Origin of the sequence: Klebsiella sp. P1CD1 (assembly GCF_003790505.1) — a bacterium.
GTDB classification, from domain to species: Bacteria; Pseudomonadota; Gammaproteobacteria; order Enterobacterales; family Enterobacteriaceae; genus Klebsiella; species Klebsiella variicola.
Genome location: NZ_CP033631.1, coordinates 3,469,657 through 3,525,837, shown reverse-complemented (window position 1 = coordinate 3,525,837; position 56,181 = coordinate 3,469,657). Strand labels below are relative to the sequence as shown.

General features: G+C 56.8%; 56 protein-coding genes (1 of these 56 only partly in view). 22 read left to right on the top strand and 34 right to left on the bottom strand.

The features are described 5' to 3' along the window. Positions 1-168: 168 nt before the first annotated feature. A complete protein-coding gene (umuC, locus tag DTA24_RS17550) occupies positions 169-1,431 on the bottom strand; it encodes a translesion error-prone DNA polymerase V subunit UmuC (protein WP_012968510.1) in 1,263 nt (420 codons plus the stop codon). A 2-nt stretch (positions 1,432-1,433) separates the two neighbouring features. Next, positions 1,434-1,853, bottom strand: a complete 420-nt coding sequence (gene umuD, locus DTA24_RS17545; protein ID WP_008807676.1) for a translesion error-prone DNA polymerase V autoproteolytic subunit — start codon at positions 1,851-1,853, stop codon at positions 1,434-1,436. Positions 1,854-2,343: 490 nt separating this feature from the next. On the opposite strand from umuD, the gene DTA24_RS17540 reads away from it, so the two are divergent. After that, positions 2,344-3,120 (top strand): BPL-N domain-containing protein, encoded by a 777-nt coding sequence (locus DTA24_RS17540; protein WP_016160704.1) that lies wholly within the window; start codon positions 2,344-2,346, stop codon positions 3,118-3,120. A gap of 26 nt (positions 3,121-3,146) precedes the next feature. On the opposite strand, the gene DTA24_RS17535 is transcribed toward DTA24_RS17540, so the two are convergent. Both DTA24_RS17535 and DTA24_RS17525 read right to left on the bottom strand, forming a co-directional pair. Further along, a complete protein-coding gene (locus DTA24_RS17535; RefSeq protein ID WP_022065835.1) occupies positions 3,147-3,734 on the bottom strand; it encodes a TetR/AcrR family transcriptional regulator in 588 nt (195 codons plus the stop codon). A 386-nt stretch (positions 3,735-4,120) separates the two neighbouring features. Next, positions 4,121-5,329: a pyridoxal phosphate-dependent aminotransferase gene (locus tag DTA24_RS17525; protein ID WP_123836981.1), complete on the bottom strand. Its 1,209-nt coding sequence runs from the start codon at positions 5,327-5,329 to the stop codon at positions 4,121-4,123. Between the two features lie 68 nt (positions 5,330-5,397). On the opposite strand from DTA24_RS17525, the gene DTA24_RS17520 reads away from it, so the two are divergent. Further along, entirely contained in the window at positions 5,398-6,495 is a 1,098-nt protein-coding gene (locus tag DTA24_RS17520; protein ID WP_023322392.1) for a glutamine amidotransferase-related protein, read from the top strand. On the opposite strand, the gene DTA24_RS17515 is transcribed toward DTA24_RS17520, so the two are convergent. Genes DTA24_RS17515 through DTA24_RS17485 form a run of 7 tightly spaced genes read right to left on the bottom strand, consistent with a single transcriptional unit; the run spans position 6,479 to position 13,157 of the window. Beyond that, positions 6,479-7,402, bottom strand: coding sequence for a dihydrodipicolinate synthase family protein (locus DTA24_RS17515; protein ID WP_023297410.1), 924 nt, complete (start codon positions 7,400-7,402; stop codon positions 6,479-6,481). The two genes, DTA24_RS17520 and DTA24_RS17515, sit on opposite strands and share 17 nt — an antisense overlap. A gap of 10 nt (positions 7,403-7,412) precedes the next feature. Continuing rightward, complete coding sequence (locus DTA24_RS17510; RefSeq protein WP_032732796.1) at positions 7,413-8,582, bottom strand: M24 family metallopeptidase; 1,170 nt, start codon at positions 8,580-8,582, stop codon at positions 7,413-7,415. Beyond that, positions 8,569-9,669 (bottom strand): mandelate racemase/muconate lactonizing enzyme family protein, encoded by a 1,101-nt coding sequence (locus DTA24_RS17505; protein ID WP_115656043.1) that lies wholly within the window; start codon positions 9,667-9,669, stop codon positions 8,569-8,571. The genes DTA24_RS17510 and DTA24_RS17505 overlap by 14 nt, the downstream gene beginning before the upstream one ends. Beyond that, on the bottom strand, positions 9,666-10,841 hold the full coding sequence (locus tag DTA24_RS17500; RefSeq protein ID WP_049154942.1) for a M20 family metallopeptidase: 1,176 nt from the start codon (positions 10,839-10,841) through the stop codon (positions 9,666-9,668). Before DTA24_RS17500 ends, DTA24_RS17505 begins: the two co-directional genes overlap by 4 nt. A 13-nt stretch (positions 10,842-10,854) precedes the next feature. After that, a complete protein-coding gene (locus DTA24_RS17495; RefSeq protein ID WP_100729939.1) occupies positions 10,855-11,595 on the bottom strand; it encodes an amino acid ABC transporter ATP-binding protein in 741 nt (246 codons plus the stop codon). Continuing rightward, a complete protein-coding gene (locus tag DTA24_RS17490) occupies positions 11,592-12,317 on the bottom strand; it encodes an amino acid ABC transporter permease (RefSeq protein ID WP_008807665.1) in 726 nt (241 codons plus the stop codon). Before DTA24_RS17490 ends, DTA24_RS17495 begins: the two co-directional genes overlap by 4 nt. A gap of 27 nt (positions 12,318-12,344) precedes the next feature. Further along, complete coding sequence (locus DTA24_RS17485; RefSeq protein ID WP_022065841.1) at positions 12,345-13,157, bottom strand: ABC transporter substrate-binding protein; 813 nt, start codon at positions 13,155-13,157, stop codon at positions 12,345-12,347. 192 nt (positions 13,158-13,349) lie between these two features. On the opposite strand from DTA24_RS17485, the gene DTA24_RS17480 reads away from it, so the two are divergent. Beyond that, positions 13,350-14,246, top strand: coding sequence for a GntR family transcriptional regulator (locus tag DTA24_RS17480; protein ID WP_012542124.1), 897 nt, complete (start codon positions 13,350-13,352; stop codon positions 14,244-14,246). Positions 14,247-14,297: 51 nt separating this feature from the next. After that, positions 14,298-15,083, top strand: coding sequence for an SDR family oxidoreductase (locus DTA24_RS17475; RefSeq protein ID WP_032732799.1), 786 nt, complete (start codon positions 14,298-14,300; stop codon positions 15,081-15,083). Between the two features lie 122 nt (positions 15,084-15,205). On the opposite strand, the gene DTA24_RS17470 is transcribed toward DTA24_RS17475, so the two are convergent. Continuing rightward, on the bottom strand, positions 15,206-16,648 hold the full coding sequence (locus DTA24_RS17470) for a DHA2 family efflux MFS transporter permease subunit (RefSeq protein ID WP_012542122.1): 1,443 nt from the start codon (positions 16,646-16,648) through the stop codon (positions 15,206-15,208). Positions 16,649-16,813: 165 nt separating this feature from the next. Here DTA24_RS17470 and DTA24_RS17465 point away from each other — a divergent pair, with 165 nt between their 5' ends. Continuing rightward, positions 16,814-17,401 carry a TetR/AcrR family transcriptional regulator C-terminal domain-containing protein gene (locus DTA24_RS17465; RefSeq protein ID WP_094955159.1) on the top strand — a complete coding sequence of 196 codons (588 nt, stop codon included), beginning with the start codon at positions 16,814-16,816 and terminating at the stop codon, positions 17,399-17,401. Positions 17,402-17,545: 144 nt separating this feature from the next. Here the strand turns inward: DTA24_RS17465 and DTA24_RS17460 are convergent, their stop codons facing one another. The 7 genes from DTA24_RS17460 to DTA24_RS17430 all read right to left on the bottom strand — a co-directional run bounded on the left by DTA24_RS17460 (position 17,546) and on the right by DTA24_RS17430 (position 25,943). Further along, a complete protein-coding gene (locus DTA24_RS17460) occupies positions 17,546-18,679 on the bottom strand; it encodes an FAD-dependent oxidoreductase (RefSeq protein ID WP_094955158.1) in 1,134 nt (377 codons plus the stop codon). A gap of 326 nt (positions 18,680-19,005) precedes the next feature. After that, positions 19,006-19,350, bottom strand: a complete 345-nt coding sequence (locus DTA24_RS17455) for a DUF2493 domain-containing protein (protein WP_055323336.1) — start codon at positions 19,348-19,350, stop codon at positions 19,006-19,008. Positions 19,351-19,415: 65 nt separating this feature from the next. Then, positions 19,416-21,068 (bottom strand): Na/Pi cotransporter family protein, encoded by a 1,653-nt coding sequence (locus DTA24_RS17450; RefSeq protein WP_049154966.1) that lies wholly within the window; start codon positions 21,066-21,068, stop codon positions 19,416-19,418. A gap of 14 nt (positions 21,069-21,082) precedes the next feature. Beyond that, positions 21,083-21,307 (bottom strand): hypothetical protein, encoded by a 225-nt coding sequence (locus tag DTA24_RS17445; protein WP_016160720.1) that lies wholly within the window; start codon positions 21,305-21,307, stop codon positions 21,083-21,085. Between the two features lie 75 nt (positions 21,308-21,382). Beyond that, positions 21,383-24,076, bottom strand: coding sequence for a magnesium-translocating P-type ATPase (mgtA, locus tag DTA24_RS17440; protein ID WP_022065849.1), 2,694 nt, complete (start codon positions 24,074-24,076; stop codon positions 21,383-21,385). A gap of 315 nt (positions 24,077-24,391) precedes the next feature. Next, positions 24,392-24,637 (bottom strand): hypothetical protein, encoded by a 246-nt coding sequence (locus DTA24_RS17435; RefSeq protein WP_012542114.1) that lies wholly within the window; start codon positions 24,635-24,637, stop codon positions 24,392-24,394. A gap of 400 nt (positions 24,638-25,037) precedes the next feature. Beyond that, positions 25,038-25,943 (bottom strand): LysR family transcriptional regulator, encoded by a 906-nt coding sequence (locus DTA24_RS17430; RefSeq protein ID WP_012542113.1) that lies wholly within the window; start codon positions 25,941-25,943, stop codon positions 25,038-25,040. 167 nt (positions 25,944-26,110) lie between these two features. Between DTA24_RS17430 and DTA24_RS17425 the strand changes: the two genes are divergently transcribed. Further along, on the top strand, positions 26,111-26,860 hold the full coding sequence (locus DTA24_RS17425; protein WP_023339971.1) for an SDR family oxidoreductase: 750 nt from the start codon (positions 26,111-26,113) through the stop codon (positions 26,858-26,860). Between the two features lie 91 nt (positions 26,861-26,951). Here the strand turns inward: DTA24_RS17425 and DTA24_RS17420 are convergent, their stop codons facing one another. Together DTA24_RS17420 and DTA24_RS17415 are read right to left on the bottom strand one after the other, a co-directional pair. Next, positions 26,952-27,545 carry an ester cyclase gene (locus tag DTA24_RS17420; RefSeq protein ID WP_032736149.1) on the bottom strand — a complete coding sequence of 198 codons (594 nt, stop codon included), beginning with the start codon at positions 27,543-27,545 and terminating at the stop codon, positions 26,952-26,954. A 2-nt stretch (positions 27,546-27,547) separates the two neighbouring features. Further along, complete coding sequence (locus tag DTA24_RS17415) at positions 27,548-28,657, bottom strand: alkene reductase (RefSeq protein ID WP_023297419.1); 1,110 nt, start codon at positions 28,655-28,657, stop codon at positions 27,548-27,550. A gap of 100 nt (positions 28,658-28,757) precedes the next feature. On the opposite strand from DTA24_RS17415, the gene DTA24_RS17410 reads away from it, so the two are divergent. Continuing rightward, complete coding sequence (locus DTA24_RS17410) at positions 28,758-29,693, top strand: LysR family transcriptional regulator (protein WP_012968488.1); 936 nt, start codon at positions 28,758-28,760, stop codon at positions 29,691-29,693. Positions 29,694-29,706: 13 nt separating this feature from the next. On the opposite strand, the gene DTA24_RS17405 is transcribed toward DTA24_RS17410, so the two are convergent. Both DTA24_RS17405 and DTA24_RS17400 read right to left on the bottom strand, forming a co-directional pair. Continuing rightward, entirely contained in the window at positions 29,707-30,537 is an 831-nt protein-coding gene (locus DTA24_RS17405; protein WP_012968487.1) for an oxidoreductase, read from the bottom strand. Positions 30,538-30,639: 102 nt separating this feature from the next. Continuing rightward, positions 30,640-31,647, bottom strand: a complete 1,008-nt coding sequence (locus DTA24_RS17400; protein WP_064170186.1) for an AraC family transcriptional regulator — start codon at positions 31,645-31,647, stop codon at positions 30,640-30,642. Between the two features lie 226 nt (positions 31,648-31,873). On the opposite strand from DTA24_RS17400, the gene DTA24_RS17395 reads away from it, so the two are divergent. The 7 genes from DTA24_RS17395 to DTA24_RS17365 all read left to right on the top strand — a co-directional run bounded on the left by DTA24_RS17395 (position 31,874) and on the right by DTA24_RS17365 (position 38,090). Further along, a complete protein-coding gene (locus DTA24_RS17395; RefSeq protein ID WP_008807647.1) occupies positions 31,874-32,731 on the top strand; it encodes a MurR/RpiR family transcriptional regulator in 858 nt (285 codons plus the stop codon). Between the two features lie 128 nt (positions 32,732-32,859). Then, complete coding sequence (locus DTA24_RS17390; protein WP_016160729.1) at positions 32,860-34,188, top strand: aspartate aminotransferase family protein; 1,329 nt, start codon at positions 32,860-32,862, stop codon at positions 34,186-34,188. Then, on the top strand, positions 34,185-34,739 hold the full coding sequence (locus tag DTA24_RS17385) for a carboxymuconolactone decarboxylase family protein (RefSeq protein ID WP_012968484.1): 555 nt from the start codon (positions 34,185-34,187) through the stop codon (positions 34,737-34,739). The genes DTA24_RS17390 and DTA24_RS17385 overlap by 4 nt, the downstream gene beginning before the upstream one ends. A gap of 127 nt (positions 34,740-34,866) precedes the next feature. After that, positions 34,867-35,619, top strand: a complete 753-nt coding sequence (gene glnH / locus DTA24_RS17380) for a glutamine ABC transporter substrate-binding protein GlnH (RefSeq protein WP_008807644.1) — start codon at positions 34,867-34,869, stop codon at positions 35,617-35,619. 51 nt (positions 35,620-35,670) lie between these two features. After that, positions 35,671-36,327, top strand: coding sequence for a glutamine ABC transporter permease GlnP (gene glnP / locus DTA24_RS17375; RefSeq protein WP_012542106.1), 657 nt, complete (start codon positions 35,671-35,673; stop codon positions 36,325-36,327). A gap of 2 nt (positions 36,328-36,329) precedes the next feature. Continuing rightward, a complete protein-coding gene (gene glnQ / locus DTA24_RS17370; protein ID WP_012542105.1) occupies positions 36,330-37,052 on the top strand; it encodes a glutamine ABC transporter ATP-binding protein GlnQ in 723 nt (240 codons plus the stop codon). A gap of 21 nt (positions 37,053-37,073) precedes the next feature. Then, complete coding sequence (locus tag DTA24_RS17365; RefSeq protein ID WP_123836980.1) at positions 37,074-38,090, top strand: C45 family autoproteolytic acyltransferase/hydolase; 1,017 nt, start codon at positions 37,074-37,076, stop codon at positions 38,088-38,090. On the opposite strand, the gene DTA24_RS17360 is transcribed toward DTA24_RS17365, so the two are convergent. Next, positions 38,087-39,277: an MFS transporter gene (locus tag DTA24_RS17360; RefSeq protein WP_123836979.1), complete on the bottom strand. Its 1,191-nt coding sequence runs from the start codon at positions 39,275-39,277 to the stop codon at positions 38,087-38,089. The two genes, DTA24_RS17365 and DTA24_RS17360, sit on opposite strands and share 4 nt — an antisense overlap. A 175-nt stretch (positions 39,278-39,452) precedes the next feature. Between DTA24_RS17360 and DTA24_RS17355 the strand changes: the two genes are divergently transcribed. Then, the gene (locus DTA24_RS17355) at positions 39,453-40,334 is read left to right on the top strand and encodes a LysR family transcriptional regulator (RefSeq protein WP_022065501.1); all 882 of its coding nucleotides are present in this window, start codon (positions 39,453-39,455) and stop codon (positions 40,332-40,334) included. A gap of 9 nt (positions 40,335-40,343) precedes the next feature. On the opposite strand, the gene DTA24_RS17350 is transcribed toward DTA24_RS17355, so the two are convergent. Next, positions 40,344-41,396 (bottom strand): SDR family oxidoreductase, encoded by a 1,053-nt coding sequence (locus DTA24_RS17350; protein WP_060875909.1) that lies wholly within the window; start codon positions 41,394-41,396, stop codon positions 40,344-40,346. A 97-nt stretch (positions 41,397-41,493) separates the two neighbouring features. Here DTA24_RS17350 and DTA24_RS17345 point away from each other — a divergent pair, with 97 nt between their 5' ends. Both DTA24_RS17345 and DTA24_RS17340 read left to right on the top strand, forming a co-directional pair. Continuing rightward, entirely contained in the window at positions 41,494-42,381 is an 888-nt protein-coding gene (locus tag DTA24_RS17345; RefSeq protein WP_043875483.1) for a LysR family transcriptional regulator, read from the top strand. A gap of 105 nt (positions 42,382-42,486) precedes the next feature. Continuing rightward, complete coding sequence (locus DTA24_RS17340) at positions 42,487-42,798, top strand: hypothetical protein (protein WP_012968478.1); 312 nt, start codon at positions 42,487-42,489, stop codon at positions 42,796-42,798. A gap of 121 nt (positions 42,799-42,919) precedes the next feature. Here the strand turns inward: DTA24_RS17340 and DTA24_RS17335 are convergent, their stop codons facing one another. Continuing rightward, a complete protein-coding gene (locus DTA24_RS17335; protein ID WP_043875482.1) occupies positions 42,920-43,402 on the bottom strand; it encodes a glutathione peroxidase in 483 nt (160 codons plus the stop codon). A gap of 158 nt (positions 43,403-43,560) precedes the next feature. On the opposite strand from DTA24_RS17335, the gene DTA24_RS17330 reads away from it, so the two are divergent. Beyond that, positions 43,561-44,124 carry a hypothetical protein gene (locus DTA24_RS17330; RefSeq protein WP_038422361.1) on the top strand — a complete coding sequence of 188 codons (564 nt, stop codon included), beginning with the start codon at positions 43,561-43,563 and terminating at the stop codon, positions 44,122-44,124. Between the two features lie 45 nt (positions 44,125-44,169). On the opposite strand, the gene DTA24_RS17325 is transcribed toward DTA24_RS17330, so the two are convergent. After that, positions 44,170-45,453, bottom strand: coding sequence for a YeaH/YhbH family protein (locus tag DTA24_RS17325; RefSeq protein ID WP_012968476.1), 1,284 nt, complete (start codon positions 45,451-45,453; stop codon positions 44,170-44,172). An 85-nt stretch (positions 45,454-45,538) separates the two neighbouring features. Beyond that, entirely contained in the window at positions 45,539-47,473 is a 1,935-nt protein-coding gene (gene yeaG / locus DTA24_RS17320; protein WP_008807632.1) for a protein kinase YeaG, read from the bottom strand. Positions 47,474-47,889: 416 nt separating this feature from the next. On the opposite strand from yeaG, the gene DTA24_RS17315 reads away from it, so the two are divergent. Further along, positions 47,890-48,636, top strand: a complete 747-nt coding sequence (locus DTA24_RS17315) for a MipA/OmpV family protein (protein WP_008807631.1) — start codon at positions 47,890-47,892, stop codon at positions 48,634-48,636. Positions 48,637-48,730: 94 nt separating this feature from the next. Continuing rightward, complete coding sequence (locus tag DTA24_RS17310; RefSeq protein WP_369815303.1) at positions 48,731-49,582, top strand: aldo/keto reductase; 852 nt, start codon at positions 48,731-48,733, stop codon at positions 49,580-49,582. 55 nt (positions 49,583-49,637) lie between these two features. Here the strand turns inward: DTA24_RS17310 and DTA24_RS17305 are convergent, their stop codons facing one another. Together DTA24_RS17305 and gapA are read right to left on the bottom strand one after the other, a co-directional pair. Further along, positions 49,638-50,522, bottom strand: a complete 885-nt coding sequence (locus DTA24_RS17305) for a D-hexose-6-phosphate mutarotase (protein ID WP_008807629.1) — start codon at positions 50,520-50,522, stop codon at positions 49,638-49,640. Positions 50,523-50,596: 74 nt separating this feature from the next. Continuing rightward, positions 50,597-51,592: a glyceraldehyde-3-phosphate dehydrogenase gene (gene gapA / locus DTA24_RS17300; protein ID WP_008807628.1), complete on the bottom strand. Its 996-nt coding sequence runs from the start codon at positions 51,590-51,592 to the stop codon at positions 50,597-50,599. 337 nt (positions 51,593-51,929) lie between these two features. On the opposite strand from gapA, the gene msrB reads away from it, so the two are divergent. Together msrB and DTA24_RS17290 are read left to right on the top strand one after the other, a co-directional pair. Further along, positions 51,930-52,343: a peptide-methionine (R)-S-oxide reductase MsrB gene (msrB, locus tag DTA24_RS17295; RefSeq protein WP_008807627.1), complete on the top strand. Its 414-nt coding sequence runs from the start codon at positions 51,930-51,932 to the stop codon at positions 52,341-52,343. 43 nt (positions 52,344-52,386) lie between these two features. Next, positions 52,387-52,665, top strand: a complete 279-nt coding sequence (locus DTA24_RS17290; protein WP_012542095.1) for a YeaC family protein — start codon at positions 52,387-52,389, stop codon at positions 52,663-52,665. A gap of 96 nt (positions 52,666-52,761) precedes the next feature. On the opposite strand, the gene yajD is transcribed toward DTA24_RS17290, so the two are convergent. From yajD to ansA, 4 genes are all read right to left on the bottom strand, one after another. Next, positions 52,762-53,106, bottom strand: coding sequence for an HNH nuclease YajD (gene yajD, locus DTA24_RS17285; RefSeq protein WP_002901254.1), 345 nt, complete (start codon positions 53,104-53,106; stop codon positions 52,762-52,764). A gap of 147 nt (positions 53,107-53,253) precedes the next feature. Beyond that, on the bottom strand, positions 53,254-54,507 hold the full coding sequence (locus DTA24_RS17280) for a glycoside hydrolase family 18 protein (protein WP_032735322.1): 1,254 nt from the start codon (positions 54,505-54,507) through the stop codon (positions 53,254-53,256). 170 nt (positions 54,508-54,677) lie between these two features. After that, entirely contained in the window at positions 54,678-55,319 is a 642-nt protein-coding gene (gene pncA / locus DTA24_RS17275) for a bifunctional nicotinamidase/pyrazinamidase (protein ID WP_023339980.1), read from the bottom strand. Positions 55,320-55,328: 9 nt separating this feature from the next. Then, positions 55,329-56,181, bottom strand: partial view of an asparaginase gene (gene ansA, locus DTA24_RS17270; protein WP_008807624.1) — the 3' portion only. 167 nt of this gene lie beyond the right edge of the window; 853 of the gene's 1,020 nt are visible here — the last part of the coding sequence; its start codon lies off the right edge, out of view; its stop codon occupies positions 55,329-55,331.

Sequence of the window (56,181 nt, the reverse complement as noted above, 5' to 3'; positions counted from 1 at the left end):
TGCGGTAGACGGACTGCGCGCAAAAGCAGCACCTCGTCCGCTGGCGGTCAGGCAGGCCTCACTGACGAGCGGAGGGGATTTCCGTGCTGCAAAGGCGTTATCGCTGATTACGTAGGCCTGGTAAACGCAGTGACCTTCACCCGAAGCGATGTCATTACCTGCGTACATTCATTTCGCGACGGGCAGGTCTGAATATCGGGTGGTGTAAGCCGGGGAAAGCATTTCACGCTTCATCGCCCAGGACTTTTCGATCCCCTGACCGGCAAACCAGACCTTTCCTTTCCCGGATTGATTTAATTGGTCGATAACGTCCATTAACGCAGCACTGTTTTTGCGCGGCGCGTTATCGTCAAATAAGTTTAGCTGCGCTATGCCATTACTGAAGAAATCAGCAAGCATAACACCGGCTTTCATATATCGATAACCATCAATCCAAATTCTCTGCAGGCAGTTTGTGGCACAATTTATAATGTCACGAGTATCATTAGACGGCGTTAATAGCTTCATTGACGCTTGGTTGCCATAATATGTTTCATTAACGGCGTGCGGACTCGTCCGAACAAATACGCTAACGAAGCGGCAAAATTGATGCTCACTGCGTAATTTTTCTGCTGCTCGCTCAGCATAGGCGCAAATGGCTTGATGCATATCTGAATACTGCGTTACCCGATTGCCAAAAGAGCGACTACAAATAATCTGTTGTTTTGTTGGGGAAAATTCTTGTAGCTCAAAACATGGCTCACCACGCAGTTCGCGAACGGTCCTTTCCAGCACCACATTGAAGTGCTTTTTTATGACCCATAATGAGCTTTCTGCCAGATCCAGAGCGGTATTAATACCCATTAAATTAAGTTTTTTACTCATTTTTCGCCCAACGCCCCAGACCTCTTCAACAGGGACAAGGGCGAGTAGCCTGCGTTGGCGCACAATATTGGATAAGTCGACAACGCCGCCCGTGCCGCGCCATGTCTTGGCGGCATGGTTAGCGAGCTTGGCTAATGTCTTGGTTTGCGCAATACCTACGCCCACCGTTAAGCCAGTATTTTTCAATACGTTAGTTCTTATTTCATGGCCGAAGGTGGATAAGGGGACGCAATTCATTACTCCGGATAAATTAATAAAGGCTTCATCGATGGAGTAGATTTCTATTGATGGAGACATTGCCGTGAGCGTTTGCATAACACGGTCACTGAGGTCGGCATAAAGCGCATAGTTAGAACTGAAAAAATGAACACTGGAATAATAAGGGTTATTTTTTATTTTAAAGAAAGGTTCGCCATTTTTTATACCGAGGGATTTTGCTTCGGCAGAGCGAGAAATAATGCAGCCATCGTTATTGGACACGACCACAATAGGCTTCCCCTTTAAATCAGGGCGAAAAACCGTTTCACAAGAAGTATAGAAATTATTGACATCGACGAGGGCAAACATAATTATTTATGCGCTTTAATGCTAAAAATGACCACGCCAAATATTTCTAACTCTTCGGCATTATGAAACGAAATGGAAGCGTAATCGCGATTGTGCGGCACTAGCTGTAAAAAAGGATGAGTGCGAAGTTCTTTCACGGTGAATTCACCTGCGATAGCCGCAATGACGATATCACCATGTACGGCAGACAGTGAGCGGTCAACCACTAAAAGGTCTCCATCACTGATGCCGGCATCACGCATAGACTCTCCGCTGACTTTGATGAAGTAGGTAGCACTCGGATGTTTTATCAATAATTTATTGAGATCCAGCCTGTCCTCAACATAATCCTGAGCGGGGCTGGGAAATCCGCAGGGCACCCTCTCGGAGAAGAGGGGGAGCATGAGTGGGGGCGAAATCTCAGTTGGCCGAGTAAACTGCATGGTATCGATCCTCGAATACTGTTTTTATATACAGTATTATTGAATGTGCTGATGGATCAAGGCGCACGTGACGTTGTTTTTATAACTGCATGAATATAATGATGATTTATGTAAAACATGCCATGTGGTGTTGTTGCTGAACTGCCATCGCTGTGTAGCGCGACCAGTACGCCCAGGTTGATGTTTGCCCGGTAAGACGACCGCTGTATTACATGGAGCATGATCGACTCTTTTTTCACCCTCTCTTCGGTATTTAATGTTATTGAGAAGGCAATAAGATATGAGAATATCTCATTAAAAGATATTTATAAAATATTGTCGCCTTTACCTTACAGAATAAATATTATTTATTTTAACTAAAACGGCTTGACAAATTTGATGTTGAGGATAAATTTGAGCAATCGCTCTAATTTATCGTCATCATCTGCGGGATCCAAAAGTGATACGCTGTGATTAACCATGACACTACATAACCAGGGGATCTACTGACATGAAAATTTTTTTCCAGGGCACCAGACTTAAAAAAGCAAAAATACTAACGGTTGCCTTTTCTTTCGCCTTTTTCACCGCATCGGTGCAGGCAAAGTCCTCGCAATCAGAGAGTTATAATGTCGCCGTTTATCGCGGGGAGGCCGGGTGCCCGGGTTGTTCTGAAATGGTGGTAAAATCGCTGATCGCGACAGGTCTGCCTCTGCACATCTCTTATGTTGGTGAAAAAGAAAAGCTGAAATTAAATGCGCAAACACTGAAAAAATTCGATCTCTATATTCAACCTGGCGGCGGTCAGGATATACCCGGCTCTTATCAAGCCCTGGGTGATGAAGGGGCAGAGGCTATCCGCAATTTTGTGAAAAGTGGCAAATCCTTTCTTGGTCTTTGTATGGGGGCCTATCTTGCCGACAAAGACTGGATAGGGCTTATTGATGCGCCTTTAGAGTCAGAGGTGGGAAGACCCGGTTCGCAGGCCGTTGATGAAGGCGATTATACCCTGCAACTGACATGGAATAATAAACAAGAGCCTTTTTACTACCAGGATGGGCCTTATCTCAACAGTAGTATCTCAAGTACTGGATTCCAGCCGATCGCTTACTACAAGAATGGAGATATCGCCATTGGTAAGTACCGGTACGGTAAGGGAAACATCATCCTGTCAGGTCCGCATCCTGAAGCCGATGAGACCTGGATAGACAGCGCTGCGCCAGGGAATACGACGGCAGAAAGTAAAATGCAGCGTATTTTAAGTTATCTCAATATAAAAAAGGGTTAACTGATACGCTACCTTGCTTCACCCACTCAGAAATCTTTTTTAAGTATTTTAAAGGCAAGCTCAGATATTTCATTAAGAAAAATGCTGCGTCTGTCTTCTGAATAATCGAGGATCAGCAAGCTGGAATACCCATCAATTAATGTGTTTATTTGTCTGGCTGAGGTAGCGGCGTTTTCCGCAAGGAACTCGCCTTCCTGCATCCCTACGCTAATGATGCCTTCAAGAATAGTGATCCATTGCAGGGAGTGATCGTGCACTAATTTAGCATAATCCGCATCGCGTGCTGCCATTGGCCATAGTTCAAGGTAGAGCAGCCAGTGTGCCGAAGGTGCATCGGGTAACAGCGTTCTGATATAGAGGTTTACTCTTTCACTAGCGCTCATTTTTTCTGACGCGTTTAAAAACGCATGACATTCTTGTATGTCATTTTCAAACATATACTGAATAGTGGATTTCTTGAGCGTTTCCCAGTCTCGATAATAGTGATAGATATGACTTCTGGAAATATTCATTTTCTGCGTCAAATCACGGGTTGAGACATTGCTAAACCCTTTTTCTCTGAACAGTTGTAGCGCAGCTATTTTTATCAACTCAGAAAAATTGGCCGTTTTCAATATTTCAACCTTAATCACTATCCATTAAAGCGCGAACTATATCATAATTTCTGAAACCTTGCACGTGTTCAACATTCGGGGATAGCTGTTAGCATTGTGTTTTTTATAGCATTAACAAAATAACGAAAATCTATTTTGTGGGTCTGGTATAAATTCAGCTGCAGGGAGGTTGCTTTATTATTAGCTATGCGCAGGATGCTATTCCTGCCGCGTGCGGTAGTGGCCGCAACGGTGGAGTGGAAAACCGGGAAAGAGAACGTCGCTATTACCCGGTGAGCTATCATGATGACAACGTGCTTATCGGCAAGGTAGGCGATAAGCACGGCATTTTTCAGACCGAGCGTGGTTTGCCGCCGCGTGGGTAGCCGCTGCGCCACCACACGCTTTTAACGCAATTGCGCGCAGGCGCCCGCTATCCGCTGGCAGGCTTGGGTTAGCAGGCCATCTTCTATCGCATACGCAATACGCAAATACCCCGGCATTCCAAACGCGGAGCCGTGTAAAACGGCCACCTGGGTTTGTTCTAATAGCCAGTTCGCCAGCGCGCTGTCGTTGCGAAGGATTTCGCCGCCAGGGGTCATCCGGCCCATGAGCGCCTGGCAGTTAGCAAACACATAGAATGCCCCCTGGGGAGCGGTGGCGCTCAGGCCATCGGTGGCGGCAATCATTCCCAGCACCTGCTGGCGGCGTTTATCTAACACGTTGAGCCAGCCGTCGAAGAAATTGGCTGAGTGGTTAAGCGCTGCGACCGCCGCAGCCTGCGAAATACTGCTGGGGTTGGAGGTGCTTTGTGATTGCAGGATCTGCATGGCGGCAATCAGCCATTGCGGCCCTCCCGCATAGCCCAGACGCCAGCCGGTCATGGCGTGGCTTTTGGACACACCGTTTACCGTCAGGGTACGTGAAACCATCTGCGGGGCGGCCTGGGCAAAAGTGGTAAAAGGGATATTGTCATAGCGCAGCGGCTCGTAAATATCGTCGGCCATCACCAGCACCTGTGGGTAATCCGCCAGCACCGCAGCCAGGGCACGCAGTTCCTGCTCGCTGTAAATCGCCCCCGTCGGGTTGCCCGGCGAGTTGAGGATCAGCCAGCGCGTTGATGGGGTGAGGGCGGCGGCCAGTTGTTCCGGCGTCAGCTTCCAGCAGTTTTGTTCATCACAGGGCACAATCACCGGTTCGCCATCGGCCAGAGAGACCATATCCGGATACGAGACCCAGTAGGGGGCGGGAATGATGACCTGCTGCCCGGCGTCGAGGGTGGCCAGAAAAGCATTGAAAATAAGCTGCTTGGCGCCACTGCCTGCGATGATCTCTTGCGGACGGTAATGCAACTGATTGTCGCGAGCGAACTTGGCGGCAATGGCCTCCTTTAACGCGGCGGTGCCGGAAACGGCGGTATACTTAGTCTGATGATGCACGATCGCTTCAATGCCCGCATAGCTGATATGGGCCGGGGTAGCAAAATCCAGTTCTCCTTCGCCCAGGTTGATAACCGGCTTGCCTGCGGCTTCCAGTGCCCGTACCTGGTCAGAAATGACCGCTGTCGGTGAAGGGCGTACAGATTGCATACGACGGGCGATTTGACTGTTATTCATAAATCCTCTTTTGTATCTAATGATTCAATTAATACAATTAGGTCCCCAACCTCAGCAGGAAACTCGCCGTGTCACCGATCTTTATTCTCGATAACACCTCTGCGCCCGCTCGCTACGGTATTACCGCCAGCCTGTGGGCTAATCGTCTTGGACTGCCTCTCTGGAGCCTTCGCCCCGACTTCGCCGGCGATGTTCCCGACAGCCATCAGCACGTCATTCGTGCCGGGTACTGCGTGACCAGCGGCCTCTGGCGCAGCGATACGCTGCGTGAAGAGGTGCGCGATATCGCCAGCCTGCCTGAGTCAGATGCTGTCATTGTGCTGGCGTCCTCGCAGGCAGCGCTTATCGCCGACCTGCCGGGCCAACGGCTGTTCAGCGATGACCGCAACCAGCGCCTGACGCTCAGCGACGGGCAACATACGGTGTTAGACCTCACCGCCGATCGCTATGGTCGCTGGGATGCCGGGGAGCCATCCTCTGCCGGGACGTCCTTGCGCATCGCACTGATTGGCCGTGAGTCAGACCACCGTCTGGTCTACCCCGCCACGCTTGGCTCACTGGGTGATGCCGCGGCGTCGCTGGGGCTGAACCTGGAGGTCCATTTCTTCGCGCCGGTCAGTCTGTCCCCTGGGTTACACGACCTCCACGACGTCCAGGGCGTCGTGTTGCCAGGCGGTTCCTCGATGGCCGCCGTCAAGGGACAAATCCGCGTGGCGGAAGATACGCTTGCCCGCGGACAGCCCACGCTGGGGTTATGCCTGGGAATGCAGAGCATGATGACCGCAGTCGTGCGCCGACGTCCGGGTTGCGAATCAGCCATTCCCGCCGAAGTGGCTCCGGATGAGGCTCTGCACAGCTTTGTTCCCTTTGTTGATGGCCGTCATCGCTGCGGCGTATTCCCTTTTTCCTTCGGGTTGATCCCCGGTGATATCCGCGAAATGCACTACAACCATCGCTACTGCTTTAACACCGACTTATTACCGGCGCTGGATCGCAGCGGGGTCAGCGTCAGTGCGCAAACGGACGATATCGTGGAGGCCATCTCCCAGCCGGAACTGCCGTTCTGGCATGGTGTGCAGGGGCACCCGGAACTGATGTCCCGCCCGGATGCGCCCCATCCGCTGTTCGTCGCCTTTTTACGGGCGGCGCTTAACGCGCCAGCGTAACGCCGCTACGGCTGTCGCTGGCAAGCGCCGACATGACGTGAGTCAGCTCCGCCAGCGCCGCGTCGTCGATCGGTTTTAACGGTGCGCGTACGGTGCCGCCGTTAAAACCGCGCAGCGCCATCGCCGCTTTCACCAGCTGCGGCTGACCATGTTTGCGCGCCAGCGCGCGATACGCGTACCACAGCTGATGCAGATCGCGGGCCGTGGCGGCATCGCCCTGTTCCACGGCCCGGAAGGTATTGATAATCAGCTCCGGCAGCGCGCCGCTGTTGGTGGTGCTGATGCCGTCAAACCCGGCCATCATTGGCCCGAGGAAGGCCAGATCGGAAGCACAGAACAGGCGCAGACGCCCACGCAGACGGTTGGCAATCTGGTCGATGGCGGTGGGGTTGAGATCGCCCTGTTTGATGCCGACCACGTTGGGGATCTCTGCCAGTTGTTCCAGCAGCGCCGGGGAGAGGGTGATGCCGATGCCCGGCGCGTTGTACACCAGGATGCCGGTTTTGGATAAGGGAGCCATCTCTTTGAAGTAGCTGACGATCTGTTGGTCAGTGATTTCGCTAACAAAGGGCGCGGTCACCATCGGCAGGCCGCCCAGCTCGCTTGCCAGCAGCGTCAGCTCGCGGGCATCGCGCGGGTCGGCGCTGGCGCTGCACAGCATGACCGCCACGCGGTCATCCACACAGGCCATGACTTGATGAAACAGCTCACGGCGTTCTTCGACGGTCATCACCGGGAATTCACCGTAGGTGCCGCCAATCAGCAGACCGTCATAACCCAGACCAATCACGCGTTCAATATTTTCACGTAACGCCGGAAAGTCGATCGCGCCGCTGGCGGTGAACGGGGTGACGGTGATGTTGAAAATACCGCGCAGGCGTTCACGGCATTCATTGATATCTTTCATTTTTCTTTCCTTACAGCAGTGTGAGAGGGCGAGCCAGGGAACCCAGCTGACGATATCCGGTTTCGGTCACCACCACGGTTTCACTGACGCCGACGGTAAATTGACCGTAGATCCGCAGAGCCGGTGGAATGTGGAAGGTCATTCCTGGCTGCAGCTCAGTGGTGACGCCACGATACAGACTGAGAATGCCGCCTTCGCCCCAGTCCGGCGCAAAGGCGATACCGATGGAGTAACCGGTGCGTTTTTTGAAGTTTTCGGTGAACCCGGCGCGATCAATCACCTTCTGGCAGGCCAGGTGCGGCGCTTCGCAGGTGGCGCCTGGACGAATGGCATCAAGAGAGGCCTGCAGGGCTTCCTGACACACTTTTTCCATTTCGATGGCGATAGCGGGCGGCCGCCCCAGCCAGGCGGAGCGCATCATCGCGGCGTGGTAGCGGTCGTGAGCCGCTGACATTTCCAGAAATACCGGGTCGTTATCCTGCATCACCCGACGACGCCATGTGCCATGCGGCACGCCGCTGCGTGGGCCGGTCGAGACCAGCGGTTCCATGCCGACATACTCGGAACCGGCGGCAATGGCGGCCCCCATCATCGCCGAGACCAGCGCGTTTTCGTCTGCGCCGCGGTGAATCGCCGCCATGCCCGCGCGCATGCCCGCGTCCACATAGCGCGCTGCGATGGCGATTTTTTCCACCTCCGCCGCCGACTTCACGGCGCGCAGCGGCTCGATGACGCCCGCGGTATCGGCAATGGTGCCGAGCCTGGCCTGCAGGGCTTCATACACGGCAACCGGCAGGAACCAACCGCGTTTGTCCAGCCCAATCCGTTTGTGGAGCCAGCCGCGCTGTTGCAGCATGCCCACCAGGAAATCCACCGGGTTATCGCCATCCTGGTAGATGGCGGCGTCAGAAATAAAGGTGTTGGCGATAAAGTTAAAGTATTCGAGCTGGCGAATCACAAACACCGGATCCCCTTCTACCGGCAGCAACAGCGCCTGGAAGGTGTAATAGCCCGGTGTTTGCTGACCGGTGAGCCAGAAAATGTTTTCCGGGCCGGTAACGATCATGACGTCCACGCCCGCGCGGCTTAAGCGTTCGCGGGTGCGTCGAATGCGTTGCGCATATTCATCAGCGCTAAAGGCGGACTCACTGCCCTGAATCACATTATTAACATCTTGCATGAGTAAACTCCTGGAGTAAGTGGGCCTGCGCGGCATTAAACTGCACGCCCAGACCTGGTGAGTCATTGACGGTGACCAGGCCATTGCGGTATTCCAGCCCGCTGACGGGATCATCCGTTAAGCCATCGGCGCCATACAGCTCGGCAAATGCCGGTTGCACGACACGACACAGCTGGAGCGCGGCGGCGGTGGCAGCATGGCCTTCATTCATCTGGCCAATCATGAATGGCACGTCGGCGAGTCGCAGCCGGTTGGCGGCGGCCAGCGTCGGCGCAAGGCCACCCAGTTTCACCAGTTTGAGATGCCCCCACAGCGCACCTTTGGCGGCGATCAGCCGGGTGATGGCGGCGTCACTGTTGAGGCTTTCGTCGAGCATGATCGGGATGCCGTAGGCGTACAGCTCCGCAAGCTGGCTGTCGTTTGCCGGGCTTAACGGCTGTTCGATGTAGCTGAGCTTCAGCTCGCGCAGAGACGGGAATGCCGCGTGAGCCTGCGCCAGAGACCACTGGCCGTTCACGTCAATCGCCAGCGAAATCTGCTGGCCGAACCGCTGGCGCAGCCGTTGCAGACGGGCCAGGTCGGTAGCGAAATCTGCCACGCCTGTGCGCAACTTCAGCTGGGTGAAACCGCGATCGACATAGCGTTGCGCCTGCTCCAGCATCTGTCTCTCGCTGCCCCAGAACAGGGTCTGGTTGGTGTGCCACGCAGGCAGGCCATCCCGCGCCCCCAGCCAGGCGGCAACGCTTATCCCTTGCTGACGCGCCAGCAGGTCGTGCAAGGCCATATCCAGCACCATGCGCGATGGCGGCAGGAGCGTGCAGTCTTCGTCATCTAGCGCGGCGAGTCGCGCGGCGGGCGCCTGGCGCCAGTCCCAGCGGCGAAGTATCTGAAGCAGGTTGTTCAGCACCAGCTCTTCGCGGTAGCCATGCAGGTAGCGAATGTTGAGCCGCACTTCGCCAATCCCGATCACTCCCTGGTCTTCCAGACGCAGCCAGAGCGTATCGAGCGCCGTCACCGGACCAGAGGCAGCGGTATGCAGCGTCACATCGGCGTAATGCAGATCTCCCCGAAAGAGCTGTGCTTTCATAAACCGGGCTCCGGCGGCAGCATGGCGAGCGCAATATCGAGATAGAGGTAGGCCGCGGCGATAAATTCATCGACAGGGACAAATTCATCGGGTTTGTGAGCCACGGCCAGCGAACCGGGGCCAATCACGACGCCTTTTGCGCCCAGCGAACGGAAATGCACCAGGTCACATCCCCCCTGAAAACCAAACGGGCCGGGTTCGCTCTGCCCATGACGGCGACAGGCAGCAAGGCTTTGCTCGACAATGGCTTCGCGGCTGTCGGTTTGCGTCGCGCCGCCGGTGGTGGGCTGCCAGGCGATAATTTCGGCTTCCACACCTGCATGTGCGTACGCGTGGTCGAGCAGTTGCTGCAGTTCGGCTTTGACGACCTCTTCGTCTTCGCCCGGAACCATGCGACGGTCAAGCAGCAGCTCACAGCTGTCTGGCACCACGTTGTCCGCATGGCCGCCGTGGATGCGGGTTACCGTCAGGCTGGCGTTGCCGACCAGATCGTGGCAGCGGCAACGCACCTGCTGGTGGTGGGCTTCTTCAATCAACCCTAACAGGCGCGCTGACTGGTAAATCGCGTTAACCCCCAGCTCCGGCGTACCAGAATGCGCGGTGACGCCTTTAACCCGCACGCGAGGACGTAAGCTGCCTTTGTGGGCGGAGAAGGTGGCATTCGAGGTCGGCTCGCCAATCACCGCGAAATCAATCGCCGGTGGATTATCGCGGACGTAGAATTTCGCCCCTTCGCTGGCGACCTCTTCATCGGCGGTGAACACCCCCATCAATGTGCCGGACCACTGCTGACGGTTGGCAGCCAGCAGACGCAGGGCTTCAACCATCGCCACCAGCGGGCCTTTGGCATCGCAGGCGCCGCGTCCGTACAGGCGTCCGTCACGCTCGGTGAGCGTGAAGGGATCGCTGGCCCAGCCGCTGCCCGCCGGAACGGTGTCAAGGTGGGTGTTAAAGGCGAAACACGGCCCCGGTCCATTGTTCAGAATGGCGATAACGTTGGTCCGCCCCGGTGCGTATTCGCTAAAGGAGAGATCGAACCCGGCGGTCAGCAGCCAGCCTTCCAGACATTCGGCGGCTTCGCGCTCATGGCCCGGTGGATTCTCCGTGTTGATGGCAACCAGCGTCGCTAAGTCCTTTTTCATACGAGCGCTGTCAACCTGATAACTGGACATAGGAACTCCGTGATTAATGTAATATTTGCGTCAGGAAGCGCTGCGCGCGGTCGCTGACATGGCCGGCGAAGAAATCGCTGGTGTTGGCGCGATCGATAATTTCGCCGTCTTCCATAAACAGAATCTTGTTAGCGGCCCGACGGGCGAAGCCCATTTCGTGAGTCACCACCATGCTGGTCATGCCTTCTGCGCTAAGCTCCGCCATGACTTCCAGCACTTCACGGATCATCTCCGGGTCGAGGGCGGAAGTGGGCTCGTCGTAGAGCATCAGCTCGGGCTTCATCGCCAGCGCCCGGGCAATCGCCACGCGCTGCTGCTGTCCGCCGGAGAGCTCGTCCGGAAAATGGTCTGCACGTTCGTTGATGCGCACTTTTGCCAGCAGGTTGTCCGCCAGTTTGCGGGCATCAATACGGTTCATTCCCAACACCGTCATCGGGGCCAGCATGATGTTTTCCGCTGCGGTCAGGTGCGAGAACAGCTCGTAGTTCTGGAACACCATGCCAATGCGCTGACGCAGTTTGTGCGCCGGCACATCGCCCCGGCTGATGTGCCGGCTGGCGAAGAACACATCGCCGCTGTCGGCGGGCGAGAGCATGTTGACGCAGCGTAGCAGGGTGGATTTTCCCGAGCCGGACGGGCCAATCAGCACCACGGTTTCTCCGCGTTGCACGGTCAGAGAGCAGTTTTTGAGTACGGTCTGGCGACCAAAAGTCTTATCAATGCCGATCATCTCCAGCAGCGGTTTCTCACTCATGGTTCCTCCCGGACGGTTTTCGGTAATTTAAACAGGCGAGTCAGCCGCTTCTGGCTTTTGCTACGGCGCTGCCTGGGATCCAGCACGCGTTCCAGCCACGACTGGAAGATCATGAACAGGCTGGTGAGCAGCAGGTAATAGATGCCCGCAGCGCAAAGCGCTTCGAAGTAACGGAAGCTGGCGCTGGCGGCCTGGTTAGCGACCAGCAGCAGTTCCTGAACGGCGATAACCGAGACCAGCGCGCTCGATTTCAGCATGCTGATCATCTGGTTACCCATCGGCGGCAGAACGATGCGTGCGGCCTGAGGCAGAACGATTTTTCGCATGATCTGGCCGTGAGTCATCCCCAGCGCCATGCCGGCGGTGCGCTGGCCGCTTTTCACCGCCTGCAGGCCAGAGCGCAGAATTTCCGCCATGTAGGCGCCTTCATTGAGCGAAAGGGCCAGCACTGCACAGGTAAACGCGGAGAAGCGTAAGCCGAAGCCTGGCAGCACGTTGTAGACAAAGATTATCTGGAACAGCACCGGCGTCCCGCGAAACAGCCACAGGTAGAAAAAGGCCAGCCCTTTCCCGGCGCGAAACGGCGCTTCCTGCAACAGCGCCAACACCAGGCCCAGCACCACGCCACACAACAGTGAGCAGAGGGTAATCAGTAGCGTCATCCACGCACCCCGAATAAATTCGGGGGAGAGGAAGTACTGCCACATTAAATCGATCGACATAGCGTTCTCCGGTTAATGGCAAACGGGTTAGAAAAGGGCAACGGAGTCTGGGAAGTTCCACTTCTTAATCAGTTGCGTGTAGGTGCCATTTTTGACAAGGCTCTGCAGACCTTGCTCCAGCAGGGCCTGGGTTGCGGTATCGCCTTTACGCACGGCAAAGGCGATGTGAGTATTCGCTTCGAACTCGGCGCCAACCGCTTCGAACATGCCGGCTTTTTCGGTAAACAGGGCGACGGTGCCCGGCGTGGAGAGGAACTCGGCATCGGCACGTCCCTGGGCGACGGCCACGGCGGAATCGGTGGCGGCGGGGAACGTCATGACGTTGATGGCCGGTTTTTTGGCCTCCACGCAGCGCTGATTGTCTGCCCGCGCCTGGCTCTCTTCGATCCCGCCGAGCGTCACGGCGATGTTTTTGCCGCAGAGGCTCAGGTCACGTCCGGTGATGTTGGCCGGGTTACCTTTGCGGACCACCACGCGGCTGCCGATTTTCAGATAGGGTACGAAGTCAACCTGCTCGGCACGGGTCGGATTGACGTACATGGCGGAGTTGATGATATCCAGACGTTTACCCTGCAGCGCCGGAATAAGCCCTTTGAATTCCATCGGCATTGGCGCCGGCGTCAGTTGGATCTCTTTGCTTAGCGCGTTGATCAGGTCGATATCGAAGCCGGTAAGCTTGCCTGCTTTCACGTATTCAAAAGGCATGAACGTCGCTGCCGTTCCATAGGTCAGTTGACCCTTGGCGATGGTTTCCACCGCCGCATGGCTGACCAGCGGCAGGGCGGTCAGCGCGAACATCAAAGTACGCACATGGCGAAACAGAAAAGAATTGCTGGACATAGTCGTCTCCTGGCTAAGGTTTAAATTGAATTTAGTGAGTCAATAAATACAATTATGCGTGTGAAAAAAATGTCTCATTCTGGTGCGTATTGCACGTTAAGCGTGCACTCCTTGCTTTACTTTGCTGCGTTTTGTTGGTCGTGATATTGTATATATCGACCACAACAATGCATTTCAGGGAATCGTGAATTCATGCAGCCTGACTCCACTGCGAGCAGTCGCCGGATAGCCCGGCAAATACTCGACCTGATATCTGAAGCAAGATTCGATCCAGGTCATCATTTACGTGAGCAACATCTTGCCGATGCGTTGGGTGTTTCGCGTACGCCGGTACGTGCCGGGCTCAAGGAACTGACCCGAATGGGGGCGGTTGAAGCGCGGCCAAACCAGGGTTTTTTCCTGCTTAAACGCAGTAATGAGCTGGATCAGCTGGAGATTGAGCAGTCCAAGAGCAATGACCAGAAGTTGTACGAGCAACTGGTCCATGACCGCATTGCAGGTATCCTGCCGGAATCCTTTACCCAGACCGAAATCAGCCAGCGCTATGATGTTGATCGCGGCGTGCTGACCCGTACACTGGTGAAGCTATCGGAGGATGGCCTGATTGCCCGCAATGCAGGGCATGGCTGGCGCTTTCTGCAAACCCTGAACTCCGATATCGCTCTGCGCAATAGCTACGGTTTTCGCCTGATGATTGAACCGATGGCGTTGCTGACGCCCAACCTGCATGTTGACCGGCAGATGCTTAAACGTCTGCGCGCCCGGCATCTGAGACTCATTACCCACCCGGACATTACGCAGGTCCCGGCCAAAGAGATTTTCGAAACCGATGCGGCGTTTCATGAGTTGCTGGCAGAGGCCAGCGGCAACCTGTTTGTATTACAGGCTATTCAGCAGCAAAACCGGCTGCGCCGCCTGCTGGAATTTGGTAGCTATCACAATAAGCGTCGCGTAAAAGAGTGGTGCGAAGAGCACGTTGCCATCATTGATGCCCTGCGAGAGAACAAACAGGAACAGGCGGCAGAGTTGATGAGAAAACACCTGCAATACGCGTTTGACCAGGTCAATGTAAAAAGCCCACGCGTATAACTGGCATCACTATTGCACATAATGCTCCTGAAAATACAATCAGGAGCATTTATGAATTTGCAGATACAACAGCGTGTGGCACTGGTTTGCGGTGCGGGAAGTGGCCTTGGACAGGCTATCGCCTGCTCGCTGGCGCAGGAAGGCGTGAAGGTCGCCGTGACAGGCCGCAACAGAGAGAAGCTGGCGCAAACGGTGGAACGCATCACTCAGCTGGGCGGTACCGCCCGCGCCTGGCCGCTGGATCTTGCCATCCCGGAACAGTTTGATACGGTCATCGCCGATATCCGCGAGCACTGGGGCGACATCGATATTCTGGTCAATAATTCCGGTGGCCCACCGCCCACGCTGGCACAGGGGACGGACGGCGCCGTCTGGCAACAGCAATTTTCAGTGATGGTCGCCTCGTTGATCCAGCTCACCGATAAACTACTGCCCGCCATGCGCAGCCGTGGCTGGGGACGCATTATTACCTCCACCTCGTCCGGTGTGATTGCCCCGATTCCGGGTCTCGCCCTGTCGAATGCGCTGCGCATGAGCTTACTCGGCTGGTCGAAAACCCTCGCCGCTGAAGTGGCGGCCGACGGCGTCACGGTGAATGTGATGGTGCCTGGGCGCATTGCTACCGACCGGGTGGGTCAGCTGGATGCTATCAAGGCGAAACGGGAACATTCCACTGCGGAAGCGGTCGCGGAGAAGAGTCGTCTGAGCATTCCGGCGGGACGTTATGGCCACCCCCATGAGTACGGCGCTACCGCTGCCTTTTTGGCAAGCCAGCCTGCCAGCTACATTACCGGGGCGGTGATCCGGGTCGATGGCGGATTGATTGGTTCGGTTTAGTGGGGAGTCGCGTGCAATGCCAGTCGCTGGTGTCGTTGACTGGCATTCACGCCTCTCTCGCGCTCATTCAGAATGAGGTGTTAACTATTGCGTACCGGGTGCGGGACAGGACGCCAGACCGGTTATCTTGTTTCTTCCCGCGTTGATGATCCCTGATGGTTCACCATGAAAAGTGCTGAAAGGGTGAGCAGTATGGCGCCGCTGATCAGTATCCACCCGGCGTGCTGAAAGGCGGCTAAGCTACCCTGCGTATGCGCCAGTCTGACGTAGCACGCCGTCACCAGGGCCGCGCCAGCCATCGCGCCAACACGCTGCAGGATGTTGAGAATCGGTGCTGCATCAGAAACATGACGGGTACCCGCCATCGCCAGGCCTGCCGCCATCGCCGGCACTGTCGCAAGGGCTAAACCGAACCCTCTGATAGCGAGTGCGCTACCGACCAGGAGGTAGCTACTGCCTCCATCAATCATGGCCAGCGGCCATGTCGCTAACACCGAGATCAAGCCGCCAACGATCAGCACCACGCGAGGACCCAGCCGGTCTGAGAAATAACCGGCGACCGGGAATCCTATGGCAGAACCGATTAACTGCGGGGTAAGGAGCAAACCCACATCAGCCAGTGCTTCATGGCAAACGTCGCGGAAATACAACGGGAGCAGGAACTGTCCACCAAAATTCACCGCACCTCCGATAGCCATCAGCAACGCCGATAATGTGAAGCCACGATGTTTGAAAAGGCTGAGATGAAGTAAAGGCGAGTCAATGCGAAAAGAGCGAAAGATAAACAAGCCGATAAACAGTGCGCCCACGCTGAGTAAGATAATGTTCCCGCTATTTTCACCACTATTCAGGCTGACGCCTTTAATACCCTCCATGAGCAGGGGAAGGCTACAAAGAATCAGTATTAACCCCATCCAGTCCAGGGAGAGCGGCTTATCATTTTTTATTGTCGGGCGAGGGAGTAATTTCCATCCCGCAAGCCAGGCACAGAGAGATAAGGGGACATTAATAAAAAACAAGACTCGCCATCCGCAGACCTGAAGCAGCACGGCCCCCAGAGACGTTCCCAGTAAGGGCGCAATGACGATAGCCACGCCTATCGTACCAATGATCCGCCCGAGGCGCTCACGACCGACCACCAGACCCAGGATCGTCTGCCCGGCCGGCACGAGTAACCCGCCTGCCAGACCTTGCATTATTCTGGCGGTGAGCAGCACCTCGATATTCGGGGATAACGCGCAAACTGCCGAGAAAACACCAAATAAAATAAGTGCATAGAGCCAAAGTTGGGTGGCGCCAAACCGTTTTACCGCCCATGCGCTAACCGGAACGCCTGCGGCCAGCGCCATGAGGTACGCGGTGGCTATCCACTGGATGGAGGCGTCCGTCACCCCAAGGCCGTTTGCCATGGTCGGAAGCGCAGCACTGAGCATGGTGGATGAGAGCATGGTAGCGAATGCACCAAGGGTGATGATGGCGGCTTGCATCCACAAAACCGGCGGGATGGCATTGATGGGGCCAGCATGGTTTGTTTTCTTTACCTGCGTATCTCGATTGATATTCATGGGATGACCTTTAGGTGCGATGCGTTAAAAATCTATCATTGATCAATTTTTCTATCAATGATAGATTTATTTTCATCAATGGCGCCGGTAGGCTCCTGGTCAGGAGAAGATCTCTTTTCATCTACCACGGGCTCGGTTGGATGCATTAACAACAGGATGAACACCATGGCTAAAATTCAGCGGGATCAGGTCATTAATGCTGCATTAGCACTCTTAGATGAAGTTGGGCTGGAAGCGATAACGACGCGAAAGCTGGCGCAAAAGCTGGGGGTAGAATCCGCAACGCTGTACTGGCATTTCAGGAACAAGGCCAGCTTACTGGAAGAGATGGCCGCAACCGTTTTAGCCAGGCACCATTCGCTTCCGCTGGCTGAAGACACGGCCGAGTGGGCAGACTGGCTGGCAAATAACGCGCGCAGTTTCCGCCGCGCGCTTCTCGTTCATCGGGATGGCGCACTGCTCCACGCGGGGACAACACCGGCGCGGGTAGGAGGGGAAACGTTCTACCCAAAGGTGGCTTACCTTATGCGGGCCGGCTTTTCTGAGGCTGAAGCCGCAATGATATTACTCACTATTAGCGAATATACCCTGGGATGCGTATTAGAGGAGCAGTCTCGTACAGACAGACATGATGATGAAAGATTGTCTACACCCTCAACAGAAATCAGTCGTATCGATGCGCTTACCCACCAACATCCGGATACCTGTTTTGAGTTCGGTCTGTCTTTGATCATGAAGGGGTTATTAAAATAACTCGTTCCAGATTTCAGCTATTGCGACAGCGTTTTAATGATTTTATATCCGGAGCGTTATTCTCCGGACATTACTGAACATTGACCTCCCGATGGCGGGAGGGTGATTTGTTCATGGCGCAAGAATCACCGCAGCGTCGGGGGATCAGGATCCCGTTTTATATTGATTAAAAAAATGCAACAACGCGTCGGGTGTCTCGTCCCCAAAGAGAATGCCTGCCATTTCCTGCGCGTCGTTGGCCGCACTTTCGACGCGGATAAACATCTGTTCTTCATAAGCGGACAGCGCGGCTTCAGGATTATCTGCATTGGCCGCAATCGCGAGTCCCAGCTCAGCGCCATCCTCTAATGCGAGATTAGCGCCTTCGCCGAACGGCAGCATAAGATGCGCGGCGTCGCCCAACAGCGTTACGCCTGCTGTTCGCGGCCATCGAAGTCCGGGAGGTAAAAAGTGAATAGGGCGCAATACGGGCTCACCATCACCCTCAGTAATCAATGTTTGCAGTGGATGCGCCCAGCCATCGAATTCATCGACTATGCGTTGCACGTCAACCTGTGCATTAGCGGACGTCACGTCAGCGAACCAGGCCTGGGGCTGGCACAGAGCAATGTAAACGTGGATCACGCCGCCAGGCTCCCGGTGCGCCATGATACCCTTGCCCGGCGAGAGCGCAAAAAATGAGCCGCGGCCTACTGCTTGCGCGCAAGCCAGATGATCGGTGTCAACGTGACTAAGCCAGCGCTCGACATACGAAAATCCCGCATAGGCAGGGACAGCATCGGTGACCAGAGCGCGGACACGCGACCAGGCGCCATCTGCGCCCACCACCAGGGAGACCCTGGTGGTGGAGCCATCCGTAAAGTACAAACTATGCGTGCCGTCATCATGGGGGACAATATCTACCACTTTACGGCCCCATTGCACGGTGTCCGCAGGAAGCGACTCCAGCAGCAGCGTGCGAAGCGCGCCGCGAGAGACTTCTGGTCGGCCGCCCAAACCATCATCGAACTGCTCGAACAATACGTTGCCCTCTTTATCGAGTACGCGCGTGGATTGACCACCAGGAAGAATAAGGGCCCGGAAGGCATCGTACAGGCCTGCCGCTATCAGCGCCCGCTGGCCATTATGATCGTGGATATCCAGCAAGCCACCTTGTGGGCGGGCCTCGGGAGAGGCTTCAGCTTCGTAGACCACAGAGGAAATGCCGTGGACATGTAAAACACGTGCGAGCATGAGGCCGCCGAGTCCTGCTCCGATGATGGCAATGGATGAGGTCATTTTTTCGCTCCAGGTAAGGTATGGCGGGTGTCGTTGTCCGGCTGTTCCTGGTTTCGATACCGCGCGAATAAGGGGTGTGGACGTGAAATCTCATCCCGTGGACCAACGGAAGCCTGAGGGTATGCCGAGCGGTATTGCCCATAATGTTCCCGGACAATTGGGGGGCCGGGCCCCCCGCCTGACTGTCCTCTCTGCGCTCAGCTTACACTTAGACGAGCAAGGTTCTCTATATTGACCATTGCTGGTTAATCGTCAAGGCCGTCATTCAATACTCCTCCAGCGGACGCCTGCCTGTGGCCATGGTCACCGAACTTCACCCACTCAGGTTAAACGACGTCGATGACGCGGATCCCTCTGTTTTTCGCCATCTTTATGCACTCCGCCGTATCTTCTCCGCCAGGAAAAGCCAGCAGTACGTCAGGGCGGCTGTCTTCCAGCATAAACAAATTGCGCCTTGTCTCCGCATATTTTCCGTGCAGCGCCCAGTTTGCCGGGTAGCGGATCACGTGAACGTCGATCCTGCGCGCCCAGTTTTCTATCGCGCCGCCCAGCGCCTGGTGCCCTCCGTGAATCAACACGTTAATCGTCTGTGTACGGGCATAGAGATCCAGCACATGGGTGATGGTATGGGTGTCGGCATAAAACCGACCCGAGCAGATTAACACTCGCATTTTTTGTACCTTAACGTTGCTTGCCTTGAAAAGGATCTCGTCCGCGCGCTGGCGGTTATTGTTTTTTAAACATCCGGCGGCGTTTCAATAAACCGCAGCGAGGTATCGCCCAGGCGGTCAATGACCGGGTAGGCGACGGCGGCGATATGGTGATGCACGCGGCGGTAGTCCCGCAGCACTCGCTGGAAAATGTCGCCGGATTCCGCCCAGGCATTCTTGTCCTCCCGCAGTTTTTTGAAGTGCTCGCGGCTGGCGGAGGCCTCCAGCTGGCGGATGGTTTCTTTGCGCTGCACCAGCTGGTGGGCAGCAGACAAGTCTTCACGCAGGAATGCCGCTATTCCTAAGTTCAGGCTGGTGAGGAGCTCCGCATGCAGCAGGCGAATATGGTGTAATTCAAAGTCGTTAAAATGTTCTCCCCGGCGTGCGCGGCGCGTGGCCAACTGGGTCAGATTGCTGGAGAGAATATCGCCCGCGTGCTCAACATTGATGATGAACATCAGGATTTCCTGGGCACGATCGGCATCTGCATCATTCAGCCCGTCCTGACCAATGTCGGCGAGGTAGGCGCGAACTGCCGCGCTCAGCAGATCGACCGACTGCTCCAGCTGGCGGATGTCATCGGCAGCCTGTTTTTCCTGGGTCACAAACAGCACCAGCAGTCGGTCCAGCATGATGGTTAGCATGTCGGCGGCGCGCAGCGATTCGCGAACCGAATTGGACAGGCCGATATAAGCCACTTCCAGACCCGCATCGTCGAGATACATCGGCATACCCGGGTCGCCTACGCGCTCTTCTTCCGGAAACAGTCGCTCCAGGAAGCGAGCCATTGGCACGTTCAGGCCGATAAACAGCAGCGCGAGCGCCACGCTAAAGGCGGTATGAAACCACACCACCAGCTGAGGCGTGTTCAGCCCGGATTTACGGGCGATCGCCATCAGCAACGGCAGAAGCAGTAACGCCAGCGCGCAGCCGGACAGGCGGACCATCAGGTTGCCAACCGGCAGGCGGCGGGCCACCGCGGACCCGGCGTTTAACACCGGCGGTAACGCGCCGCCGATGTTGGCGCCAAGCACCAGCACCAGGGCCGTCGTCGGGGTCAGCGTGCCGGTACCGGCGAGGGAGGCGATCAGCAAAATCATCGCCACGCTGGAGTGGCACAGGAGCGTCAGGAGCGCCGCCACCAGCAGGGCAATGAAAATATCGCCCTGTAGCCCCTGCATCACGGCATGAAACACCGGCGTGACCTCAATGTCCTGCAGCGTGCCGCCCAGTAAATGCAGCGCCAGCAGCATCAGGCCGAGGCCAATCAGGGCGCAGCCCACGCTTTCAAAGCTGGAATGGTCGCGTAGCTTGAAAACCACAAACCCGGCCAGCAGAAGCAGCGGAATGGCGATTTCCATGTTAAAGCTCATCAGCTGGACCACCAGCGTGGAGCCGATGTTGGCGCCGAGCATCACCGCAAGCGCGGGGGCAAGGCTTAGCGTACCTGCGGCGGTAAATGACGTCGCCATCATACTGACCGCCGTGCTACTTTGCAGAATGCCGGTAATGCCAATGCCGGAGAGCAGGGCGGTCCAGCGGTTAGTGAGGTGGCGTCCCATCCAGTTGCGCAGCGGCGTGCCGAAGCCGCGCTGCAGCGCCGTTGAAATCATATGGCTGCCCCAGAGCAGCAATGCGATGGCGCCAGCCAGGTTAATTAACAGAGTGGTTCCGGACATCATGAATTCCCCCTCTACAGGGCGGGTAGTGAAATAAAACGCAGTAACCTGATCGAAAAACGATGTATGGCGCTGGCGAGGTTCAGTAATGCTTTAGTGTGTTGATAGTTAATCTTCCCTCCGGCGTACCATGCCAGGGCACGGACGCGAAGGGTGCGGGTTATTTTCATTAAAAATAAGACAATCAACGCGATGGTCTTATTTTTAATCAGGAAAATGATGGAATGTTGCTTTTCCATAATGCTTCCAGCCTGTGTGGCCTGCCTGAAAGGTGCCGCCGAAGCGGCACGTGAATCACCGTCTTTAACGCAGAATTAGTGCCACTGCCTGAAGCGACGGATGTAGAACGTTTTCATGCCCTGCGCCACGCAGCAGTAGGCGAGCAGGGTGCCGACCAGCCACGGGAAGTACTGCCACGGCAGCGCCTGCAGCCCAACCAACGGCCCGAGCGGAGAGAACGGCACGTAAATTCCAATAGCCATAATCAGACCGGTCATCATCAGTACCGGCCAGGCGGCGGTGCTCTGAATGAACGGAATTTTCTGGGTACGCAGCATGTGCACCACCAGCGTCTGCGACAGCAGGCCTTCAACGAACCAGCCGGACTGGAACAGGGTCTGCATGTGTTCGCTGTTGGCGCTGAACACAAACCACATCAGCGCAAAGGTCGTCATGTCAAAAATGGACGAGGTCGGGCCAATCCAGACCATAAAGCGGCCGATGTTTCTTGCATCCCACTTGCGCGGTTTGCTCAGGAACTCTTTGTCCGTTTTGTCCCACGGCAGCGCGAGCTGGGAGATGTCGTACATCAGGTTTTGCAGCAGCAACTGGATCGCGAGCATCGGCAGGAACGGAATGAACGCGCTGGCCACCAGTACCGAGAACACATTGCCGAAGTTGGAGCTGGCGGTCATGTTCAGGTATTTCATAATGTTGCCAAAGGTCTCGCGGCCTTTGATAACGCCTTCTTCCAGCACCATCAGGCTCTTTTCCAGCAAGATGATGTCGGCCGATTCCTTGGCGATATCGGTGCCACTGTCGACCGAGATACCCACGTCGGCATCGCGCAGAGCAGGGGCATCGTTAATGCCGTCACCAAGAAAGCCCACCGTATGACCGTTGGCCTGCAGCGCCTTCAGCACGCGTGATTTCTGCAGCGGCGTTAGCTTGGCGAACACCGTGCGCTCTTCCACCAACTGCTGCAGGGCCGTGTCGCTCAACGCCTCAATCTGCGGGCCGAGTACCGGTTCGCCTGGCTCCAGTCCCACCTGGCGGCAAATCCGCGTAGTGACAATCGCGTTATCGCCGGTCAGCACTTTGACTGCGACGCCAATATCCATCAGGGCAGCAATCGCCGGACCCGCGCTCTCCTTAGGTGGATCGAGGAAGGTGAGGAAGCCGCGGATAATCAGATCGTGCTCATCAGCGGTGCTGTACAGTCTTTTTGCTTCGGCTTTCGGAATGTCGCGCGTAGCGACCACCAGAACGCGGAAGCCGTCTTTGTTGTAGTCGTTCGCCATCGCCAGCATGGCGTCACGGCGCTGATCGTCGAGGGGGATAACCTTGCCATTCTCTTCCATGTGGGTGGCGATGCTCAGCATCTCCTCCACGGCGCCTTTGCACACCAGCAGATGATTACTCTGGCTGTCTTTCACCACAATCGACAGGCGACGGCGCACGAAGTCGAACGGCATCTCATCGACTTTGCTGTACCCCTGAGGTTGCACAAAGCCCGACTCATTTTCAGAGAAGTAAATGACCGCCTGATCCATCAGGTTTTTGATGCCGCTTTGATAGTGGCTGTTGAGCCAGGCCAGCGCCAGCACGGACTGATTTTTCTGACCGTGCGTGTCGACGTGGTGCTCAAGGATGATTTTATCCTGCGTCAGGGTGCCGGTTTTGTCGGTGCACAGTACGTCCATCGCGCCCAGGTTCTGAATCGCGTTAAGGCGCTTAACCACAACTTTACGCTTCGCCATGGCCACCGCGCCCTTGGCGAGGTTGGCGCTGACGATCATTGGCAGCATTTCTGGCGTCAGGCCTACGGCGACGGCCAGAGCAAACAGCAGGGCATCCCACCACTCGCCCTTCATCAGGCCGTTAATCAGGAACACCACCGGCACCATCACTAGCATAAAGCGGATCAACAGCCAGCTGACGCTGTTCACCCCGCGGTCAAACGCCGTTTGCGCCCGGGTGCCGACAATCGCTTTTGCCAGTGAGCCAAAGTAGGTCCTCGGCCCGGTCGCCACCACGACCGCCTGAGCGGTGCCGCTGACAACGTTGGTCCCCATGAAGCAGATGTTAGGCATATCCAACAGGTTCTCGTTGTCAACCGCCTTGTCGTGCGCGGATTTCTGCGCCACGTCGCCAAGGGTGTCGTACTTCTCAATCGGCAGCGCTTCGCCGGTCAGGACGGCCTGACTGATAAACAGGTCGCGTGATTCGATCAAACGGACGTCGGCCGGGATCATGTCGCCCGCATAGAGCTGCACGATATCGCCCACCACCAGCTCGCGCATCGGGATTTCACGTGGCGTTCCTTTTTGCCCGGCGTGTTCGCGACGAACGACCGTCGCGGTGGTGCGAACCATCGCTTTCAGCGCTTCGGCCGATTTGGCAGAGCGGTGTTCCTGCCAGAAGCGCACCAGTCCGCTGAGGGCAACCATGGTGCCGATGATTATCACCGTCGTCAGGTCGCCGTCTTCGCCATGGCTGGTGGGCAGCCAGTAGTCGGTGAAGAAGCTGATCCCGGCGAGAATGGCGAGCACATAAATAAACGGGTTGTTAAACGCCATCAGCAGCTGGATCAGCGCGTGCGGCGGCTTGTCATGAGTCACTTCGTTCAGGCCATCCCGCTCCAGCCGGGCATTTGCCTGGGCTTCCTGCAGCCCTTCCCGGGTGGTGTTGAGGTTGACCAGGGTTTCTGCGATACCGTTTTGGGCTTCCTGGGCGGCACGCATAGACAGCGTGCTTTTTTTATTTCGGTTCTTGGTTTGTACAGTCATGGTGCTGCTCCTGTCGCCGGGCGGCAGCAGGCTTTTTACGGTAAGACCCGGATTAAGGGCGGCCGAAAATAGCCCGATGTCGCATCAGCGATCGGTTTTAATTAATTTCGCACAGGGCTTCCCGCTGTTTATTATTAAAAATAAACAGGCGTGAAGTTTATATTTTGTTTTATTTGGACGTGATTATTCCTGCCGATGTACAAGTATGAATACATCAGTGAATAAACAGGTACCAGCAGTGACTTAACTCAGCGTGACGCACGAAAACGGGCTGCGGCATAGCGCGCAGACACGGCCTACGGCGTAACGGCTGAATCAGGCGACGAAGGGGCGACTTTGTGGGTCTTCGCCATCAGAGAAGCGGCAACGACGCTCCAGCTGGCCGGTGACAGGACTGACGCGCCAGTTAGTAATGCGTTGATTCAACTCGCTGATTTTCGAAGAGAATATAGAGCTTTGCTGTTTTTTGCGCGCAGACGACACCCGATCGCGGGGCGGCCGGACACGCAGCGTTGATGTCATGGTTTTGACACCAGGAAAAAGGGTAGATTTGAAGTTCATAACACACCTCGGGACCGTGAAAACTCTGGTCGAGGTGGGACAACACGAGAGCATCAGGCTCCGGCGAGACACACCAAAACGAAGAAGTGATCACAATCGATTTTATGTTTACTTGTCCGAATAACCGTTAAGGCCATATTCGGACCGCTACTAAATTCAGTATCCATTAGTCTCTTATGTCAGATTAGGAAAGGCCACAACTTAGGCCCATGAAATCTACCCATAGCCAATGTTATTGTCAACCCATTCATATCAATTTAAATCTTCGTTTATATTTTGTGTAGAAACATCAAATCGTAGATTTAATCATTGGTGTTTTTCGGACGGTCGTAAAAAGGAAAAATAGCGGTCAGTGCGTTCAATTGTGGACCACCCTCGGCGCTGCGTCAGATAACGCGCTTTATCCCTGCACCGCAGCCGGAAAAACCGCCGCCAGCCATTCAATAAAGACGCGGAGCCGGGGCGGCACGTGCCGGTGCCGGGCATAGACGACGTGAAAGGGATAGGGGGCCGGGCGCCAGGCGGCGAGGATCTCCACCAGCTTGCCACTTGCCAGCGCGGGTTTTAGCGAATAGGTAAAGGTTTGCACAATGCCTAAGCCCGCCTCGCCGGCGGCAATATGCGCGTTGCTCTCATTGATGCCGAGATGGGGCTCTGTCTTGAGCTCGGTACTGACGCCGTGACGCGTAAAGCGAAACGGAAACGCTCTGCCGCTGGCCGGCGACAGATAGCTGATGAGCTGGTGGCCATGATGGAGTTCATCCGGCGAGGCGGGCGTGCCGCAGCGCTGAAGATAGCCAGGGGTGGCGCAGGTGACCAGCGTCGCCTCGCCGATTTTACGGGCGATCAGCGTCGAGTCATCCATCGGCCCGCCGCGGATGGCGCAGTCAATATTGCCGCTGATGAGGTCCGCGGGTTTATCGGCCACCTGCAAATCGATACGGATATCCGGCCAGGCGGTCATAAAGTCCGCCAGCAGCGGGATCAGCACATCGCACGCGGTCGACCCACCGATGGCGATCCGTAGATGGCCCTTCGGCTTATTGTGGGCGGTATTGAAGGAGGCGTCGATCTCTTCCAGGTCTTCCAGCAGGCAGCGAGCTTTTTCATAGTACTCCCGTCCTTCCGGCGTCACGGTAATACGCCGGGTGGTGCGCTGCAGGAGGGAAACCCCCAGGTGCGCTTCCAGTTGCTTGATGGTTTTGCTGAGCGTGGCGTTGGGCATATCCAGCGAGTCCGCGGCGCGGGTAAAGCTGCCGGCTTCGACAACGCGGGTGAAGGCTTTGAGGGCTGAAAATCGGTCCATTATTCGCAGTATCCTGGTTAGCGGGCGTCCATTATCCACGGAGGGGAAAAGTGTTTTTCAGATTAGGCCATTTTTCCGCCTCTTTGAGGCGATTACAGTGCTTTCCATACCCGGCGGGGCGCTTTCGCGAGCCTGGCCTGTTTATACTCTAACCAAGGAAATGCACCATGAGCAAAAAACTTGCGGATAAAGTGGCGTTAGTGACCGGCGGCAGCACCGGTATTGGCCTGGCGTCGGCGAAAGCGCTGGCGGAGCAGGGCGCGAAGGTGTATATCACCGGCCGCCGACAGGAGGAGCTGGATGCGGCGGTAAGATTCATCGGGCCCGCCGCCCGCGGGATCCGCGCCGACGCCGCCGTGTTAAGCGACCTTGACGCGGTATTTGCGACTATTGCCGACGAGTCCGGCCGCCTGGATGTGCTGTTCGCCAATGCTGGCGGCGGGGATATGCTGCCGCTCAGCGCCATCACCGAGGCGCACGTCGAGCGGATTTTCGCCACCAACGTGCGCGGGGTGGTGTTCACCGTCCAGAAAGCGCTGCCGCTGCTCACCGACGGCGCCTCGGTGATTTTGACCGGCTCTACGGCGGCAGTCAAAGGGACGGCGAACTTCAGCATCTATAGCGCCAGTAAAGCTGCGGTACGCAGCCTGGCGCGCTCCTGGGCGCTGGAGGTGAACGATCGCGGGATCCGCATCAATGTCGTCAGCCCGGGGCCGGTGCGTACCCCGGGTCTGGGAGGACTGGTTGCGGAGGCGGACCGTCAGGGCTTGTTCGACGCCCTGGCCGCCAGCGTACCGCTCGGGCGGCTGGGCGAGCCGGAGGAGATTGGCAGGGCGGTGGTATTTTTAGCGTCTGACGAGTCGAGCTTTATTAACGCCGCAGAGATCTATGTCGACGGTGGAATGGCGCAAATCTAAGCACAGTCTGTCGCCAGGCGAGCCGCCCCGGCGGATGCCGGGGGGCTCTCGTGGTTATGGCGATCGCTTACTCACCGCTCGGGTGGGCAGCTTATTGCGCGCCCAGCTGTTTCATCAGCGTCAGGTTATCTTCAATATGCCAGTTGGCGGCAATTTTACCGCCGCTGATCTGATAGATATCGGTGGCGATAAAATCGATATTTTGTCCCTTACCCTTCCGGGTGCCGAAGGTCCCGGTAAAGTGGCCATGAAAATGTAAGTGTGAGACCACCCGGTCACCGGCCACAATCATTTGTTCGACATCACAACGTAAATCCGGCACCGCCTGACGAAACGCTCTGGAGGCGAGGATCGCGCCTTCCGGCCCTTGCCGACGCCCTTCCGGGGGCGTTTTATCGATAAAATTCCCCGCCAGCGCCGCCCGGGCCAGCGCTTCATCACCGGTATTCCAGAACGTGGCGTATTGCCTGGCGACATATTCATTGGCGACGCGTGTGGCAGGGGGAAGGCCGTTGTCAACGATGAGCCGGGCTGGCTTCAGCAAACCCTGCGGGGCTGAAAACGCGGAGCCGGATATCCCGGCAAGCAGCAGCGCTGTGGCGCAGCGCCGCAGCGTGATGCCGCGTCTGGCCTGCGTACAGACAACAGCGAAACTACGGCTGGCAGGTAACATTTTGCGGGTCATTTTCACTCTTTATGCTCCGTATAGAAGGGATAGTCGGTATAGCCCACCTCTGTCCCGCCAAACAGCGTGGCGGGATCGCTGACGGTCGCCAGCGGCCAGCGGTGCTGAAGCCGCTGCGGCAGGTCAGGATTAGCAATAAACGGCCGGCCGAAAGCCACCAGGTCGGCGAAACCGGCGGTGAGGATACGTTCCGCCTTTTGCTGATCGTAATTGCCGGCCACGATCAGGGTGCCGCTGAAGGTCGCGCGCAGCGTGTCACGAAAGTGCTGGGGAACGGCTGGCGCATCGTCCCAGTCCGCCTCCGCCAGGTGGATAAAGGCGATACCCTGCTGTTCGCACCAGGCCGCCAGGGCAAGGATGGCGTCGATCACCTGCGGGTCGTTCATCCCGCGCTGAGTAATGAAGGGGGAAAGGCGGATGCCCGTCCGCTCGCGGCCAATGACGTCGCCGATGGCGGTCAGCACCTCCTGGGCAAAACGGATCCGGTTGCTCAGGCTACCGCCGTACTCATCAGTACGCTGGTTGGCGGTACGCCGCAGGAACTGGTCGATCAGATAGCCATTGCCGCCGTGCACTTCCACGCCGTCAAACCCCGCCGCTATCGCATTGCGCGCCGCCTGACGGTAATCGGCGACAATACGCTGAATATCCGATCGGGAGAGCGCCCGCGGCGGTGGGCAGTCCACCATCTGGCCCCGGCCTTGCTCATCCACCACCCAGACCTGGGCGTCCGGCGCCAGCGCCGACGGGGCCACGGGGTGCCCATCCGCATGAAAACGAGCGTGCGACATCCGGCCCACGTGCCAGAGCTGAGAAAAAATAACGCCGCCAGCCTGGTGAACGGCCCCGGTCGTCAGCTGCCAGCCGGCAATCTGCTCAGCGGAATGCAGGCCAGGCGTCCAGGAGTATCCCTGTCCCTCAGGAGAGATTTGCGTCGCCTCCGTGACGATCAATCCGGCGCTGGCGCGCTGGCGGTAATATTCCGCCATCAGCGCGGAGGGGATATTTCCGGGCTGCAGGGCGCGCGCCCGGGTCATGGGAGCCATGACGATGCGGTTTTTCAACGGCAGCGTGCCGATGCGGTAACGATCGAAAAGTGAGAGGCTGTTCATACGGGTGTCCCTTGCGAGTGGAATGAAAATCACTTTACAGTCGGGATCTGATTTTGATAATTAGGCTAAAATCAGATTCACTTTTCAGGAAATACGAAAAATGGGCAAGCTGGAAGATATGGCGCTGCTGGTGGCTGTCGCCGAGGCGGGGGGACTCTCCGCCGCCGGCAGACGGTTATCGCTCTCACCGGCCACCATGACGGCCCGCCTGAAGGCGATGGAGGAGCGCTACCAGACCCGCCTGTTCCATCGTTCCACGCGCGCGATCACCCTGACCAGGGCGGGGGAAGATTTTTATCATGCCGCGCGGCGCGTACTGGAGGAGGCCCGTCACGCCGAATCGTTGCTGACGCAAAAGGAAGGGGTGCTGAGCGGCAATATTCGTCTTTCCGCCCCCTCCGACTTTGGCCGACAGTATCTTAGCCCGGCCATCGTCGACTTTTCCCGCCGTCACCCGGAGGTCACGTTTTCCGTGTTCTTAGGTGAGCGCGTGGAGGATCTGGTCGCCAACCGGCTGGATATGAGCATTCGCGTCGGTAACCTGCCAGACAGTAGTTTGGCGATCCGCCATATCCGCCCCAACCACCGGGTGCTGGTGGCTTCGGAGGCTTATCTTGCCACTCACGGAACGCCTGCCGCCCTCGACGAGTTGCACCATCACCGCTGCCTGGCGCTGGAGCGGCACGGTGTGGTGATGAATGAATGGCGCTTTGAGGAGGCGGGAAAGGAGCGCGTGGTGCGGGTGACGCCGGCGATGGTCTGCGACGATGGGGCACTGCTGCGGCAGTGGGCGCTCAGCGGGGCGGGGATCGCCGGTAAATCATGGTGGGATGTGAAGAGGGATGTCGAGGAGGGACGGCTTCAGGTGCTGTTTGCCGAGCGCTTCACCGGATTCAGCCCCTTAGACCGCAAGGAGGTTGGGCTGCAGTTTGTCTTTCCCCAGCGAAAGCTGCAGCCGCCGCAGGTGTCGGCGTTTATGGCGTTTTTTATCGACTGGCTGGGAGAGTCATCCCCCTCCAGCGCGAGGCGAAGGTGAGCAGAACATGACCTCAGCGCATCTGGCTGAGGATAATACGATCGAAAAGACGGTCGCCCAGCCAGACACGCATCCGGATAAGCAGTTTGGCATACTTACCGACGGCATAACGGGGGCGTGGATTTGAGGCCTTCACCGCAACCAGGACCACCTCGGCGATCGTCTGCGGGTCGCTGCCGGTGCCATGGCCGTACGTTTTTTGGATCGACAGGGCGACCCCTTTTACCAACTGACCATACGGTCCTGTGGCCGAACGTTTGACAATACTTTCACTGGCCGCATCGCCGAAGCCGGTTTCAATCACTCCAGGTTCGATGATAACCACCTTGATGCCGAAGTCGGCAACTTCCAGCCGCAGGCAGTCTGACCACCCCTCAAGTGCATGTTTGGTGGCGTGGTACCATGCGCCGAGGACGCTATACATCTTCCCGCCCATGGAAGAGATATTGACAATATATCCGCGACGGCGGGCGCGCATCGCGGGAAGCAGTAGTTGCGTGAGATGCGCCGCGCCGAAGAGATTGACCTCAAACTGGTAGCGAGCCTCATCGATACCGATCTCTTCGACCGGGCCATACAGGCCAAAACCGGCATTATTGACCAGTACATCGACCCCTCCGGTCTGAGACAGAATGGTGTTCACGACCGCCAACCGATCGTCCTGTCGTGAGAGATCCATCTGCAGGCATTGGGCCCCTAGCGAAGCCAGATCGTCCATTTTCCCGAGCTGCCGGGCAGCAACGTAAACCTGGTAACCCTCCTGGATAAGACGACGGGCAATGGCTTTCCCCATCCCTGACGATGCGCCGGTGACCAGCGCGGTTTTCTTTTCCTGAATAAACATAAGCACCTCGGCAAGTAGACTGCGCTGAGTGTGCCTGCTGTCAGGCGCGGTGTCGCTGGCACGGTGCGCCACAATACTGGCAAAGCGCGCCATGACGCGCGCTTAGTTGAGGCGCATCATGTCTCTGAGGGTTTCTGGCGTCTGGCCGGTCCACGCCATAAAAGCCCGGTAGAAGGAATTTGGATCTTCAAAACCGAGCAGAAAGGCGATCTCATAACCGGAAAGCGTGGTATTGAGAAGATAGTGGCGAGCCAGCGCTTCGCGACAAGCGTGAACAAGGGCGCGATAATTCTCTCCCTCCTGCTCCAGCCTGCGCTGCAGGGTGCGTTTGCTCATTCCCAGACGTTGCGCCGTATTGTCGATAGAGGCGTCGTTGCCCGGCAGAAGCTCCAGCAGGACTGCATGAACACGTTCAGCCGTTGAGGCCTGATCGCTAAGCTGGCTGAGACGACGCTGCAGCTCCGGCTCAAAGACCTGCCACATACCTTCGTTCACCGTCAAAAAGGGCCGCAGGGCATCAGCGGCGGCAAAGCTGATGGTCGCCCGCTTTCCACGCTGTATGGTCGTGCCGAAGAAGGCTGAAAAGTGGTGGGTCTGCTGGCGGGTGAGGGGCTGTGAGAGCGTTACTTTCACGGCCTGAACCGGTTCGCGGGTGGCCAGTCGGTTCAGACGAAGTAAAAATGCCAGCTCTGCCACTTCCAGAGAGGCAGGGATTTCTGTTGCTCCCATCCAGCGCGGAGACACTGTCAGCGTGCCGTTCTGCACGACCGTCGTCTCCAGCACCATGGGGGCAATAAGCAGTTTATACTTGGCCAGCCGCTGGACCGCCTGCATCATGTGGGTACTACACAAGGCGGCGAACAGCGGGGGATCAAACACTTCCGCAGAGACCCTTTCTACAAAGGGCAAAGGAAAGGCCTGATCGTCGCTTTCTTTTTCCAGCACGCGCCAGAAACGCAGATACTCATCGGTAGTCAGACCGCGATTGATGTCTGAAAAGGTGTCGTCCGGCAAACCGGCCTGGCGGAGGAGATGTTCAGGCTCCATCCCTGCGTCTTTGAGCAGCGCTCGCCAACGGAGATTGAGAGAAAAAGTGCGGTTGCGTGCCATGGTGAGATTTCCAGCAGTGAACAGGGCTTTGATGTGCAACGCCCCCTGATAAGAGCATACCTTTTCCCACCCGCCAGTGACATTCCTCTTGCGCCATATTTGAAGTAAAGCACGCCAGCAATGAGAAGGGGGAACGGATGTGACCCGCGGGGTCGTTAGCCACCTATAGAGTCTTGATCTCAAATATGATTAGATAGCTTTCACTTAAAACCAGTAAGTAGCTGCCATGAATCTCAGGGAAAAAATCATTAATGAATTCGGCGGGTTGTCGCCCGAGCTGCAACGCGCCGCCGAGTTCTCACTGCAAAATGCCAGCCAACTGGTGGTGTTATCGATGCGTGCCTTCGCGGCGGAAGCCGGGGTAAAACCGGCGACGCTGCTGCGTCTGGCGCAGCGGCTGGGTTACCGCGGCTGGAGCGAGCTGAAAAGCGATTTCATTGACGACCTGGGGCTGCGCAATGATACGTACGTATCAAAAGCGGAAAAAATGATGGCCCGCGGCACGCAAACGCAGCTGTATAAAGAGGTTTTTCAGGCGCATCAGGCGAATCTGACCTTTACGCAAAACGAAAATGCGCAGGAGATGGAGCAGGCGGTGACCTTGCTCGATAGCGCGGAGAATGTCTATATCTGCGGATTCCGCGCCAGCTTTCCGATCGCGTGGTCGCTGTTTTATGTCTATCGACTGTTCAACCGGCAGGTATCGTTAATCGATGGCCTGGCCAGCAATATCGAAGTTTTCACCCGCGAACTGACCAACCGGGATTGCGTCTTACTCACCAGCTTTGCGCCCTATTCACGCGAATCACTGGATGTTTTACGGGCAGCCCGGCAGGCAGGGGCGAAGATCCTCGCCATTACCGACTCGCCGGTTTCCCCCTTAGCGCAGGCGGCAGACTGCACGCTGCTGTTTTCCATCGACAGTCCGTCATTTTTCCCTTCCGTGGTCTCCGGCATGGGGCTGGCGGAGTGTTTACTGGCGATGCTGGTGGTGCGCCACGGCCGGGAGGCGGTGAGTAAAATTGAAAGTGCCGAACGCTATCTTATCGATTCTGGCGTCTATGTGATCCCCGGTAAATCCTGACAAATGATTCAAATGTATCTGGTATAAGAATTATGGATGCATTTATATCTTTATTTCGTTGACGTGATCCAAATGGATCCTGCAAGATACGCTCAATTAATGTAGCGGATTCAGGAGCAGAACCCAGTATGAGTCATGTCATTCACCGCAGCCTGCGTAGCACGCCGATCGTGGCCTCACGTGCCCAGGGGGCCTATATCTTTGATGCCCAGGGAAAGCCGTATCTTGATGCCTGCGGCGGGGCGGCGGTTTCCTGCCTCGGACACGCACACCCTGATGTGCTGGCGGCGATGCACCGCCAGATCGATCAGCTGGCCTATGCGCATACCAGTTTTTTTACCAGTGATGTCGTGGAACAGCTGGCCGAACATCTTACCCGCACGGCGCCCGGCGAGCTTAACTATGCCTACTTTGTCTCGGGCGGATCCGAAGCAATAGAGACGGCGCTGAAGATGGCGCGGCAGTACTTTGTGGAGATCGGCCAGCCATCGCGCACCCGATTTATCGCCCGTAAACAGAGCTATCACGGCAATACGCTGGGCGCGCTGGCGGTGGGCGGTAACGAATGGCGCCGTCGCCAGTTTGCCCCCTTATTAATGGATGTTATCCGCGTCTCAGCCTGCAATGAGTACCGCGATCGCCGGGCTGACGAGACCCAGCAACAATATACCGAACGTCTGCTTAATGAGCTGGAGCAAGCCATCCTTGAGGCCGGCCCGGAAACGATTATCGGTTTCTGTGCGGAAACGGTGGTGGGGGCGACGACGGGGGCCACGCCGCCGACGCCGGGCTATCTGAAGGGAGTGCGCCGCCTGTGCGATAAATACGGCATCCTCTATATCGCCGATGAGGTGATGTGCGGTATGGGGCGTACCGGGACGCTGCACGCGTTTGAACAAGACGACGTGGTGCCTGATTTAGTAACCATCGCCAAGGGACTCGGCGGGGGTTATCAGCCGATTGGGGCGGTACTGGCGAGTGAGACCATTGTTTCCGCGCTGAAGGCGGGCAGCGGGTTGTTCCAGCATGGCCACACTTACATTTGTCATGCTACCGCCGCGTCGGCAGCGCTGGCGGTGCAGCAGGTGATTGCGCGCGATAATTTACTGGCTGCCGTCAAACAGCAGGGCGCCTATCTGCAACAGGCCCTGCGCGAGGTGCTGGGTGAGTTACCGCATGTCGGCGATACGCGCGGACGCGGCCTGTTTGCCGGCGTCGAGCTGGTGCGCGATAAAGACAACAAAACCCCGTTCGATCCTGCCCTGAAGCTGCATGCTGCGATCAAAGCAAATTGTATGGCGCGTGGGTTGATGGTCTACCCCATGGGCGGCACGATCGATGGTCAGTATGGCGATCACATCCTGATCGCGCCGCCGTTTATCATCACCCCGGCGCAGATCGACTTTGTGGTCGATACGCTGAACAGCGTGATCCGCGAAGAGACTGGAAAATTATGATCAATCGTTTACCGCCCCTGGCGGAACAGGAATGGGACGAGCGGCAACGTCAGTTAGCGGAAGAGATCATCAATGGGCCGCGCGGCGCCTTACTGCCGCCTTTTGAGCCGCTGCTGCGTAGTCCCGAGCTGATGGCGCATGCCCAGCGTATGGGGGAGTATTTACGTTATCGCAGCGCGCTGGGTCAGCGTCTTTCTGAACTGGCGATTTTGCTGACAGCACGGCACTGGTCACAGCCGGTAGAGTGGGCGATCCATGCGCCAATAGCACGTGAGAAGGGCATCTCTGCCGCGGCGGTGCGGGCGATTAAGCAACGGCGCCCGCCAGACGATCTCCGGCCCGATGAGCAGGTGATCTATGACTTCTGTCAGCAACTGCATCAGCAGCAAAAGGTGAGTGATAGCACCTGGCAACAAGCCGTTGATTTATGGGGTGAGAAGGGCGTGGTGGATCTGATTGGGATAAACGGTTATTACAGTTTTCTCTCCATGGTGATGAACAGCGCCCAGACGCCCGTACCGGATACCACCGACTCTCTATTTTCTGAATAAATTAGCCTTTTCATTCGGGCGCATAATAATGCGCCCTGCATATCAAGTGTTGTTATTGGTTCTTCCGGCGATATATATCGCCGGCTGATATTCGTTGCATGCCATTTCATTGACGCTGAGGGTAATTATGACTGGACTATTTAATAAATTAAAACTGACGCTGGCTTTGGTTATTTGTTCAGCCAGTTTTGTGACAGCAGCCCAGGACAAAATAACGGTGGGCGTGGATACCGCCTTTGTCCCTTTTGAATTTAAACAAGGTGATAAATATGTCGGCTTTGATATCGATTTGTGGGACGCTATCGCAAAGAAAATGCATATCAGCTACGAATTAAGGCCGATGGATTTCGGCGGCCTCATCCCCGGACTGCAGTCGCGTAATCTGGACGTGGCGATGGCCGGCATAACCATTACCGATGCGCGTAAACAGGTCGTGGATTTCAGTGATGGGTATTATAATGCCGACCTGTTAATAGCCGTGAAAAGTACTGATAATTCCATTGCCAAATTCAGTGATTTGACCGGGAAAAAAGTTGGCCTTAAGCAGGGGACGGCGGCGGCCAGCTTTATGAAAAGCAAATATAAAGCGAATTATATCGAGTTCCCGAACATCGATAACGCCTACCTTGATCTGCAGGCCGGCAATCTCGATGCCGTCGTTCACGATTCGCCAAATGTCCTTTACTACGTGAAGACGGCGGGTAATGGCAAGGTCAAATCCACCGGGGAGACGGACAGCATTCTGCCACAGCAATATGGCTTTGCGATGCAGAAAAACAGCAGCCTGACGCCAAAAGTGAACCAGGCTCTGCAGGCCCTGCGTGCCGATGGCACCTACGACAAGATTTACGTTAAGTGGTTTGCTAAACAGCCGAAATAACCCTGCCAGGTCGGAGCGATCCGACCTCATTTCTTCTTGACGGGTAGAATGATGAATTTTGACAGTCGCTATATTTGGGATGCTTTACCGCTGCTGATGCAGGGCTTGCAGCTGACGCTGATTATCTCTTTGTCCGGTTTGTTAGGTGGGTTAATCATTGGCTTGCTGGCGGGAACCTGCCGCGCATTAGGCGGAACAATATCAAAAACGGTATCGCTGGTGTTTGTGGAATTAATCCGTGGAACGCCGATCATGGTGCAGGTGATGTTTATCTACTTCGCCCTGCCGATGGTGTTGCCAGTGCGTATTGACCCGGTTCCTGCCGCAATTATTACCATTGTGATTAACTCCGGCGCTTATATAGCGGAGATCACCCGGGGCGCGATTCTGTCGATCAATAAAGGTTTTAAAGAAGCCAGCCTGGCGATGGGGTTATCGCCACGCAGCACCCTATTACATGTCATTATGCCGCTGGCTTTTCGGCGAATGATCCCGGCATTAGGTAATCAGTGGATTATCAGTATAAAAGATACCTCGCTCTTTATTGTGATTGGCGTGGCAGAATTAACCCGCCAGGGACAAGAGATTATTGCCGGTAACTTTCGGGCGCTGGAGGTGTGGACGGCGGTGGCGATGATTTATCTGTTTTTGACATTGTGCCTGAGCTTCCTGCTGAAACAACTTGAGAAAAGGATCCATATTTTATGAGCATGGTTGAATTTAGCGCGGTGGCGAAAAACTTCGGCGCCACTCAGGTGCTGCACGATATCAATTTAAAGATTGAAGCGGGCGAGGTGGTGGTGATCATTGGCCCGTCCGGCTCGGGAAAATCGACCCTGTTGCGCTGCATTAACAAGCTGGAGGAGATCTCTTCGGGAACGCTGCTGGTGGCGGGCATGCATATTACGGATCCGCACGCGAATGAGTGTGATATTCGCCGCGAAGCCGGTATGGTGTTTCAACAGTTTCATTTGTTCCCGCATCTGACCGCCCTTGAGAATGTCATGTTCGGTCCGGTTCGCGTGCGTAAGCAGAGTAAGGCCGCGGCGCGGGAGCAGGCGCTGGCGTTGCTGGACCGCGTGGGTCTGCGCGAACGCGCCAACCACTATCCGGCAGAGCTCTCGGGGGGGCAGCAGCAACGCGTGGCGATAGCTCGTGCCCTGGCGGTAAAACCCAAAATGATGTTATTTGATGAGCCAACATCCGCTCTCGATCCCGAACTGCGGCATGAGGTGTTAAAGGTCATGCGCTCGCTGGCCGAAGAGGGCATGACGATGGTGATTGTGACCCATGAGATTGGCTTTGCCAGAGAGGTGGCTTCCCGGTTGATCTTTATTGATGGCGGCACCATTGCCGAAGATGGTTCACCTGAGGTGCTGCTCACTGCCAGCAGCAATCCGCGTCTGCAAGAGTTTTTGCAACACGTATCCTGAACATAAGTGAATGATAACAATATGAAAACAATCGCAATCCGTGGTTCCGCCTATGCGGTGGGTCAGCAGCTTGGCGCGTTTGGTCGTGAGGCCTGGCATACTAAAATCAGGCAAACAGCGCTGTGGCAAACCGTAACCGCCCTGAAAACGGCGGAGCAAACCCAGCGCATGCGTGCAACCGTCCAGGCTCAGTTTCCGCTGATCTGGCAGGAGCTGGAGGGCATGGCGGAGGGGCTGCAGGCGCCGGTGGATGAGGTATTTGCCTGGAACTGTCGCGGCGATCTGGTGCGTTCGACGTCGGATGGCTGCACTACCCTGGCGGGGAAAAGCGCTGAGGGCGAGTTAATTATTGCGCATAATGAAGATGGCTTCCCGCAGCTGCGCGGTGACTGCGCCATCGTCCACGTGACACCGGATGTGGGCCTCGCCTTCACCAGCTTCGCCTACCCCGGCTCCCTGTGCGGGCACACCTTCGCGGTGAATGAGAAAGGGATAGTCAATACGGTCAACAATATTCGTGCTGTGCATCGTCCGGAGGGGATGCCGCGCCAGATACTGGCCCGCGCATCGCTGAATGCCACCACGTTAGATGAAGCCATTACCCTGCTGACCGCGACACCGCGCGCGGGCGCGTTTCACCACACGCTGGGTCAAATGGGCGATAGCCGTCTGTTTAGCGTGGAAGCTACCGGCTCCGGCAGCTCAGTGCGCGAGCTGACCGCCACCTTTGGGCATGCCAACCATCTGATCCATCCCCAGCTTGCGACCATTGAACAGATCGTGACCGGGAGCTCCGGCTCACGCCAGCAGCGCCTGGACGTGTGGCTGGCGACGAACCCGTCGCTGGATGGGGTAACAGCGAAAGCGATGCTCTCCGACCAGCAGGATCCGCTGTTACCGATTTACCGGCTGTCTGCGGAAGATCCGGATGACGAAAATACGCTGGCGACGGCCATTTTTACCCTGAGCGCGACCCGGGTCGCATGGCAGGTCTTCACCCTGGATCGTGAAAACGCGGTTTTGCAGGGCAGCCTTTAGCCGGCTGAGGGCGTTTTCAGCAGGGCGATCAGCAGCGTACTGCACGCCATGATCCCCGCCGCCAGCCACACCATGCCTGACAAGCCCGCAGTGGCGATCAGCTGGCCGCCGACAAGCGCCCCGGTGCCGATGGCGGCATTAAAAATAGCCACGTAAATGGCTGACGCCGGCTGGGCGACCGCGCCTGCGCTGCGCAGCAGCCAGGTCTGTAAGCCGACGAACACGATCGCGATAGCGGCGCCCCACAGGGCTAACAGCAGCCCGCTAAAACAGAAAGGCAGGGGCGCAAGCCGTCCGGTGCCGAGGAGCGCCAGCGCGCCTCCGCTCAGCAGCAGTGAAGCAAAAATCAGCCCCTTCAGATGACGGTCGATAAGCTTACCCGCGATAACGTTACCCACCAGCCCGGAAACCCCTGACAACAGCAGCAGGCCGGAGAGGGCGGTCGCCGGTACTCCCTGAAGTGTTATCAGCAGCGGTTCAACGTAGGTGAAGGCGGCAAAGTGAGCGGTAATGATGCATGCCGTGGCGCCATACAGGCCGCAGAGCAGCGGATTACGGAAGATATCGCGATAAACACCCAGCCTGACGGGGATGGACGCGGCCAGCGCGGGCAGCGTCGAGCATAGCACTGCCGCTGCGGCCAGTGACAGCAGGGCCACCGCCAAAAACGCGTGTCGCCAGCCCGCCAGGGTGGCGATAAAGCTCGCCAGCGGTACCCCCACTACGCTTGCCGCCGACACGCCGCCAAAAATGATTGCCGTAGCCAGCCCCAGCCGGTGCGGCGGGACCAGCTGCGCGGCGACGATGCCAATTAAGGCCCAGAAGGCGCCATGCGCCAGGGCGCCAATCATGCGGGCGCTCATCAGGGCGAACATGGAATAAGACCGGGTCGCGGCGAGGCAGGAAAGCGCCAGGGTCAGCATCAGCCCGACCAGCAGCGCCTTGCGTGAAATACGCGCCGGCATCGCGCCGGAAAGCAGGGCCACCAGGGCGCCCACCCAGCCGTAGGCGGTGACGGCAAGCCCCATACCGGATTCCGTCTGGTGAAAATCCGCCGCCAGGGCGCTGAGCATGCCCACCGGCGCCAGTTCGCTGGTGACGATCGAAAAGGCGCAGATCCCGAGCGCAATGACGGCTATCCAGACGCGCGCCGGGGTTGGGTTAAGGGGTAAAGCAATCTCTTTCATGTCAGGCGTATCCTAAGAAGAGGGAAGTCGCGCATGGTGCACGGACGTTCAGGTGAGGAGAGAACCGGCGATCGGATAGCCTGTTTGTCTCCGCGAGTGGCGTGCAGTATCATCCCTGCGAAAACGATAAAAAAGAGCAGAAAACGGAGATCCGTTTTCCATAATTGGAAAGTAGATGACAGCAGAGTTTAACTGGGATGATGCGCGCATCTTCCTCGCCATCGCCCGGGCGGGAACGCTAAGCGGCGCCGCCGACAAGATGAACATGGGGATTGCCACGGTGTCCCGCAGGCTGGATCGGCTGGAACAGTCGCTGAAAGTCCCGCTTTTCAGCCGCCATCAGAGCGGCTATCGCCTGACCGACGATGGCGAAGCCCTGCTCGCGCGGGCGGAGGCGCTGGAATACGCAGGCCTGGCGTTCGGCGAGGCGGCGCAACTGCAGGGGCATGTCGCCGGGGTTGTCCGCCTGGCTACCTCGGACAACCTGGCCACGCACTTTATTCTGCCCTCCCTGAAAGGGCTCCTGGACCACTATCCTGACCTGCGGGTGGAGGTGCTGAGCGGCGTGCAGCCGGTGAACCTGCATCGTCGGGATGCCGATCTGGCGATCCGCATGGTCAAGCCTGACGCCGGGCATTTGACCTTAAAGCGGCTGGGGACGGTGGGGTTTGGCGTCTATGGCGCCGCCAGCTATCTGGCCGGCGCGGACGGCCTGTCGCTGAGCGAGTCGGACTTTGTGGGATGGCCGGAGACTCACCAGCACCTGCCGGCCGCCCAATGGATCACGCGCACCCTGCGAGGGCGACCGTGTAAAGTCGAAGCCAATACGCTCGTGGCCCAGGTTTCCGCGGTATCAGCGGGACTTGGGCTGGGCGTCCTGCCGCACTTTATGGCGCGGGCCAACGGGCTGCAGTGCCTGCAGCCGGAGATCGGTGCGGATCAGACACTTTGGCTGGTGATGCATTCCGACCTGGCCGGGTCCAGACGCGTGCGGGTTATCGCCGACCATCTCATCACCCTCTTTGCGGACCATCAAGACCGGCTGGCGTTGCCCTGACGCTAACGCTCAGGGGATCACCCGCGCCGTTCTCAGCTGCGAAAACAGGCTGAAAAACATCTCGTCTGTGGCCTGCATCCGCTGGAAGCCAGCCCGGCGCAGTTTACTGCCATCGCCAAACATATCGTACTGCCAGCCGAACACGAAATCGGCAAACTGACCGTCGCTCAGGCGCAGAATGTCCGTTTCCACCAGCCGCTCTGCGGCCAGCTCGCGCCAGACGGCACGGTAGTCATTGAATAACTGATGAAATGAGAGCCTGACGGGTGGGGCGCATTCCAGTTCAAACCACTGCGCGATGCGCGGCCACAGCTCGCACCAGCGCCAGATATCACCATTATTGACGTTGAAGGCCTCGTTTTCCCCCGCCGGTGAGGTGGCGGCCCACAGCGTGGCCTCCGCCAGCAGATCGGCGTCAGTATGATCGACAATGCTGTGCCAGGTGGTTAACGTGCCGGGAAAGCGCAGCGGTAAACCCAGGGCTTTGCAAAGTGATGCGTACAGCGCGATGCTCAACGCAAGATTCATGGCATTACCCGGCACCGGGCTGCCCACCACGCCGGGCCTGATAGCGCTCCAGTGCCAGGTTTTGCCTTGTTGAAAGTGGCGGAGCCACGCAAGTTGAGCGGCGTTAAATTCAGCCCCAGGTACGCCGGGGTCGCTTTCCCGCGCCGGGGTTTTAAAGGGGCCAAGATGGGCGCCATACACTTTATACCCCTGCATCAGGCTGACCGCCTGCAGCGGGGCGTTTTGTTCGACGTGGCTGACCAGATTACGCAGCATGCTAACGTTCGGCTCCACCATCTCGCTCCAGTTTCCGGCATTCATCCAGGCACTGTAAAAAATGTGGGTCACGGTGGACAGCGGCTGGAGCGCTTGCGCACTGTGCCGGGCATCGCGTAAATCGACGTGAATCATCGGGATCGCCCCCGGTTGCGACAGGGCGCGGTGGCTGAGGCCGATAACCTCCCATCCACGATGTAACAGGGTGTTGACCAGCTGGCGGCCAACGATGCCGCTGCTGCCAGCGACCAGTGCGACCTGAGAGGATGTCTTGTTCATGGTGTTTCTCCTGGGAAGGTGACCGACACAGTGTGCTAGATTATTTTTTTGCCACCTATCCCATGAAACGGATGACACTTATCAGCAGAATCATGAAATGAATAATAAGCTCACCGCCATCGCCACCTTTCTGCGCGTTGCCGAAGCCGGCTCATTTTCCGCAGCCGCCCGGCAGCTCGGGATGAAGCAATCTGCCGTCAGTCAGCAGATCGCCGCGCTCGAACAGGAGCTTGGCGTGGTGTTACTCCATCGTACGACGCGGGCCATGATGCTTACCGAGCAGGGGGAGCATTACCGGCGTGATATGCAGCGGGTGCTGAACGCCATGCAGGAGGCGGAAAGGCGGCTCAACCCGGCGGAGCCTCAGTTTCAGGGACGAGTGCATGTCCAGCTGCCAAGCGGTCTCGGCAGTCTTCTGCTGCCGCATCTGCTGGCGCTGCAGAAACAGTATCCTGAACTGCACCTGATGCTGTCGCTCGACGATCGGATCGCCGATCTGATTACCGAAGGGGTGGATGTGGCGCTGCGTCTCGGCCATGAGCCGCCGCCATCCCATGCTGCGCGGGTTCTGGCGCGGATTGAAACGGCGCTCTTTGCGGCACCAGGTCATTACGCCGTCCAGTCCGTGGACGACCTGGCGGCTTGTCCACACGTTCGGTTTAGCGGCCTCCCGCTTGATGCTCCGCTGCGGATAATTTCCGCAGACGAGACGAGAGACGTGCAGGTGAAGACCGTTTTTCGGGCCAACACCAGCGATGCGCTGTTGCAGGCGCTGGAATCCGGTATCGGCATCGGAGGGATGCAGCGACCGCTGGCGGCCAGGGCCCTCAGGGCTGGAAGGCTGGTGCCGATCCTGGCTGACTGGCGATTACCGGACCGTTTCCTGTATGCCGTCTATCCCGATGCCCGTTTTATTCCGCCGCGGGTCAGAAGCGTGATCGCCTTGATTGAGGCGCGACTGCCTGAGCTCGCTGTGGGGAGCTGAGGGTAAGGCGCTCCCCCATTCAGAACCGTGCGCGGTATCGTGCCGCTCCCCTGCAGGTGGTTTCTGATGTTAAGGTGAGACGTTTATCACCACAGGAGAACGCAAATGATTGTCAGGACCTGGCACGGCTGTGTGCCATTGCAACATGCCGAGGGGTTTGCCCGCCACCTTGAGCAGACCGGCGTGGATCACGCCCGGGGTATCCCCGGTAACAGAGGCGCGCTGGTGCGCCAGGAAAACCAGGGCGAATGGGCGCATTTTTTTCTCGCCACCTACTGGCAGGATCTTGCGGCGGTCAAAGCCTTCGCAGGCGAAGATTATCACGTCGCGGTCACCTATCCGGACGACGACGCATTCGAACTCCTCTCCGACCCCTACGTGTTTCAGCATGAAGTTGAGGCCGTGTCGCCACTGTAGGCTGATGACCGGGCAGGGGGAAGATCGGCCAGCAACAGACGGTTGCTGGCCGCGTGAGAGCGACGTCTACCTTGTATGGGCAGCCAGCCGCCGCTGGGTGAACGTGGCATGACGGCAACACTCAGCGCGTGAGGGCCGCGACAATGGAGGCTTCCATTTTCTCCGGCGTCGTCAACGGCGCAAAACGCGCGAGGGGTGTGCCGTCGCGAGCGATGAGGAACTTGGTGAAATTCCACTTGATCCGTCCGCCGAGCACGCCGGGCAACGCTTGTTTCAGATAACGAAACAGCGGGTGTGCGGCGGGGCCGTTGACGTCCACTTTCTCAAACATCGGGAAGCTCACGCCGTAGTTAACGTGACAGGTCTGCTCGATTTCATCCGCACCGCCGGGTTCCTGCTTACCAAACTGGTTGCACGGGAAACCAAGCACTACCAGCCCCTGAGCCGCGTACTTTTTGTAGAGCGATTCCAGGCCAGCGTATTGCGGTGTGAAGCCACAATGGCTGGCCGTATTCACCACCAGAACCACCTTGCCAGCATAGTCAGCCATGGAGAGGGGCTGGCCGCGCAGGCGGGTAGCCGTCAATTGATAAAAAGGGGTCATAGCAGGCTCCTGAGAGTAGAAACAGTTCAACGCTGACGATCGCGCGAATGTTTGAAGCAGATTAGGCAGTTATGATACACAGGGTTAGGGATTTGTACCTGGAGTGTTAAAAAAACGCCAGATGTCATAGAGAAAATCGCAAACAGGAACGGCTGAAAATGATAAAATATGTCTTATCGCTGGTGGTGGTAGCGATACTCGCAGGATGTACCAGCACGCCAAACTTGCCGCCTCGGGATACCATTGTGGCGATGAAACCCACAGAGTCCGGTATTGTCGCCAGCTCAGCGAAATACAGTTACCGCTTTGTCCGTGACGGTGTGCCTCAGGAATATCAGCGTTATAAGACCTTTTATGAACGCTTTCATCAACAGGCTTCCGGCGTGCGGGTTAACTTTGTCGTGGAACAACATGAGGTGACGGCGGAATATCTGGTGGTGATGGATCAGCGCAAACTGGATGCCGGGCAGCATAGCGAGCTGGTGAATCAGTATCATGCGGTGCAAATTGATAACGATCGCCTCGGGGTGTTGTTTAAAGCGACAGGATTTTGGACTGCATCGGACGCGTCAGATCTGGCCGCCGCCTACCAGTTAGCGCACCCCGTTGTGGTATCAATCAATGATAAGACCAAAACGATTAGCTCGCTTGGCGCCGTCGCCATGGCCCCGTTGTTTCCATTTTACATGATGTATGGATGTGCCATCGGGCCTTGTGTCTGAGGAAAACAGCCAGCAAGTCACTCGACTCACTGGCTGAGTATTTAATTAAGCTTCACTTTTAGATGACTGCTTGTGAAACAGTTCGCGGAATACCGGGTAGATATCTTCCTGGTCGCGGATATGCTGCATGGCGAAATTATCAAAGGTCGCCTGCAGATGTTCATACTCGCGCCACAGGGTTTGATGCGCCCGGCGGGTAATTTCGATGTAGCTGTAATAACGCACCACCGGCAGAATTTTCTTCGCCAGCAGTTCGTGGCACAGCGGGGAGTCATCGGCCCAGTTGTCGCCATCCGACGCCTGGGCGGCGTAGATATTCCACTGCGCCGGGTCATAACGGGCCTGCACCACTTCATCCATCAGCTTCAGGGCGCTGGAGACGATGGTGCCGCCGGTTTCCTGAGAATAGAAGAATTCGTGTTCATCCACCTCTTTTGCCTGGGTATGGTGGCGGATATAGACCACATCGACGTTTTTATAGGTCCGGCTGAGGAACAGATACAGCAGGATATAAAAGCGCTTGGCCATGTCTTTGGTGGCCTGGTCCATCGAGCCTGAGACGTCCATCAGGCAGAACATCACTGCCTGGCTGGAGGGCTCCGGCCGTTTTTCGTAATTTTTGTAGCGCAAGTCAAAGGTGTCGATAAACGGCACCCGTTCAATTTTGGCGCGCAGCTCAGCAATCTCTTTGCGCAGGCGCTCCTCCTCCAGCAGCTGCACCGGTTCGCTGCGGCTGATGGTCTCCAGATCCTCCTCCAGGGCGCGCAGTTCACGGCGCTTGCCAGCGGTCATCGCCGTACGGCGGGCCAGCGAGTTCTGCAGCGAACGCACTACGCTGATGTTGGCTGGCACCCCATTCGAGGTAAAGCCCGCGCGATGGGTTTTAAACTCATTCAGCTGCCGGTGCTGATTCTTCTTCAGGTTCGGCAGGGCGAGATCTTCAAATAACAGATCCAGGTACTCATCTTTCGAAATCTGGAAGACAAACTCATCCTTCCCTTCGCCGTCGGCGCTGGCTTGCCCCTGACCGCCGCCACCGCCGCCGCCACCGCCCTGCGGGCGCTCAATCCGGTCGTTTTGCACAAAATGATCGTTGCCCGGGTGGACGCGGTTGCGCAGGCCGCCGCGCCCCTGATGAAACATCGGCTCGTTGATATCGTCCGTCGGGATCGAGACGGATTCTCCGCTCTCAATATCGGTGACCGAGCGCTTGTTGATAGCCTCGGAAATCGACTGTTTAATCTGCGCCTTATAACGGCGCAAAAAGCGCTGGCGATTGACGGCGCTTTTGTTTTTCCCGTTCAGGCGTCGGTCTATGAACCAGGTCATATGCCCTCCTGTACTGCATTAGCCAACTTTGCTTATCATCATTCAGCTGCAGTTGACCCGGCGGCGTGCCGCCGGGCTTGACGCATCAGGACGATTTACGAACCCGCAGGTACCACTCGCAGAGCAGGCGAACCTGTTTGCGGGTGTAGCCTTTTTCCATCATGCGGTCGACAAAGTCGTCGTGTTTTTTCTGCTCATCGGTTGATGTTTTGGCATTAAACGAAATGACCGGCAACAGCTCCTCGGTATTAGAGAACATTTTCTTCTCGATAACCGTGCGCAGTTTCTCGTAGCTGGTCCAGTTCGGATTACGTCCGCTGTTGTTGGCTCTGGCGCGCAGCACAAAGTTGACGATTTCGTTACGGAAGTCTTTCGGGTTGCTGATCCCGGCCGGCTTCTCAATTTTCTCCAGCTCAGCATTCAACGACTCACGGTCAAACAGCTGACCGGTGTCCGGATCGCGATACTCCTGATCCTGGATCCAGAAGTCGGCGTAGGTGACATAGCGATCGAAAATGTTCTGCCCGTACTCGGAGTAGGATTCCAGATAAGCGGTCTGGATCTCTTTGCCGATAAACTCGGCGTATTTCGGGATCAGATAGCCTTTGAGGAACTCCAGGTAGCGCTCGGCGTTCTCCTGCGGGAACTGTTCGCGCTCAATCTGCTGCTCCAGGACATAGAACAGATGCACCGGGTTGGCGGCCACCTCGACATGGTCGAAGTTAAACACCCGTGACAGGATCTTAAAGGCAAAGCGGGTGGAGAGCCCGTTCATCCCTTCATCCACCCCGGCGTAATCGCGATACTCCTGATAGGATTTCGCTTTCGGGTCGGTATCTTTCAGGCTTTCGCCATCATAGACCCGCATTTTCGAGTAGATGCTTGAGTTTTCCGGCTCTTTCAGACGCGACAGAATCGAGAAGCGCGCCAGCGTTTCCAGGGTGCCCGGGGCGCACGGCGCGTGGGTCAGCTCGCTGCTGTTGAGCAATTTTTCATAGATGCGGATCTCTTCGGAGATACGCAGGCAATAAGGCACCTTGACGATATAGACGCGGTCGAGGAAGGCCTCATTGTTCTTGTTATTACGGAAGGTCACCCATTCCGATTCGTTGGAGTGGGCGAGGATTATCCCGTTAAACGGCAGGGCAGAGATCCCTTCGGTCCCGTTGTAGTTCCCTTCCTGGGTGGCGGTCAGCAGCGGATGTAGCACCTTAATCGGCGCTTTAAACATCTCGACGAATTCCATAATCCCCTGGTTGGCACGGCACAACGCACCGGAGTAGCCATAAGCGTCCGGGTCGTTTTGCGCATAGTGTTCCAGTTTACGGATATCCACTTTACCGACCAGCGCCGAAATATCCTGGTTGTTTTCATCACCGGGTTCGGTTTTGGCGATGGCGACCTGCTCAAGAATCGATGGCCAGACTTTGACCACGCGGAATTTAGTAATATCGCCGCCAAACTCGTGCAGGCGCTTGGCCGCCCACGGCGACATGATGGTGCCGAGGTAGCGGGTGGGCACGCCATACTCTTTCTGAAGGATCTGGGCATCCTCCTGCGGATTAAACAGGCACAGCGGGTGATCGTTGACCGGGCTACGCTCGCCGTTGGCGCTCAGCACATAGATGGGCACGCGCTGCATCAACGCTTTCAGCCGTTCAGCCAGCGACGATTTACCACCGCCCACCGGCCCCAGCAGATAGAGGATCTGTTTCTTCTCTTCCAGCCCCTGGGCGGCATGCTTGAGATAGGAAACGATCTGCTCAATGGCGTCTTCCATACCGTAAAACTCTTCAAAGGCCGGATAGCGTGCGATGACCCGGTTTGAAAAGAGACGGGATAGCCGCGGCTCGAGAGCCGTATCAACCATGACGGGTTCACCAATGGCCATCAACAGACGTTCTGCCGCATTGGCATAGGCACTGCGATCTTGCCGGCAGATGGTAAGAAACTCCTGCAGTGTGAACTCTTCGTCCTTGGCAGCTTCATAGCGCTGGCGATAGTGATCGAATATATTCATGGCATGCCGTCCTTTCGTTTTTTAGCACAGGTTGAGAGCCGTTCATATGAGTAGTGGGGGCCCCCGGAAGACATAAGCTGAACGTCGCTCTCCAGATATCCAGCAACCCTTATGCCAGGTTGCGGGTGGAGTAGCGTGAATGTGCCCTGCAATTACACCTTCTAAATTTAAGCGTAGATGCATTTAGAAATCTTGCATGCCGCAGAAAATCAATTTCAATGACATATCAATAACTCATCCTGAAAATGACGCTTTTTGACACGCCAGGACGCGAAGCTGTCACCGGGCTGTCACCTCATGGTAAGAGAAGGGTGGGAAAGTGAACGATTTGTGTCATGTCGGGTAAAGAATTTGAGGCATGAGGTCTACGACGGTAAACTGCACGGGCTGATAATTTGACAACGGGAATATGGATTGTGACTAAAATCAAACTTCTGGCACTCGGCGTGCTGATTGCGACGTCCGCCAGCGCGGCGCATGCCGACGGGAAGTTCACTCTTGGGGCTGGCGTAGGCATCGTCGAACATCCGTATAAGCAATATGATGCGGATGTCTACCCGGTGCCGGTCATTAGTTATGAGAGCGATAACTTCTGGTTCCACGGTCTGGGCGGGGGCTACTACCTGTGGAACGACACCAACGATAAGCTGTCAATAACGGCCTACTGGTCGCCGATGTACTTCAAGCCGGGCGACAGCGACAGCGCGCAAATGCGTCAACTGGATAAACGTAAATCGACCGTGATGGCCGGTCTGTCTTATGTCCACAACACGCCCTATGGTTTCCTGCGCACGACGATTGCAGGCGATACGCTGGATAACAGTAATGGTATCAACTGGGATCTCGCCTGGCTGTACCGCTACACCAATGGTAACCTGACGCTGACGCCGGGCATTGGCGTGGAGTGGAACAGCGACAATCAGAACGAATACTACTATGGTGTCTCGCAGCATGAGTCCCGTCGCAGCGGCATGCGCAGCTACGATCCGGACAGCAGCTGGAACCCGTATCTGGAGCTGTCGGCTAACTATCGCTTCCTCGGCGACTGGAGCGTATACGGCATTGCACGCTATACCCGTCTGTCGGATGAAATTACCGACAGCCCGATGGTGGACAAATCCTGGAGCGGCCTGATCTCAACCGGGATTACCTACACCTTCTGATTGTGCATCATTACAGTGCGCTTTATGCGTCAAAACAGGGCTTCACGCCCTGTTTTGCTTTATGGTGGTGCAGAAAGCTAAAGAGGAGGAGACGGTGAAAAAAACAGTACGCTTTGGCGAGCAGGCGGCGGTTCCGGCCATCGGGCTGGGCACCTGGTATATGGGCGAAAACAGCGCCCAGCGTCCGCAGGAAGTGGCTGCACTGCGCGCGGGCATCGACCACGGACTGACGGTGATCGATACGGCGGAAATGTATGCCGACGGTGGGGCGGAAGAGGTCGTCGGGCAGGCGATCCGCGGCCTGCGCGATCGCGTGGTGCTGGTGTCCAAAGTCTATCCCTGGCACGCCGGCGGAACGGCGATGCGCCGCGCCTGTGAAAACAGCCTGCGCCGGCTGCAGACCGACTATCTCGATATGTATCTCCTGCACTGGCGCGGGGATATCCCGCTGCAGGAGACGGTCGAGGCGATGGAGAGGCTGGTGGCCGAGGGCAAGATCCGCCGCTGGGGCGTCTCTAATCTGGACACCGACGATATGCAGGCGCTGTGGCGGACGGCGGGTGGCGAACGCTGCGCGACCAACCAGGTGCTCTATCATCTCGCATCGCGGGGCATTGAATACGATCTCCTGCCCTGGTGCCAGCAGCACACTCTGCCGGTGATGGCCTACTGCCCGCTGGCGCAGGCGGGGCGCTTACGCGATGGACTTTTTCAGCATACCGATATCATTAATATGGCTAACGCGCGGGGGGTGACAGTCGCGCAGCTGCTGCTCGCCTGGGTGATTCGTCATCCGGGAGTGCTGGCGATCCCGAAAGCGGCCAGTATTGAGCATGTGGTGCAGAATGCTGCCGCGCTCGATATCGTCCTCAGTGCGGAAGAGCTCGCGCAGCTGGATCGCCTCTATCCACCACCGCAGCGAAAAAACCGGCTGGATATGGTTTAATCAGCACCTCAGCCAGCGGAGAAAAAAGCCCCGTCGGGAACGGGGCTTTTTGCTGTTAGCGTTTTTTCAGGCTGATGGTCTGCGCCAGGCGAGAGGGGGTCTCTTCGCTGGCTTTCTGCGGCTGGGTCACGCAACAGGTTTCGACGCAAACGAAGGTTTTGTAACCATCGTCCGGCATGTCGCCCATGCTGACGGACAGCGCCGGGCCCGGGTTCCAGGCCACCACGTTGTGCTGATGATGGTGCACGACGTCGATAGTGCGGTTAAGCGCATCGTCATGGATCACGCTGCAGCTGTCGGCGTTGAGGTAGACGCGGTCGGTGCGGTCCGGGAAGGTCTGCACGCCGTTGCTCAGGACGCCTTCTTCGGCATTCTTCACTTTATCGATATAGCGCTCGCCAAGACCACTCACTTTCACCGCCGCGATATCGCCGACGTTGAAGTAGGTATGCAGGGCAGAGGTGGTCTCGAATTCACCGTGGGCTTCCAGCTCGATTTCACAGGTCTTGCCCAGCTTAAAGCGGGCATAGAGGGTGAATTCGTGCGGCCAGAGCTTCATGGTTTCGGCGCTGTGCTGGAGCGCAAAGGTCAACATGACGCCGCTGTCGTCTTCGTCATGACCTTCCAGGGTCCATGGCAGATTGCGGGCAAAGCCGTGCGACGGCAGACCCTGCTGCGCGGAAGGGCCAAACCAGGGCCAGCAAATCGGCACGCCGCCGCGCAGGGCGACGCCCTGTTTAAATGGGGTGTTGTTGCTCAGCCACAGGACTTCTTCTTCACCGGCGGGTTTCCAGGAGAGCAGGTGCGCTCCCTGCAGCGCCACAGAGGCTTTCACCTGCGGATGGTCGATGACAATCAGCTCCAGGTCGTCCAGCTGGCGACGGGAGATCACGGGAGAAATGGTTTCATTCACCGGGAGAGCAAAAATTTTATTTATCATTGTGCAATCCTATCTCTGCAGACAAAAAAAAGAGCGACCGAAGTCGCTCTTACAGATTACTTTTTCATCTCAACTTATTTGGAGATGTGAGCAATCAGGTCCAGAACTTTGTTGGAGTAGCCAGTTTCGTTGTCGTACCAGGAAACCAGTTTCACGAAGTTGTCGTTCAGTGCGATACCTGCTTTAGCATCGAACACGGAAGTGCAAACTTCGCCGTTGAAGTCGGTAGAAACAACGTCGTCTTCGGTGTAACCCAGAACGCCTTTCATTGCGCCTTCAGAAGCGGCTTTGATGGCTTTCTTGATTTCTTCGTAGGACGCTGCTTTTTCCAGACGAACGGTCAGGTCAACAACGGATACGTTCGGAGTCGGAACGCGGAACGCCATACCGGTCAGTTTGCCGTTCAGTTCTGGCAGTACTTTACCTACTGCTTTAGCAGCACCGGTAGAGGACGGGATGATGTTCTGAGCTGCGCCGCGGCCGCCGCGCCAGTCTTTGTGAGACGGGCCATCAACGGTTTTCTGAGTCGCGGTGGTCGCGTGGACGGTGGTCATCAGGCCTTCAACGATACCGAAGTTGTCGTTGATAACTTTAGCCAGCGGTGCCAGGCAGTTGGTGGTGCAGGAAGCGTTGGAAACGATGTCCTGGCCAGCGTAAGTTTCGAAGTTAGCGCCGCGAACGAACATCGGGGTGTTGTCTTTGGACGGGCCAGTCAGAACGACTTTTTTCGCGCCAGCGGTGATGTGTTTACGAGCGGTTTCGTCGGTCAGGAAGATACCGGTTGCTTCAGCAACAACGTCAACACCAACTTCGTCCCACTTCAGGTTAGCCGGGTCACGTTCAGCGGTAACACGGATTTTTTTACCGTTAACGACCAGATGACCGTCTTTCACTTCAACGGTACCGTCGAAACGACCGTGAGTGGAGTCATACTTCAGCATGTAAGCCATGTACTCTGCGTCTAACAGGTCGTTGATTGCAACGATCTCGATGTCAGAACGTTTCTGAGCAGCACGGAAAACAATGCGACCGATACGGCCAAAACCGTTGATACCTACTTTGATAGTCATATATTCCACCAGCTATTTGTTAGTGAATAAAAGGTTGCCTGTAAAATTACAAAAACCTTACGCAGCGTCAAGCGGAATCGTGTCAATCATTGCGACAAATCAATCCTGAGCACACCTTGCGCGATTGATTTGCCTCACTCTCCCTTTGAGCCCAATTCCATATGGGGGCTGCGCGCGGAATTTTAAAGGGCATTTAAGATAAAAACGTGATTTAAGTCACAATTATCTGGCTGCCTGTTGGCACCGCATAAGTTTAGAACAAAAGTGCACGCTTCATTGTTAATGTTTTGTTAGAATTGGAGCGAAAGTTGTCCATTGCAAAGCGAGATGTAAGCCCATGGCGAATAAACCCTCCCCGGAAGAGCTGAAAAACGGCTTAAGCGAAATGCAGTTTTACGTGACGCAGCATCACGGCACCGAACCGCCTTTCACCGGACGGCTGCTGCACAACAAGAAAAATGGCGTGTATCACTGCCTGGTGTGCGATGCGCCGCTGTTTAACTCCCAAACCAAATACGACTCCGGTTGCGGCTGGCCGAGCTTCTATGAGCCGGTGAGCGATGAGGCCATTCGCTATCTGACCGACAATTCGCACGGCATGCAGCGCATTGAAATCCGTTGTGGAAATTGTGACGCCCATCTCGGCCACGTGTTTCCGGATGGCCCACAGCCGACCGGCGAGCGCTATTGTGTGAATTCGGCGTCGCTGAGCTTCACTGATGAGCAGAATGGCGAGCAGATTAAGGGTTGAAGAAACGATTCAGCAAATTATTCCAAGCGGAGTGGAGCGGAAGATGGATATTGAGCAAATTATCGACAGTATGACGCCGGAAGTTTACCAGCGTCTGGCGACGGCGGTGGAGCTGGGAAAATGGCCGGATGGCGTGGCGCTGACGCCGGAGCAAAAGGAAAATAGCCTGCAGCTGGTGATGCTGTGGCAGGCCCGGTATAACACCGAAGCCCAGCACATGACCATCGACACTCGCGGGCAGATGGTGATGAAGAGTAAACAGCAGCTGAAGGAAGATTTCGGCATCGTGCCAAAGCCGATCGCCACCGTTAAGCTGCAATAAAGCGCCAGCCGGCGGCGCGTGGTTCCGGCGTCGGGGTCACCCCGCGCCGGACAGCATCAGCGTGAACGACCGCGCGCAGCGGCCAGATCGGCATGCTTACTTTTTGTTCATCATCGCTTTCAGATCGGCAAACGGGTTGTAGGTGGCCTCACCGACGCTCTTTTGCGCATCTTCGCCCGCCACCACCGTGGAGCCATACTGATCGGCTTCGGTGTACTTGGAATGTTCGTGATCGTGACAATACAGGCACAACATCTCCCAGTTACTCCCATCTTCCGGGTTATTGGAGTGGTCGTGATCGATGTGGTGCACCGTCAGCTCGCGCAGATTGGAGTAGACAAACTCCCGTGAGCAGCGTCCGCACACCCAGGGAAAAAGCTTGAGCGCCTTTTCGCGGTAACCCACTTCCAGACGCGCGTAATTTTTGGGGATATAGGCCATGGCCCCCTGCCTCCTGTCAAACGGTTAAGCTGCGCCAGCGCGTGGCGCAGCGGATAACTGGCATCATAACCTATCCCGGGCTGCGCGATATACCTGCATTGCAGGCGATGTTGTCTGCGTCACGCAGCCCGAGGGGAAGGGGCGTGACTAGTGTTTGATCCCCAGCGATTCCGCCAGCTGACGGGCCAGCTGATTCTGGTCATCGGCGCCATATTCCCAGAACATGGCCCCGGCGAGGCCCTTCGCCTTGATATAGTCCGCCTTAATGGCCACCGATCGCGGGTTCTCATACGACAGGGCGAACAGCGGCTTGCCCTCCGCGGACTGCACTGACAGCCACGGAACCTTCGCTTCATCGTCCCAGTGCTCGGTAAAACGTTTTTGCGGATCGTTGAGCAGTTTGCCCACGATATCGTTGTATTTTACGTAGGTGTCTTTGCTCAGGTCATAACCCAGTGAGGCAAACAGCGCGACCTCCTGTGGCCCAAAATAGGGCTGGGTGACCGGATTGTTTTGCGCATCCGCTTTCGTCCAGTCAATCCCCGGTTCAACTGCCCGTTTCGGTACCCGGCCATAAAAACCAATCCCGAGGTTCATCTGGCTGGGTTTAAGCCCGGCGGCCAGGTAATTGTTGACCACAAAATCGGCGCTGTATTTATCCGCCGCGGCGACCGTTGGCCAGTGGCTGGAGTCATACAGGTTCGAGTTGAAGTACTGCGTGCCGTAGGCCATGTCGTAGGTCATCAGGTTGATGTAGTCGAGCGATGGCGCAATCGCTTTAACGTCCACCCAACTTTTCGGACTTTCTGCGTTAGCCCCCACGGCAATAGTCACCAGTTTCCTGGTACCAAACGCTGCGCGCAGCTCTTTTAACAGCGCGGTAAAGTTATCGCGATCGGCCGGTTGACTGGCAACCAGCCCCCAGGCGCCGTTGACCGGAAACTCCCAGTCGAGGTCAATCCCATCCAGACCATATTTTTCAACAATTTCCTGCGCAGACTGAATAAACACCTTACGGGTTTCTTTGCTTGCCGCCGCGCCGGAGAAACCGCGCGCCCCCCAGCCGCCGACCGACAGCAGGACCTTGAGGTCCGGGTTCTGTTTACGCAGGGCCGGGAGCTTTTGCAGATCCGCCTGCACCTTCGGCGACAGCCAGATCTCGTGCAGATGAGCGGGATCCTTCAGGGCCGCATTAGTCTCGTCTTTTTCATCGTTATAGATAAGACCAAACGAGTAGTTGAGATGGGTGATCTGCCGGACGTCCAGCTTATCGATATCGCCGCCGGGCCCGGCAGTGACGTCGCCGCCGCCGTTAAAATAGCCGACGGACATCAGAGGTTGGGCAGAGAGCGTGGAAGCGCAAAGCAAGGGCAAGGCTGCCAGCAAGGGCAAACGTTTCATAGTGGTTCCTCTTTGACATAAAAAATAACCACGCCACGGAAATGGCGTGGCGAAAAAACAGCCTTGCCAGACTACCAGCAATAACCTGTTGAAACTGCGAGAGAGTTCAATTTATGGACGATAGCGAGGCGGCAGAAGAAGACCCGGCGCGAGGGCGCCGGGGGGAGGGATCAGGCCTGAGATTCCCGCCAGTCATCGAGGGTATACAGCGTGGCGCCCGCGGCGGCCATCTCCATAAACGCCTGGCTGCTGTCCTGCGGCTGCAGGTTAACGCCGCGACAGCCGTCGATGATGACATTGACCGTATAGCCCAGCGCCAGGGCATCCAGCACGGTGAATTTGACGCAGTAATCGGTGGCGAGGCCGAGCACGGTCAGTTCCACGATGCCCTGGCCGCGCAGCCAGCCGTCCAGTTCAGTTTTCTGCCGGTGACCGTTGTCAAAAAAAGCGCTGTAGCTGTCAATGACCCGGTTTTGCCCCTTATGGAACACGGCGTTGATCGCCTGCTGTTTGAGCAGCGGATGCAGCGCCGCGCCTTCGCTGTGCTGTACGCAGTGATCCGGCCAGAAGGTCTGCGCCAGGCCGTCGAGTTCGCCCTGGGTGTAGGGTTCCACCTGGTGCTGGCTGGCGAAGCTGCCATGATCCGCCGGGTGCCAGTCCTGGCTGGCGACGATGGGCTCGCCGCGCGCCAGGCTCCAGTCGATAAGCGCATTAGCCACCTCGACGGTACTGTCGCCTTCAGGAACCGCCAGCGCGCCGCCGGCGCAAAAGTCGTTCTGCAAATCAACCAGTAACAGCGCTCGATGTGCCATACGTCCTCCTTAAGCCTCGTCGGGGGTGAGTTCGCCACGCAGATTTTGCTGCATCGCCGCGCGAATGGCGTCAACATCCAGCTGCTGGCTAAGCAGATAGTGTAGCTTGGTCAGCGTCGCTTCCACCGTCATATCGAAACCACTGATGACCCCCGCCTGGGCGAGGGCGTTGCCGGTGGCATAGCCGCCCATGTTCACTTTCCCGGACATGCACTGCGTCAGATTGACCACCACAATACCGCGCTGGCTGGCTTCCGCCAGCACCTGAATAAACTCGCCATTCTGTGGGGCATTGCCGACGCCATAGGAGCGGAGGATCAGCGCTTTCACCGGCTGGCGCAGGAAATTGCGTACCACGTCGGCGGAGATGCCGGGGTAAATCGTCACCACGCCAATCGGCTGCGGGGTGATGGGGTGCACGATAAGCTCTCCGCGGCCCTGCGGCGCCGGCGGGGTACCGAGGCGGCGGATATGGATCCCGGCCTCCAGCAGCGGCGCAAGGTTTGGCGAGGCGAAGGCGTCGAAGCCGTCGGCGTGGGCTTTAGTGGTGCGGTTGCCGCGAAACAGTCGATTGTTGAAGAACAGCGCCACTTCGTTAATCGGATAGTTGGCGGCAACGTAGAGGGCGTTGAGCAGGTTAATCTGACCATCAGAACGCAGCTCGGCCAGTGGGATTTGCGACCCTGTCACAATGACCGGCTTGCCAAGGTTTTCCAGCATGAACGACAGCGCCGAAGCGGTAAACGCCATGGTGTCGGTACCATGGAGGATCACAAAGCCATCATACTCATCGTAATGGCTGCGGATATCGTCGGCGATGTGCTGCCAGTCCTCAGGGGTCATATCGGATGAATCCATCAGC

Coding starts and splice junctions, on each gene's coding strand:
- DTA24_RS17360 (WP_123836979.1), bottom strand. CDS start 39,277: ATGAAAGAGATTGCTTTACCCCTTAACCCAACCCCGGCGCGCGTCTGG.
- DTA24_RS17330 (WP_038422361.1), top strand. CDS start 43,561: ATGATAAAATATGTCTTATCGCTGGTGGTGGTAGCGATACTCGCAGGA.
- DTA24_RS17470 (WP_012542122.1), bottom strand. CDS start 16,648: ATGAATATCAATCGAGATACGCAGGTAAAGAAAACAAACCATGCTGGC.
- msrB (WP_008807627.1), top strand. CDS start 51,930: ATGGCGAATAAACCCTCCCCGGAAGAGCTGAAAAACGGCTTAAGCGAA.
- DTA24_RS17420 (WP_032736149.1), bottom strand. CDS start 27,545: ATGACCCGCAAAATGTTACCTGCCAGCCGTAGTTTCGCTGTTGTCTGT.
- DTA24_RS17410 (WP_012968488.1), top strand. CDS start 28,758: ATGGGCAAGCTGGAAGATATGGCGCTGCTGGTGGCTGTCGCCGAGGCG.
- DTA24_RS17400 (WP_064170186.1), bottom strand. CDS start 31,647: ATGGCACGCAACCGCACTTTTTCTCTCAATCTCCGTTGGCGAGCGCTG.
- DTA24_RS17415 (WP_023297419.1), bottom strand. CDS start 28,657: ATGAACAGCCTCTCACTTTTCGATCGTTACCGCATCGGCACGCTGCCG.
- DTA24_RS17495 (WP_100729939.1), bottom strand. CDS start 11,595: ATGAGTGAGAAACCGCTGCTGGAGATGATCGGCATTGATAAGACTTTT.
- DTA24_RS17365 (WP_123836980.1), top strand. CDS start 37,074: ATGAAAACAATCGCAATCCGTGGTTCCGCCTATGCGGTGGGTCAGCAG.
- yajD (WP_002901254.1), bottom strand. CDS start 53,106: ATGGCCTATATCCCCAAAAATTACGCGCGTCTGGAAGTGGGTTACCGC.
- DTA24_RS17385 (WP_012968484.1), top strand. CDS start 34,185: ATGATCAATCGTTTACCGCCCCTGGCGGAACAGGAATGGGACGAGCGG.
- DTA24_RS17500 (WP_049154942.1), bottom strand. CDS start 10,841: ATGTCCAGTTATCAGGTTGACAGCGCTCGTATGAAAAAGGACTTAGCG.
- DTA24_RS17430 (WP_012542113.1), bottom strand. CDS start 25,943: ATGGACCGATTTTCAGCCCTCAAAGCCTTCACCCGCGTTGTCGAAGCC.
- DTA24_RS17460 (WP_094955158.1), bottom strand. CDS start 18,679: ATGACCTCATCCATTGCCATCATCGGAGCAGGACTCGGCGGCCTCATG.
- DTA24_RS17465 (WP_094955159.1), top strand. CDS start 16,814: ATGGCTAAAATTCAGCGGGATCAGGTCATTAATGCTGCATTAGCACTC.
- DTA24_RS17435 (WP_012542114.1), bottom strand. CDS start 24,637: ATGAACTTCAAATCTACCCTTTTTCCTGGTGTCAAAACCATGACATCA.
- DTA24_RS17350 (WP_060875909.1), bottom strand. CDS start 41,396: ATGAACAAGACATCCTCTCAGGTCGCACTGGTCGCTGGCAGCAGCGGC.
- DTA24_RS17305 (WP_008807629.1), bottom strand. CDS start 50,522: ATGATAAATAAAATTTTTGCTCTCCCGGTGAATGAAACCATTTCTCCC.
- mgtA (WP_022065849.1), bottom strand. CDS start 24,076: ATGACTGTACAAACCAAGAACCGAAATAAAAAAAGCACGCTGTCTATG.
- glnP (WP_012542106.1), top strand. CDS start 35,671: ATGAATTTTGACAGTCGCTATATTTGGGATGCTTTACCGCTGCTGATG.
- DTA24_RS17345 (WP_043875483.1), top strand. CDS start 41,494: ATGAATAATAAGCTCACCGCCATCGCCACCTTTCTGCGCGTTGCCGAA.
- DTA24_RS17525 (WP_123836981.1), bottom strand. CDS start 5,329: ATGAATAACAGTCAAATCGCCCGTCGTATGCAATCTGTACGCCCTTCA.
- DTA24_RS17335 (WP_043875482.1), bottom strand. CDS start 43,402: ATGACCCCTTTTTATCAATTGACGGCTACCCGCCTGCGCGGCCAGCCC.
- DTA24_RS17455 (WP_055323336.1), bottom strand. CDS start 19,350: ATGCGAGTGTTAATCTGCTCGGGTCGGTTTTATGCCGACACCCATACC.
- DTA24_RS17325 (WP_012968476.1), bottom strand. CDS start 45,453: ATGACCTGGTTCATAGACCGACGCCTGAACGGGAAAAACAAAAGCGCC.
- DTA24_RS17395 (WP_008807647.1), top strand. CDS start 31,874: ATGAATCTCAGGGAAAAAATCATTAATGAATTCGGCGGGTTGTCGCCC.
- DTA24_RS17475 (WP_032732799.1), top strand. CDS start 14,298: ATGAATTTGCAGATACAACAGCGTGTGGCACTGGTTTGCGGTGCGGGA.
- yeaG (WP_008807632.1), bottom strand. CDS start 47,473: ATGAATATATTCGATCACTATCGCCAGCGCTATGAAGCTGCCAAGGAC.
- DTA24_RS17485 (WP_022065841.1), bottom strand. CDS start 13,157: ATGTCCAGCAATTCTTTTCTGTTTCGCCATGTGCGTACTTTGATGTTC.
- DTA24_RS17490 (WP_008807665.1), bottom strand. CDS start 12,317: ATGTCGATCGATTTAATGTGGCAGTACTTCCTCTCCCCCGAATTTATT.
- DTA24_RS17515 (WP_023297410.1), bottom strand. CDS start 7,402: ATGAAAGATATCAATGAATGCCGTGAACGCCTGCGCGGTATTTTCAAC.
- DTA24_RS17540 (WP_016160704.1), top strand. CDS start 2,344: ATGAAAATTTTTTTCCAGGGCACCAGACTTAAAAAAGCAAAAATACTA.
- DTA24_RS17505 (WP_115656043.1), bottom strand. CDS start 9,669: ATGAAAGCACAGCTCTTTCGGGGAGATCTGCATTACGCCGATGTGACG.
- DTA24_RS17290 (WP_012542095.1), top strand. CDS start 52,387: ATGGATATTGAGCAAATTATCGACAGTATGACGCCGGAAGTTTACCAG.
- glnH (WP_008807644.1), top strand. CDS start 34,867: ATGACTGGACTATTTAATAAATTAAAACTGACGCTGGCTTTGGTTATT.
- DTA24_RS17425 (WP_023339971.1), top strand. CDS start 26,111: ATGAGCAAAAAACTTGCGGATAAAGTGGCGTTAGTGACCGGCGGCAGC.
- umuC (WP_012968510.1), bottom strand. CDS start 1,431: ATGTTTGCCCTCGTCGATGTCAATAATTTCTATACTTCTTGTGAAACG.
- umuD (WP_008807676.1), bottom strand. CDS start 1,853: ATGCAGTTTACTCGGCCAACTGAGATTTCGCCCCCACTCATGCTCCCC.
- DTA24_RS17390 (WP_016160729.1), top strand. CDS start 32,860: ATGAGTCATGTCATTCACCGCAGCCTGCGTAGCACGCCGATCGTGGCC.
- pncA (WP_023339980.1), bottom strand. CDS start 55,319: ATGGCACATCGAGCGCTGTTACTGGTTGATTTGCAGAACGACTTTTGC.
- glnQ (WP_012542105.1), top strand. CDS start 36,330: ATGGTTGAATTTAGCGCGGTGGCGAAAAACTTCGGCGCCACTCAGGTG.
- DTA24_RS17450 (WP_049154966.1), bottom strand. CDS start 21,068: ATGTCCGGAACCACTCTGTTAATTAACCTGGCTGGCGCCATCGCATTG.
- DTA24_RS17355 (WP_022065501.1), top strand. CDS start 39,453: ATGACAGCAGAGTTTAACTGGGATGATGCGCGCATCTTCCTCGCCATC.
- gapA (WP_008807628.1), bottom strand. CDS start 51,592: ATGACTATCAAAGTAGGTATCAACGGTTTTGGCCGTATCGGTCGCATT.
- DTA24_RS17280 (WP_032735322.1), bottom strand. CDS start 54,507: ATGAAACGTTTGCCCTTGCTGGCAGCCTTGCCCTTGCTTTGCGCTTCC.
- DTA24_RS17405 (WP_012968487.1), bottom strand. CDS start 30,537: ATGTTTATTCAGGAAAAGAAAACCGCGCTGGTCACCGGCGCATCGTCA.
- DTA24_RS17445 (WP_016160720.1), bottom strand. CDS start 21,307: ATGGAAAAGCAACATTCCATCATTTTCCTGATTAAAAATAAGACCATC.
- DTA24_RS17510 (WP_032732796.1), bottom strand. CDS start 8,582: ATGCAAGATGTTAATAATGTGATTCAGGGCAGTGAGTCCGCCTTTAGC.
- DTA24_RS17480 (WP_012542124.1), top strand. CDS start 13,350: ATGCAGCCTGACTCCACTGCGAGCAGTCGCCGGATAGCCCGGCAAATA.
- DTA24_RS17340 (WP_012968478.1), top strand. CDS start 42,487: ATGATTGTCAGGACCTGGCACGGCTGTGTGCCATTGCAACATGCCGAG.